General features: G+C 36.5%; 51 protein-coding genes (2 of these 51 only partly in view). 32 read left to right on the forward strand and 19 right to left on the reverse strand.

The window, feature by feature from the left end:
• The 3 genes from ACSHW7_RS10975 to ACSHW7_RS10985 all read right to left on the reverse strand — a co-directional run.
• On the reverse strand, positions 1–341 hold the 5' portion of the coding sequence (locus tag ACSHW7_RS10975) for a DUF2452 domain-containing protein (protein WP_435679392.1). It extends 94 nt beyond the left edge of the window; only the first 341 of its 435 coding nucleotides appear in the window; the start codon lies at positions 339–341; its stop codon lies beyond the left edge, outside the window.
• 71 nt (positions 342–412) lie between these two features.
• A complete protein-coding gene (locus ACSHW7_RS10980; protein ID WP_435679393.1) occupies positions 413–1,144 on the reverse strand; it encodes a hypothetical protein in 732 nt (243 codons plus the stop codon).
• Between the two features lie 35 nt (positions 1,145–1,179).
• Positions 1,180–2,274: an anhydro-N-acetylmuramic acid kinase gene (locus ACSHW7_RS10985; RefSeq protein ID WP_435679394.1), complete on the reverse strand. Its 1,095-nt coding sequence runs from the start codon at positions 2,272–2,274 to the stop codon at positions 1,180–1,182.
• Positions 2,275–2,421: 147 nt separating this feature from the next.
• Between ACSHW7_RS10985 and ACSHW7_RS10990 the strand changes: the two genes are divergently transcribed.
• The 8 genes from ACSHW7_RS10990 (at position 2,422) to ACSHW7_RS11025 (ending at position 13,604) form a co-directional block, all read left to right on the forward strand.
• Entirely contained in the window at positions 2,422–3,564 is a 1,143-nt protein-coding gene (locus ACSHW7_RS10990) for an acyl-CoA dehydrogenase (protein WP_435679526.1), read from the forward strand.
• Positions 3,565–3,856: 292 nt separating this feature from the next.
• Positions 3,857–5,074: a GAF domain-containing sensor histidine kinase gene (locus ACSHW7_RS10995; RefSeq protein WP_435679395.1), complete on the forward strand. Its 1,218-nt coding sequence runs from the start codon at positions 3,857–3,859 to the stop codon at positions 5,072–5,074.
• Positions 5,075–5,316: 242 nt separating this feature from the next.
• Positions 5,317–6,663 (forward strand): microtubule-binding protein, encoded by a 1,347-nt coding sequence (locus tag ACSHW7_RS11000; RefSeq protein ID WP_435679396.1) that lies wholly within the window; start codon positions 5,317–5,319, stop codon positions 6,661–6,663.
• A 100-nt stretch (positions 6,664–6,763) separates the two neighbouring features.
• Positions 6,764–7,816 carry a hypothetical protein gene (locus tag ACSHW7_RS11005; RefSeq protein WP_435679397.1) on the forward strand — a complete coding sequence of 351 codons (1,053 nt, stop codon included), beginning with the start codon at positions 6,764–6,766 and terminating at the stop codon, positions 7,814–7,816.
• A 145-nt stretch (positions 7,817–7,961) separates the two neighbouring features.
• Positions 7,962–9,917 carry an AAA family ATPase gene (locus tag ACSHW7_RS11010; RefSeq protein ID WP_435679398.1) on the forward strand — a complete coding sequence of 652 codons (1,956 nt, stop codon included), beginning with the start codon at positions 7,962–7,964 and terminating at the stop codon, positions 9,915–9,917.
• Between the two features lie 211 nt (positions 9,918–10,128).
• Positions 10,129–11,370 carry a DUF6638 family protein gene (locus tag ACSHW7_RS11015; protein ID WP_435679399.1) on the forward strand — a complete coding sequence of 414 codons (1,242 nt, stop codon included), beginning with the start codon at positions 10,129–10,131 and terminating at the stop codon, positions 11,368–11,370.
• 3 nt (positions 11,371–11,373) lie between these two features.
• Positions 11,374–11,898 carry a hypothetical protein gene (locus ACSHW7_RS11020; protein ID WP_435679400.1) on the forward strand — a complete coding sequence of 175 codons (525 nt, stop codon included), beginning with the start codon at positions 11,374–11,376 and terminating at the stop codon, positions 11,896–11,898.
• 20 nt (positions 11,899–11,918) lie between these two features.
• The gene (locus ACSHW7_RS11025; protein WP_435679401.1) at positions 11,919–13,604 is read left to right on the forward strand and encodes a hypothetical protein; all 1,686 of its coding nucleotides are present in this window, start codon (positions 11,919–11,921) and stop codon (positions 13,602–13,604) included.
• A 93-nt stretch (positions 13,605–13,697) separates the two neighbouring features.
• On the opposite strand, the gene ACSHW7_RS11030 is transcribed toward ACSHW7_RS11025, so the two are convergent.
• From ACSHW7_RS11030 to ACSHW7_RS11045, 4 genes are all read right to left on the reverse strand, one after another.
• Entirely contained in the window at positions 13,698–15,599 is a 1,902-nt protein-coding gene (locus ACSHW7_RS11030; RefSeq protein WP_435679402.1) for a putative porin, read from the reverse strand.
• Between the two features lie 417 nt (positions 15,600–16,016).
• Positions 16,017–16,598 carry a fasciclin domain-containing protein gene (locus ACSHW7_RS11035; protein WP_435679403.1) on the reverse strand — a complete coding sequence of 194 codons (582 nt, stop codon included), beginning with the start codon at positions 16,596–16,598 and terminating at the stop codon, positions 16,017–16,019.
• A 273-nt stretch (positions 16,599–16,871) separates the two neighbouring features.
• Positions 16,872–18,719, reverse strand: a complete 1,848-nt coding sequence (locus ACSHW7_RS11040; protein ID WP_435679404.1) for a fasciclin domain-containing protein — start codon at positions 18,717–18,719, stop codon at positions 16,872–16,874.
• 180 nt (positions 18,720–18,899) lie between these two features.
• The gene (locus ACSHW7_RS11045; protein WP_435679405.1) at positions 18,900–19,553 is read right to left on the reverse strand and encodes a hypothetical protein; all 654 of its coding nucleotides are present in this window, start codon (positions 19,551–19,553) and stop codon (positions 18,900–18,902) included.
• 90 nt (positions 19,554–19,643) lie between these two features.
• Between ACSHW7_RS11045 and ACSHW7_RS11050 the strand changes: the two genes are divergently transcribed.
• From ACSHW7_RS11050 to ACSHW7_RS11080, 7 genes are all read left to right on the forward strand, one after another.
• On the forward strand, positions 19,644–20,162 hold the full coding sequence (locus ACSHW7_RS11050) for an RNA polymerase sigma factor (protein WP_435679406.1): 519 nt from the start codon (positions 19,644–19,646) through the stop codon (positions 20,160–20,162).
• A gap of 60 nt (positions 20,163–20,222) precedes the next feature.
• Positions 20,223–21,113 (forward strand): FecR family protein, encoded by an 891-nt coding sequence (locus ACSHW7_RS11055; RefSeq protein WP_435679407.1) that lies wholly within the window; start codon positions 20,223–20,225, stop codon positions 21,111–21,113.
• Between the two features lie 6 nt (positions 21,114–21,119).
• A complete protein-coding gene (locus ACSHW7_RS11060; RefSeq protein WP_435679408.1) occupies positions 21,120–23,633 on the forward strand; it encodes a TonB-dependent receptor plug domain-containing protein in 2,514 nt (837 codons plus the stop codon).
• Positions 23,634–23,709: 76 nt separating this feature from the next.
• On the forward strand, positions 23,710–24,309 hold the full coding sequence (locus tag ACSHW7_RS11065) for a ribonuclease HII (protein ID WP_435679409.1): 600 nt from the start codon (positions 23,710–23,712) through the stop codon (positions 24,307–24,309).
• Between the two features lie 123 nt (positions 24,310–24,432).
• Complete coding sequence (locus ACSHW7_RS11070; protein WP_435679410.1) at positions 24,433–26,862, forward strand: hypothetical protein; 2,430 nt, start codon at positions 24,433–24,435, stop codon at positions 26,860–26,862.
• 119 nt (positions 26,863–26,981) lie between these two features.
• The gene (locus ACSHW7_RS11075) at positions 26,982–27,611 is read left to right on the forward strand and encodes a hypothetical protein (RefSeq protein ID WP_435679411.1); all 630 of its coding nucleotides are present in this window, start codon (positions 26,982–26,984) and stop codon (positions 27,609–27,611) included.
• Between the two features lie 292 nt (positions 27,612–27,903).
• Positions 27,904–28,509, forward strand: coding sequence for an autotransporter outer membrane beta-barrel domain-containing protein (locus ACSHW7_RS11080; protein ID WP_435679412.1), 606 nt, complete (start codon positions 27,904–27,906; stop codon positions 28,507–28,509).
• 105 nt (positions 28,510–28,614) lie between these two features.
• Here the strand turns inward: ACSHW7_RS11080 and lipB are convergent, their stop codons facing one another.
• Positions 28,615–29,313: a lipoyl(octanoyl) transferase LipB gene (lipB, locus tag ACSHW7_RS11085; RefSeq protein WP_435679413.1), complete on the reverse strand. Its 699-nt coding sequence runs from the start codon at positions 29,311–29,313 to the stop codon at positions 28,615–28,617.
• 115 nt (positions 29,314–29,428) lie between these two features.
• Positions 29,429–29,587, reverse strand: a complete 159-nt coding sequence (locus ACSHW7_RS11090) for a YqaE/Pmp3 family membrane protein (protein WP_435679414.1) — start codon at positions 29,585–29,587, stop codon at positions 29,429–29,431.
• 69 nt (positions 29,588–29,656) lie between these two features.
• Between ACSHW7_RS11090 and ACSHW7_RS11095 the strand changes: the two genes are divergently transcribed.
• The 5 genes from ACSHW7_RS11095 (at position 29,657) to ACSHW7_RS11115 (ending at position 36,064) form a co-directional block, all read left to right on the forward strand.
• Positions 29,657–30,739 carry a response regulator transcription factor gene (locus ACSHW7_RS11095; RefSeq protein WP_435679415.1) on the forward strand — a complete coding sequence of 361 codons (1,083 nt, stop codon included), beginning with the start codon at positions 29,657–29,659 and terminating at the stop codon, positions 30,737–30,739.
• Between the two features lie 180 nt (positions 30,740–30,919).
• Positions 30,920–31,285 (forward strand): DUF1573 domain-containing protein, encoded by a 366-nt coding sequence (locus ACSHW7_RS11100; RefSeq protein WP_435679527.1) that lies wholly within the window; start codon positions 30,920–30,922, stop codon positions 31,283–31,285.
• 212 nt (positions 31,286–31,497) lie between these two features.
• Positions 31,498–33,189 carry a lysine--tRNA ligase gene (gene lysS, locus ACSHW7_RS11105; protein ID WP_435679416.1) on the forward strand — a complete coding sequence of 564 codons (1,692 nt, stop codon included), beginning with the start codon at positions 31,498–31,500 and terminating at the stop codon, positions 33,187–33,189.
• Between the two features lie 63 nt (positions 33,190–33,252).
• A complete protein-coding gene (locus tag ACSHW7_RS11110; protein ID WP_435679417.1) occupies positions 33,253–34,419 on the forward strand; it encodes a hypothetical protein in 1,167 nt (388 codons plus the stop codon).
• Between the two features lie 4 nt (positions 34,420–34,423).
• Positions 34,424–36,064 (forward strand): FG-GAP-like repeat-containing protein, encoded by a 1,641-nt coding sequence (locus tag ACSHW7_RS11115; RefSeq protein WP_435679418.1) that lies wholly within the window; start codon positions 34,424–34,426, stop codon positions 36,062–36,064.
• A 9-nt stretch (positions 36,065–36,073) separates the two neighbouring features.
• Here ACSHW7_RS11115 and ACSHW7_RS11120 read toward each other — a convergent pair whose 3' ends face one another.
• Both ACSHW7_RS11120 and yiaA read right to left on the reverse strand, forming a co-directional pair.
• Entirely contained in the window at positions 36,074–36,346 is a 273-nt protein-coding gene (locus ACSHW7_RS11120; protein WP_435679419.1) for a hypothetical protein, read from the reverse strand.
• 10 nt (positions 36,347–36,356) lie between these two features.
• Positions 36,357–36,848: an inner membrane protein YiaA gene (gene yiaA, locus ACSHW7_RS11125; RefSeq protein WP_435679420.1), complete on the reverse strand. Its 492-nt coding sequence runs from the start codon at positions 36,846–36,848 to the stop codon at positions 36,357–36,359.
• A gap of 222 nt (positions 36,849–37,070) precedes the next feature.
• On the opposite strand from yiaA, the gene ACSHW7_RS11130 reads away from it, so the two are divergent.
• From ACSHW7_RS11130 to ACSHW7_RS11145, 4 genes are all read left to right on the forward strand, one after another.
• Positions 37,071–38,534, forward strand: coding sequence for a CDC27 family protein (locus ACSHW7_RS11130; protein ID WP_435679421.1), 1,464 nt, complete (start codon positions 37,071–37,073; stop codon positions 38,532–38,534).
• A gap of 140 nt (positions 38,535–38,674) precedes the next feature.
• Positions 38,675–40,159, forward strand: coding sequence for a T9SS type A sorting domain-containing protein (locus ACSHW7_RS11135; protein ID WP_435679422.1), 1,485 nt, complete (start codon positions 38,675–38,677; stop codon positions 40,157–40,159).
• 34 nt (positions 40,160–40,193) lie between these two features.
• Complete coding sequence (locus ACSHW7_RS11140) at positions 40,194–40,433, forward strand: DUF4160 domain-containing protein (protein ID WP_435679423.1); 240 nt, start codon at positions 40,194–40,196, stop codon at positions 40,431–40,433.
• A complete protein-coding gene (locus tag ACSHW7_RS11145; RefSeq protein ID WP_435679424.1) occupies positions 40,411–40,632 on the forward strand; it encodes a DUF2442 domain-containing protein in 222 nt (73 codons plus the stop codon). Before ACSHW7_RS11140 ends, ACSHW7_RS11145 begins: the two co-directional genes overlap by 23 nt.
• Positions 40,633–40,884: 252 nt before the next feature.
• Here ACSHW7_RS11145 and ACSHW7_RS11150 read toward each other — a convergent pair whose 3' ends face one another.
• Positions 40,885–42,183 (reverse strand): hypothetical protein, encoded by a 1,299-nt coding sequence (locus ACSHW7_RS11150; protein WP_435679425.1) that lies wholly within the window; start codon positions 42,181–42,183, stop codon positions 40,885–40,887.
• Positions 42,184–42,451: 268 nt separating this feature from the next.
• Between ACSHW7_RS11150 and ACSHW7_RS11155 the strand changes: the two genes are divergently transcribed.
• The gene (locus ACSHW7_RS11155) at positions 42,452–42,805 is read left to right on the forward strand and encodes a hypothetical protein (protein WP_435679426.1); all 354 of its coding nucleotides are present in this window, start codon (positions 42,452–42,454) and stop codon (positions 42,803–42,805) included.
• A gap of 51 nt (positions 42,806–42,856) precedes the next feature.
• Here the strand turns inward: ACSHW7_RS11155 and hemL are convergent, their stop codons facing one another.
• From hemL to ACSHW7_RS11170, 3 genes are read right to left on the reverse strand one after another with little or no spacing between them, the layout of a single operon-like run.
• Positions 42,857–44,143 (reverse strand): glutamate-1-semialdehyde 2,1-aminomutase, encoded by a 1,287-nt coding sequence (hemL, locus tag ACSHW7_RS11160; RefSeq protein WP_435679427.1) that lies wholly within the window; start codon positions 44,141–44,143, stop codon positions 42,857–42,859.
• A 5-nt stretch (positions 44,144–44,148) separates the two neighbouring features.
• Positions 44,149–45,012, reverse strand: coding sequence for a glucosaminidase domain-containing protein (locus ACSHW7_RS11165; RefSeq protein WP_435679428.1), 864 nt, complete (start codon positions 45,010–45,012; stop codon positions 44,149–44,151).
• Positions 45,005–45,898, reverse strand: a complete 894-nt coding sequence (locus ACSHW7_RS11170) for a 1-aminocyclopropane-1-carboxylate deaminase/D-cysteine desulfhydrase (RefSeq protein ID WP_435679429.1) — start codon at positions 45,896–45,898, stop codon at positions 45,005–45,007. The genes ACSHW7_RS11165 and ACSHW7_RS11170 overlap by 8 nt, the downstream gene beginning before the upstream one ends.
• 263 nt (positions 45,899–46,161) lie before the next feature.
• On the opposite strand from ACSHW7_RS11170, the gene ACSHW7_RS11175 reads away from it, so the two are divergent.
• From ACSHW7_RS11175 to ACSHW7_RS11190, 4 genes are read left to right on the forward strand one after another with little or no spacing between them, the layout of a single operon-like run.
• Positions 46,162–46,995: a hypothetical protein gene (locus tag ACSHW7_RS11175; RefSeq protein ID WP_435679430.1), complete on the forward strand. Its 834-nt coding sequence runs from the start codon at positions 46,162–46,164 to the stop codon at positions 46,993–46,995.
• Between the two features lie 11 nt (positions 46,996–47,006).
• Positions 47,007–47,816 carry a hypothetical protein gene (locus ACSHW7_RS11180; RefSeq protein ID WP_435679431.1) on the forward strand — a complete coding sequence of 270 codons (810 nt, stop codon included), beginning with the start codon at positions 47,007–47,009 and terminating at the stop codon, positions 47,814–47,816.
• A 20-nt stretch (positions 47,817–47,836) separates the two neighbouring features.
• On the forward strand, positions 47,837–48,667 hold the full coding sequence (locus ACSHW7_RS11185) for a hypothetical protein (RefSeq protein WP_435679432.1): 831 nt from the start codon (positions 47,837–47,839) through the stop codon (positions 48,665–48,667).
• Between the two features lie 43 nt (positions 48,668–48,710).
• Positions 48,711–51,791, forward strand: coding sequence for a choice-of-anchor B family protein (locus tag ACSHW7_RS11190; RefSeq protein ID WP_435679433.1), 3,081 nt, complete (start codon positions 48,711–48,713; stop codon positions 51,789–51,791).
• A 71-nt stretch (positions 51,792–51,862) separates the two neighbouring features.
• Here ACSHW7_RS11190 and ACSHW7_RS11195 read toward each other — a convergent pair whose 3' ends face one another.
• Positions 51,863–52,198: a hypothetical protein gene (locus ACSHW7_RS11195; protein WP_435679434.1), complete on the reverse strand. Its 336-nt coding sequence runs from the start codon at positions 52,196–52,198 to the stop codon at positions 51,863–51,865.
• A gap of 85 nt (positions 52,199–52,283) precedes the next feature.
• Here ACSHW7_RS11195 and ACSHW7_RS11200 point away from each other — a divergent pair, with 85 nt between their 5' ends.
• From ACSHW7_RS11200 to ACSHW7_RS11210, 3 genes are read left to right on the forward strand one after another with little or no spacing between them, the layout of a single operon-like run.
• Entirely contained in the window at positions 52,284–52,451 is a 168-nt protein-coding gene (locus ACSHW7_RS11200; protein WP_435679435.1) for a DUF5522 domain-containing protein, read from the forward strand.
• 28 nt (positions 52,452–52,479) lie between these two features.
• Positions 52,480–54,459 (forward strand): urocanate hydratase, encoded by a 1,980-nt coding sequence (locus tag ACSHW7_RS11205; RefSeq protein WP_435679436.1) that lies wholly within the window; start codon positions 52,480–52,482, stop codon positions 54,457–54,459.
• Between the two features lie 11 nt (positions 54,460–54,470).
• Positions 54,471–55,022 (forward strand): DUF4136 domain-containing protein, encoded by a 552-nt coding sequence (locus ACSHW7_RS11210; RefSeq protein WP_435679437.1) that lies wholly within the window; start codon positions 54,471–54,473, stop codon positions 55,020–55,022.
• 102 nt (positions 55,023–55,124) lie between these two features.
• On the opposite strand, the gene ACSHW7_RS11215 is transcribed toward ACSHW7_RS11210, so the two are convergent.
• From ACSHW7_RS11215 to ACSHW7_RS11225, 3 genes are all read right to left on the reverse strand, one after another.
• A complete protein-coding gene (locus tag ACSHW7_RS11215; RefSeq protein WP_435679438.1) occupies positions 55,125–55,772 on the reverse strand; it encodes a hypothetical protein in 648 nt (215 codons plus the stop codon).
• A gap of 200 nt (positions 55,773–55,972) precedes the next feature.
• On the reverse strand, positions 55,973–56,734 hold the full coding sequence (locus ACSHW7_RS11220) for a LytR/AlgR family response regulator transcription factor (RefSeq protein WP_435679439.1): 762 nt from the start codon (positions 56,732–56,734) through the stop codon (positions 55,973–55,975).
• Positions 56,685–57,671, reverse strand: partial view of a tetratricopeptide repeat-containing sensor histidine kinase gene (locus ACSHW7_RS11225; protein WP_435679440.1) — the 3' end only. Its footprint extends 1,002 nt past the window's final position; the window shows 987 of its 1,989 coding nt (coding positions 1,003–1,989); its start codon lies off the right edge, out of view; the stop codon is at positions 56,685–56,687. The genes ACSHW7_RS11220 and ACSHW7_RS11225 overlap by 50 nt, the downstream gene beginning before the upstream one ends.

Genomic DNA, 57,671 nt, shown 5'->3' on the forward strand with positions numbered 1-57,671 from the left:
TGAGGAGAGATGAGTGAAAGCCAAACATCACCATTTGCTTTGCGATAGAGATGGTAGATTTCGCCGAGGACTGGCTCAAAACTGAATTTTGCCGAGTATATAATATTATTATATTCAAACTGCTTCATCATCAAATCGTATTGCGCTTTTAGCTCATCAAATTGCGATTTGAATTGATGATTTACTTTATTAATATTGGTGTTTTTCCACGAGGTAATATCGTCTGGAATAATGGCTGGCGCACCTAGATTTGTGGCATACGGAGTAAGCGATGCAGCGTACTTTTGGGTCTCTTCATCAAATACTACTTGGTCTGGTTTTTTGCTCTTTTCCGAAGCCATTTTTAATTTTTGTTCAAAGATACTTTAAGAGCATTAAACATAAAAAAGTACTGGGGGATTATCTTGAAAAATTAACTGTTCACTTCCTTTTCTAGTGCGTAAATTTCAGCAAAGGTTTTAGCATGCAATCTTTTATTGGTTTTTGTCAAGTTCGCCCCTTCTTCCACCAAGCTTTCTAATAAAGTAATTGCATCTTCTTTCCGGTCATTCTCTATGAAAAAGCGAGCCAATTGTAATCGTTCCTCATAATTGGAATAACGCCTATCTACTTTTCTAAGTATTTCTTGTGCAGCATCAAACCCTTTAACCTTATATAACGAAAGACCATAGTAAAATTGAGCCGTCGATTTATCAAAATCTGGATGTGACTTAATAATCGAAGCAGTTGCAATGACATCTGCGTACTGCTCCTTTTCAAAAAAACATTTTATTAATTGTGAGTTTACATAGTAGTCACTTTTATGACTAGGGTCAGTTAGTGCGATTTGATATTTTTCAAGAGCTGTTTCAATATCATTGATTTCAAAATACGCATCCGCGACATTTACTCTATTCTGAAATGTATCAGCAAAAATCACTTTTTGTTCTAAATCCTTTACTTTCTTCGTGGGATTTACGATTGCCGTTATATCTTTTTGAACTTTTACCACATCACGCTCAGAAAACACTTGTGTTATCAAATAAACAAGAGAACCAAGACCCGGAACTAACAAAATAATAAAGTACCAATACACTTTATTTTGATGCTTGTAAACATGATACAAACAATAAATTTGAACTGCAAGAATGAGATAATACCACATGTTTCAAATTTAGATAAAATTATAGCCAGTTTGAGTTAAACACCTTTATTATAAATTAAAATATTCCCTCCAGAACAATCTGCTTTTGCACCAGTGACACTTGACAAACAATTAACTTCTCCACGCAATCGCAAAACTCCCAACAAACCAAAAATCAGCGCTTCTTTAAATTCTACTAGCTGCGAATTTGGAACAATTAATTGGATTGCTACGTAACGTTTCACTTCTTCTAATAAAAAAGTATTATACGCACCTCCCCCGGTCACTAAAACTTTTGAATTGCTTTTGAATTGCCTCGCAAGCTGAACCGCAATATGCGCAGTCATCGTAGCCAATTTGTCTTCCAAATTCATTTTTGAAGTTTCAAGAATGGGAAAAATCGTTTCTTTTACCCATTCCAAACCCAATGATTTTGGAGGCCTTTTTTCATAAAATGGCAATTGGTTCAATGTTTTTAAAATTTCGGTATCCACGGTTCCATTTCGGGCAATATTTCCTCCATCATCGTAGGGAAATCCAAGTAAATTTGCATATTCGTTCAATACAATGTTGACCGGGCAAATATCGTAAGCAATCCTTTTGCCCTTCTTTTCTAAAGAGACATTGGCAAATCCGCCGAGATTCAAACAATAGTCGTATTCACTAAAAAGCAACCTATCGCCAATGGGTACCAACGGCGCTCCCTGCCCACCTAACTGCACATCTTTCACCCTAAAATCGCAAACTACGTTTTGACCAATCAATTGTGCAATTTCTGGAAGATTGCCTATTTGCAGCGTAAAACCATTTTGAGGTTGATGGAGAATCGTATGTCCGTGGCTACAAACGGCATCAATTTTTTGGAGGTGATGTTTTGAAATAAACGTCTTTATAACTTCGGAAATATAACGGGTGTACTTTTTGTTGAGTTCAATTAACTCTGTTTCCGAAAATGAAATAGCACGCTGTAATTGTTGTTTCCAAATTTCAACATAAGGTATCGTTTCGGCTTTGCGTATTTCAAAAGACCAAATTCCAGTTTCTGAAATTGTAAATGAAATTTCGGCAAGGTCAATACCGTCAAGCGAAGTACCGCTCATAACGCCAATGACGTGATATTTTTGTTTGATTAAAATTTCCGAAGTACCCATACCCAAAGGTACACTTTACAACGACACAGATAAATAAAAACAATGCAGACCTAACGAAAAAGTTCTCCTTTTATGCAGTTTGCAATTACCTCATTTACCCGTATCTTTGCAGTCCCAAAAATTTTCAAACGAAAACGATTTAGTATTATGGATTTTACACTTTCCGAAGAGCACTTAATGATACGTGATGCTGCACGTGATTTTGCAAAGCAAGAATTATTACCAGGCGTTATTGAGCGTGATAATAAGCAAGAGTTTCCTACAGAGCAAGTGAAGAAAATGGGCGAACTTGGTTTCCTCGGGATGATGGTTGACCCTAAATACGGCGGTGGCGGAATGGACGCGTTATCGTACGCGATTGTCGTGGAAGAGTTGAGCAAAGTAGATGCCTCTGCTTCAGTAATTGTGAGCGTAAACAACTCATTGGTTTGCTACGGAATTGAAGCCTACGGAACCGAAGAACTAAAACAAAAATACCTCACAAAGCTTGCCACGGGAGAGTCCATTGGTGCTTTTTGCTTGAGCGAACCCGAAGCTGGAAGTGACGCTACATCGCAAAAAACAACTGCGATTGACATGGGCGACCACTACCTATTAAACGGTACAAAAAACTGGATTACAAATGGTGGGTCTGCAGACTTTTACCTTGTAATCGCACAAACAGATAAAGAAAAAGGACATCACGGCATCAACGCATTTATCGTAGAAAAAACGTGGGATGGCTTTGAAGTGGGACCTAAAGAAGACAAGTTGGGAATTAGAGGTAGCGATACGCACACCTTGAATTTCAACGACGTAAAAGTACCTAAGGAAAATAGAATAGGCGCAGATGGATTTGGATTTAAATTTGCGATGAAAACACTTTCGGGTGGACGAATTGGTATCGCAGCACAAGCCTTAGGGATTGCTGGTGGTGCTTACGAAATGGCGCGCGATTATTCAAAAATTAGAAAAGCTTTTGGTACCGAAATATGTAACCATCAAGCCATCGCTTTTAAATTGGCAGACATGCACCTTGAAATCGAGGCAGCACGCTACCTAGTGTATAAAAGTGCTTGGGACAAGGACAATGGTAACAACTACGACATGAGCAGCGCAATGGCAAAATTAAAAGCCAGTAAAGTTGCCATGGAAGTTACTGTGGAGGCAGTGCAAATACACGGCGGAAACGGATTTGTTAAAGAATACCACGTGGAGCGAATGATGCGTGATGCAAAAATTACACAGATTTACGAAGGAACTTCTGAAATTCAGAAAATCGTAATCTCAAGAGGATTGTTGAGAGATTAATTTTAGCCGCTTTCAATAATATATTAAATCGCTTTGATTGATTTCAAGGCGATTTTTTTGTGAGTTATTTTGTGGGTTGCCTAGCGGCGAAAATTTTAAGGGTGGGGATTTTCGGGATTTGTTTCTAAAAAATCTAAAGTATGTAAGACTCAGTAAAAATATGCAATACAGTATTTTATAGGGATTTTAATTTCAATATAGCGTACAATTTTTATTTAGTAATATTTCACCCATCCTCTTAATAAATAATATATTGTTTTAATTGGTATCTTTAGGGTTCTAATTTCCAAAAATGAATACAACATTGAGTCCATCTTTACAGAATGATATAGAGAATATTGTGCAGATTAGTGCAATACCTTCCATCTTAAATATTATTTGTCGAACAACTGGAATGCGCTTTTCCGCAGTTGCAAGAGTAACAGATGAAAAATGGATTACTTGTATTTCTCAAGACGAAATTAATTTTGGGCTCAACACAGGCGATGAGTTAGTTTTAGAAACTACAATCTGTAACGAAATAAGACAACATGCAAATCCAGTGATAATTGAAGATGTAAAAAAGAGCGATAGCTTTCTCAATCACCCTACACCAATACAATATGGATTTCAAAGTTACATCTCCTACCCTATTTATAGAAAGAATGGCGATTTTTTTGGAACACTCTGTGCAATAGATCCAGAACCTGCAAAACTTGAAAACAAAGAAGTAAGGGATTTGTTTTCGCTCTATACGCAACTTATTTCATTTCATTTGGACGCAATAGAAGAATTAGGCGAACTTTCAAAAAGTCTTCAAGAAGAAAAACACGTTGGAGAATTGCGAGAAACATTTATTGCGATATTAGGTCACGATTTAAGAAATCCCGTTGGAACCACAAGAATGTGTGCAGACATATTATTGCAAATGGAACTTCCCGAAATTGGAAGAAGACAAGCAAACACAATAAAATCTACATCGTATAGAATGCAGGGATTAATTGACAATCTACTCGATTTTGCCAAAGGACATTTGGGTGATGGAATAAGGCTGGAACTTTCTGATAATAAATTAGCACTAAAAAAATTACTGAGGCAAGTTTCAAAAGAAATAAAAACAGTGGACAAAGAACATGAAATCAATTTTAATATTGATTTAGTTGATGATTTTCAATGTGACATCAATAGGATTTGCCAGCTTTATTCAAACCTTCTAGGAAATGCAATGAAACATGGTGCACTCGACAAACCAATTACAACTCAAATTAAATCACAAGATGGTTTATTTTCAATAAAGGTTACAAATTCAGGCGATAAAATTCCAGAGGAAAGAATCCAAAATTTATTCAAGCCTTTTTTCACGACCAATGCTACCAATAATAAGTCTGGTTTAGGGCTTGGATTGTATATTTCTTCAGAAATAGCAAAGGCTCACGGAGGTAAAATTGATGTAAACTCAACCAACGAAAAAACAGTTTTTGAATTTTCAATGCCCATAAAAACAAAGAGCGATGCTGGATTCAACACATAGAACACCAATTAATTTCAACAAAAACCCAAAACACCTTCAATTAACATCACCATTTACCGAAGGAGCTTTCTTATACCGAAAAGCTGAATAAGCTACTTCGCCAAATCCCCATTGTAACAAAATGTAACCCCTCACGACAAATCAGGGAAAGCTTTTCAAATTTCGGTTTCGCACCTCAATAATTTTTACGAAATTGATACTCCAATTTTTTATTAGTTTAACCCTTAAATACAGCCATACTTATGTCCGATGATTTTGACTTATTAGAAACTGACTCTTCTTCAAAAAAACAAGAAAAAGTAGAAGTAAACTGGGGGAAAGCCGTTGACCAAATGAAGTCTAAGCTAGCCCAAGAAGATGACCCAGAAGCGCGTCAAAAAATATTAAATGCAACCCTCGATGATGTTGTGGGCATGGCAGAAAAAGACAGGTCTTCCCTACTTGATGCCATTAAAGACTTAACAGACTATCAAGATGAAGTGGGGATAATTTTTGAGAAATTCTCTACCCTAAACGCAGATGAACAAAAGGTAATCGACAACGCTCAAAATGAACTTGAAAAAGCAAAAAGAGAACTCGAAGAAGCAGAAGCCGTTACAGATAATTGGTGGAATAACCTTTGGGGACGTAAAGCCAAAATCAAAAAAAGAGAAGCGGAACTTAAATTAGCACAGGCGGAACGTGATGGCGCAGATATGAAGGCAAAAGCCATGTTCCAAGAACGTATTGAGAGTGCAGATGTGCAAACATTGTTAAACGAACTTTCTTACAAGTCGCAGGCCGCCGTTACACGTTTAAAAAATCGTGAAGTAGAGATCAAGGAAGTGGAAGAAAAGTTGCAAACAGCAATCGTTGAGGCAAGTAAAAACCACACAAAAGCCCTAGAAAAAAAGAAAGAAACAGAAGACAAACTAGAAGAGCAATACGCACTTTTAAAGCAAGCAAGACAAGCACTTGAAGAGATTGCAGACAAACAAACTGCCGCGTATTCTGAGGCTATTGGCAAAGTGACCACCATTGAGCAAAAAGTGGAGGAACTGGAAGGATTGAAAAACGCCTACACCACACTCGCCGCGAGTAAAGATAGTTTTGTCCACAAACACAACTTGACCATTAAAGTATTGACTTCGCTACGCAGCAACTTGCAAACGCATAGAGCAAAGCTGAAAAGTGACACAGATGAAAGACTCAAGTATTACGATGGATACATCGTTGCTTTAAAAGCGAGAACAGACCAAGAATTTGCTGCCATTTTAGAGCACTTAGGTGTAAAAACAGATGAGCACATTGGGCAGACATTAGCAGCAATGCACACGGCAAGTGCAAAAGCAAGACAAGATATGATGGACAATATTCCAGTTCATGAAAAGGTAATGCAAGGTGTTTATGGTAGTTATGCAGAATCATTACAGGAAATAAGACAAAAAGATGCAAAAATCCAACAAAACTTCGCAGACCGTTATGGTATTGACATGAAGGAAATCTTTGAAGAATACTACGCAACAGATGGCGACGCCCCAGCACCAACTGGCGGAGACCAAACTCCTCCCAAACCGGCTGCAGATGTTGAAGACGATTTGTTGAGTTAAAAAGTAGTTACAGGTTTCATGTTGAAAGTTATGTGTGTCTTAAAATGACTTTCAACCTGAAACTCTTAACTTTCAACTCATAACTCATAACTTCTTTACCATGTCCATTAACCAAATACAAACCCCACTTGACAGTGCCGTTCTTGAAACCAAAGAGCAGTACAAAGTCTATTATAAAATTGTGGCGCATGCGTTTGATTCACTGGTGGAGAGCTTGTCAAAAAAGCAGATTTGCAATGAAATGGAAATCCTTTTTATCTCGCAATATGCAGAGCTTCTCTCCTATTCGTTGGAAGCTTTTAGAATAAAATACCTCTTTGACGACGAGGAGAAAATGCGTATCGATTTAACCGAAAGCGGTTTCCCAAATTTTCTGGAATTTAGATATCTGTATAATGACTTGGCATTGAAACATGAGCATGTAAGCAAGTTGCCAAAGGTTGAAGATTTAAAAACTCAGTTTTTAGAAACCTTATTAAAGGACAAAGAAGAAGTCAGCGATTTCAAATTGCACCAAGCGGCTTCCATTGTGTATTATGCTTCAGTGGAGCAAAAGTATATTTTCAAGAAGTTTATTCAAGGAAAGATTACGCGCAACAAAGATGTAACGAATGGCGAATATATGGTGAGTTGGTCATTTTACGATGTAGTACACAACCGACCGTTCGTTTGCTTTATGTATTTCGATTTGTATAAAGAAACACTTGAAAGCTACACCCAGCAAATCTATGAAGTCATCGAAAGCGTCGCAGACCGAAATATGTCCCTCGATATGATGGCGTATGCCATTGACAAAAAGCTACCCAAAGTATTGCCCAAAAAACTTCGGAAAATCGACCTTGGACCTTTACACAATGTATTTGCTAAAGACGAACTCGAGATAACGCACGTAATTTTAAAAGGGATTATCAATAAAACATTGGACATTTCGGCGTATGCCATTTCCATGCGATTGGAGGAAATCAATAGTACTGATACTTTTAGTGAAGGAAGCTTTTTTAACAAACAATATTTACAGATTTGGGAGTCAAAAAAACCACAGTCGTACGTTTTTACGTCACACAGAATTTTGCAAGTACTGCACGACAACATCCCAGAATTTCTAAATTCACTAACGCAGGCACCCATTGAAATCCCTGCATTAAAATTATAAAGATGATATTCACTTCGGAAATTTCTAGGGTGAAAATAATTTAGACAAATAAACCGAAGATGTCTGGCGGGCGCTCGAAAGGACAATTGCGGTAACATTATAAAGGAAAGTAACATTTCCGAAGTAGAAAAAGCACAAAACAAACATGGAACACAACAGCACATTTCCTATAAAATTAACCGAACTCAACGCGCTACGTGATGAAGCAACTTCCTATTTAAAAGGCGTGCAATGGGAACAGGGCGGGAAAGCGCAACGACGCGACAAGGACCAAAAAGACACCTCCATCCTGCTCTATTTGTCAAAAGCAAACGGCACGGCGGGGAATGATGTAACGTCGGTATCAAAAACTATTTTGGGTTTAAAAAAGCGATTGTTGCCAGATTCGGTTGCTATTCCGTTGCGATTGAACCAATCTCTTTTTGCGTTGCAGGAAGGATTGACGATGGGCATTTGGTTAAAGGATAGTTATTATGATGCATCGGGATTGTCTGGTTTGAATGAACAAAAGTCAAACCTCGACGTTTCGCAACGAAGAGAATACGACAGTAAAATGCAAACCGCGACGGCATTTATGTTGCATGGCATTGCAACGCGAATTTTATTTGATTTGAGACCTTCGGTTTCAGATGATCTTTCTGTGATGAAAAACAAGTTTGCTGGCATTCCAGAATTGTCATTTGCGTCACCACTCAAAGGAATTTCCTGTCTGTTATTTTATTACGACAAATACCTTGCGCACCCAGATATGATTGCCAATGACGAAGATGTCATCAATTTTACTATCGTCTATTTTGAAGCAATCATTTCAGAAATACAAATGCGCATTAGCTCATTAGATTACACCGAAACCATAACAGACCGCACCTATAAATTAGAGAAAAGCGAATATGCGGTTTCGGGATGGGAAAACGCAAATGAAGGCACAGCAAAAAGTGTAGAATTCAATAAAATAGAATTTGAAGAAATCGTGGGAAACCGCGACGCAAAACACTTTGCCCGCAGATTGACAGAGCGCATGTTGAGCTACGATTTTACCGCAAAGAAAAATCCGTTTCAAGAATTGGGTGGATTTATGCCAGTTTTTATGGGCTACGGAATTCCGGGTACCGGAAAAAGTATGCTCATCGCCGCGATTGCCACCCGACTCAAAAAACATTGCGACGAATTGGAAATTCCGTTTTTATTTCATCCCATGCCAGATACGTTGATTTCAACATTTCAAGGAGGAAGTGCAGAGAAAATGGTACAGTGGATGAAACCTTTGAGCGACCCCACAAAATTGATTTTCGCTCCCATTGATGATGCCGAAAACAACTTGCAGGAAAGAACCGCGCAAGGCGTTTCGGCGGGTGTAAAGGAAGTCATTGGTGTATTTTTGAGATATACTGAAGGCGCATACGCAATTAACTACGGAAATTCCAGCATAGGGCTATTTACAAATTTGCCCGAAATGCTCGACAAAGCCGTTATCAACCGTGTGCAGGGGCGTTTCAAAATTGACGGAGCCAGAACGATTCCAGATTTTATTGACCAAGATTTTATTTGGTGGCGGAAATTTGAAAAAACAATGCCCGATTTCGTAAAGATGAAAAATCCGGAGGATTATACATTTTTATCGGCGCAGGGATTGGCTAAAAATTTAGGCGAAATCTTAAATGTAAGCGATAAACCTTCCGAAGAAAAAGTACTGGAAATCTATCAAAAAACTGAAAAATTACACGGCACAGATCAGCACTTATTTTATGCCAAATTGTATAAAAATGTGCAAGAGTCTTTTCCATTTTTCTCCTCGAGAGATATTCGAAATATTCAAAGTGCCATTTCATTGCGATTAACAGATTTTGATTTACCCGAAGAATGGTTCAACGACCCAACAAGATATTTTAAAAAGGATTATGACACTAAGTTTGGAATGCTGCAAGAATTAATGAAAGCGAATATGAAAGGTCTTAACTTTAGTGATATTAGAAGACAAGAAGTAGTGCGCTACCTCGACAACGTTGCCACGATTGCAGATACAGATTTTAAACGAAAAGTAGAACAACGTGTGCACGATATGCAAGTGCAGCTAGCAGCGAGGAAGGAGTTTGGAGATTAAGGCCTCTCCCTAACCCTCTCCGAGGGAGAGGGGAATTAAAGGCTTTCTTTTTTCAAATAGATTTTGTCACATTGAGCACAGTCGAAATGCAAACGAAGACGAATATTAAATGAAATCAAAAAATAGTGAATAACAATACAACTAGCTCCCTCTCCTGTGGAGAGGGCTGGGGAGAGGACAATAAAAATACCCGCCTTCACAGGCACTAAAGATGAAAAAATTAAAAGAAGCAGGATTATTTGGTAGTGGGTTGGTTCCCATTTCGGGGTCATTGGCACAACGCTATAATGACTGTCTTGCTATGCTCGGCGTCAAACCGACTGCGTTATCATATTTTTCGATTGACGCAATGGGTTGGAGTCCAGAAATTTCCGAAGAAAAAAACGAGAACTATTACCTCAACGTAGGCGATGCAAACCCCAATGCGATTATCATTTCGCCAGAACAAAAAGGGAAGCCCGTTTTTATGCCGTCGCATAGTTTTGACCGTGATTTAATGCACGCCATTTTTACTGCGTACAGTAAACAGATTAGAGATATTACCAAGGACAGCGCCATTTGTGTGCATCTTGACCAACATATTGACGCCTTTTATAGTCCGTTTGATTTGTTAAAATACAAGCATATTTCGGTAAGTTTTAGCTTGCTCAATGACTTGCCAAAACGTCAAAAAGAGCAAAAAGAATTGGTTAAAATATTCAACGAAGGAAACAACTTTATTGATAGAGAAATTCATCATAAATTATTGGATTCAGCCAAAAAATATGGTGATTTACGTACCCGAAAATTAAACTTTGAACCTTTATCACTTAACGTGTCTTCCTTTTACACAAGGGCTTTCGGCGGTGTTTTTATACTTCGGGATTTCATCAAGGAAATTATGATTTTTGAAGATATCGAAATGTTTAAAAAAGCCATTAAAGATACCGACCACGATGTGATGATTTTTCATCAAAGTCACGACGAACTAATGGACTTACTAAACGACCATCTCATTGCTGAAATTGATTTAAAATCTGTCGTCAACGACGAGCGTTATAACCGGATTAAAAAACAAGTATTTGCCCAAAAATTAACAAATCCCGAACACGGCATCGATGAGATTTTAGAGAACACATTTCTCTTTAAAAAATACCTCAACGAACTCGATATTGAAACACGAAAGGAAATCATGGGTGTGGAATTATATCTCGATAAACTTGCGCTGAGCAATCAAACAAAACGGGAGGATATTGTGAGTGATGCCTATTACAAAGCATTGCACAAACCCCACTCTTCCTTGGAGTTGGAGCATCAAGAATTGATCTGGAAACTCCTTTCTAAAATTTCGCCGCTGGATATTTTGCATCTGTATTGGTATGATAAAGCGCAATTTTACAAAACGTACCTAACTTGGAATGTGTCACATCAACATTGGGCGATTGAAACGATTAATAAAGCTATAAAAAACTAAATTATGACACTAGAAATCATTGTATTTGTCTTGGCCATCCTCTTTGGGATTATCATTTATTGGAGCGAATCAAAAAGCAATCGCCTGTATCGCTGGATCAACCACCTTACGCATAACGATGAGCTACAAATGAAACCTGAAAACCGCAAAGGCTTTTTCCATTTGCAACCCTTTTTGTTACGCTTAGTGTATATCACATTACTCTTTGTAATCGCTGCAGTGGTTGTAAGTTTTGCAACACCCATAAATGCTTTTTACGTGCAGTATTTTGTTTCGGCAATCGTGGGGACAATTATTGGTAGCTATATAGCTTCCATCTTTTTATTTGCTTCGGAAAGGACTAAAAAAGAAGCCTTACAGCAAGCATTTGAAAAAGGAAAAGACCGCGTGGAAGATTTTGTTGATGATATAAAAGACAACTTTGAAACCGAGAAACCAAAACCCCAACAAAAAAACGAAACCAAAACTGAAGAAGCACCAAAGAAAAGCGCAAGAGACAGATTTAAGGATAAGGGAATGATTAAGTGATTAACAATAAACAAAGTAATATGAAAACATATTGGCAAAAAGGAGGAAAACAAAAACGCATCGTGATTATCGGTGGGGTGATTTTGTTGTTGCTATTGTTCTTTCTACGAGATGATTACCAACCTGCATTATTGTTTCTTCGGAAATATATCTTCATTATTTTATTGAGTGGAGTATTCCTGTGGTTTACACTCTCAAAATTTAGAGCTGCTGTGGGCGCTGGAAAGCGCATCCTGATTTTAATAGGGATTGTTCTCTTTTTTGCTACGGGTTGGTTTTTAGGTTGGAAAACAGGATTGTATAATTACATGCAAACTTATAATGTATTCAACAACCTTGACCTTGTTGAAATTGAGGAATTACCACTCACTCGCAACGAACGCATTCAGCCATACAACAACATTGTTACCATGGCGTATGAGTCTATCGGCGAAACGCAAGAAGTTTCTCCACCACAATTGGTTCGTGTGGATAGCGTAAACCAATGGACGATGGCCGTGCAACCCGCAAAGGAATATTCATGGCAAAGAATGAGTGACAATACGGAGGAAATTTTCGCAGTAGCGAGCACATCACCATTTCCTAGATTTGCAGGAGAAAATAGGATTCCGGTAACGTTTGCCATTGGTGAATCCTTGGCATTTTCACGAAATACGTACAATGCGGTTGTGCAACGTTTCAACTTTTTTCAATTATTTACCCTAGAGCCCAGTGAGGTTTTCTATATGAAAAACGATAGCGGAAAATGGGTCCAAGTCGTGAGTTTGATTAAGTGGAAAGGTTTCTTTTTTCCTTATCCTTCCTATGGCGGCGTGATGATTATTGAGCCAGGTGAGCATAACACAAAAGATTATTTTGAACGTATTACCATCGGAAAAGGAACCTACGTTTCTCCAGAAGAGACACAACAATACCCCTTTCTCACAAGACAAAATACGCTCGCCGAAAAGGTATCTCGACTACAAGCGCAATCGTTGCAATTCCTCGGTGGGTTTACAGACCCATTACCTTGGAATATGGAAACGGCCGTGAAAATTCCAGATTTAAAAGACGACGAAAACCAGCAACCTTTTGTAACCGATTTTGATTTTACAGGAATGCCGTACGATGCTTTTAACGGATTGTATCATTGGTTTGGATTGGAGCCTATTGGCGAAGAAAGAACGAGTTTAGCGTTTAGCGTTCTAGTCCCCGCAGATGGAACCGAAAAATTATATTACTACAATCACGGTGCGAAAAAAGAAGGACTTGCTGGCGTGAGTGCGATGCCACTTAAGGTAATCGAATCGAAAAAAGAGTATGATTGGTCTGTCAATAAACCGGTAGAATTTAGACCATTCATCAAGGAAATTGCTGGTCGTAAACGTATGTTTGTCATAAGTACTGTTGCGGCAAAACGAGACGATAGTAAAAAGTTTGACGGAGCCGCAACACCAGATTTGGCATTGATAGACACGGAATACCGAGATGTAATTTGGGTAGATGCAAAACATCCTTCAACTTGGGAAGAAACCATTTTAAATCAAATGGGAGAAACCTGGCAAACCAGTGAAAATTTGAGTGATGAAGTTTTAAATTCTTCGAGAAAGGATATGGATATAAATCAAGAAATTCCTTTAATTGAAACAGATTCAGTATCTCGAAAAAAAGAAATCAATGATTCATTGCGAGCTGCTGCGCAGAGGGTTTTGGATAGTTTGAATTAAATAAACGTCATTTCCAAAGAGGTTTCGACTGCCAGCCCGAAAGAAATTTTCATTCTGGCGAGAGCTTAACCAGACATATGGTCCAATTAAAAACTACAAAAAGAAATCCCATACCAACCCAAAACGTATCACAGCATCACGATACGGATATCCGGGGGCTGAGAAGAAGTCGTTACTCTTTTTGAATAGGTGGTTGAAATTTTCCCATTTAAAGAAAATTCTTGTTTGTCTAATTTTTCCGTTGAAAAATAAATCTACGAGCGGGAAGCCTCCTATTTCTTCTCCATTCTGCACATAAAATTCTGCTAGGACAGGGTCGTAGGCGTTCATGTTGTATTTTGTAAAATACTTAAATCCTATTCCGGTTTCTAGGTATAATGCTTTTTTGAACCACTCGTCTTTGTAATATAAGGACTGACGAGTTACTATTTTTGGTACGTTGAAAACCTCAGAGCCACGCACTGCATTTTGATACATTACTGTGTTCATCAATGCAAATTGTTTCCACTCAAATTGCTTTTCTAGTTTTACTTTTAGGTAGTCCACTCTATCACCAAATTGTTGTGGCGTGGGTGTAGAATCGTTTTCCCTAATTGCAAAATAAGCGTAATCGTCAATACCCGTGTAGCTTATGGAAACATCGGCTAATTTTTTTGATTGAAGCTGAAATTTCAACTCTTGAGTTTTTACGTTATTGAATTCGGTTTTCCAGTTGTAATTGATGTAATCATTTTGATACAACAGAAAATTAAAATTAGGCGCTACGCTGTGAATACTAATAGACGCTGTAGCTTTATTGTCTTTATCAAGCGCATACCCTGCCGAACCTTCTACATAATTTCCATCAAAGTCACCGTTGATGTTTATTGCGGCTTTTCCGTTGAGCTCAAAACCACGATATTCTTTTTGGTATACAGCTCCAACTTCTACAATATTCCCTTTAATACGGTTTGGGATTAATTCATCCGCTAGCTGGATGACCGTATTGTAGCCATAGTTGTAGTCAGTATATTTAGTAAAGGCGGTAATATTTCCGAAGAGATTACTAGAGAGGTTTGCATACATACTCGCGTTAAAATCCTCTAACTTTGTTTTGGTCAACAATTCTGCATTTTCATAAGACTCGCCATACGGTGAGTATGGAGTTAACTGGCGATACTCAAAAAATTTGTCCTCATAATTAATAGCATTCCCTATTTTGAGCACATTGTAACTCGTGCTATCGCGCTGGGCGAACAACTCATATTCATGCTCAAAATAAAACCGAAGTCCCTCTAGTTTATTTTCGGCATTTTCAAAGTTGACATCGAGACGGCCACGGTCTGAAAATTCGTCATCATCTGTTCTAAAAAGTTCGAGTGAATTTGCTGTCAAACCACCATTTTCTTGATTGAGCACATCCTGAGCAGCGATGTGGGCGCGCACATTGTAGCGTTTATTTTTTGTGTGGTAATTGGTCGTAAACGTAAAATTACCCGTACTTGTCAAAATATGTTGATAATCCCCAAGCGATCGAACTCCTTTATACCCAATTGAAAAATTGAATTGCTCCGAAGTATTTACCGTAAAAAAAGCATCCAATTGTTGCCCTTGCTCGAAGGCAGTTTTAAAATATAATTCGGTCAAAGGTGTTGGTACGTTGAAGTAATTGATGTCTTCAATCTGGTAGTAATTAAAATGATGCGATTGCGCGACAAACTTAGGTTTTAAATGCTTACTGCTGAAATCTACCGCAAGCGAATTATACGTCTGCCCCACATTTGAAAACGGCAGCAATTCAAAATCATCCCTGCGTAAATAATTGAATTTATAATCCTTTTTAATACTCAGCGTCGTATCAACAAAAGTAGTATCCCGCTCATGCGAAATAATCTCATACATATCAATGGGCGGTTTCTCATCTTTAGGTTTGACTTTCATACGCTGTACATCAACCTGAGCGATGCCCAACCCCATAAAACCGAAAAGAATAAGGAAAACTAAAATATGCTTCATTGTACCTAATAACGTATATCGCAAAGGTATATTTTTTTTATTTCTGAAATGTGCTTTAGATTTGATTGAGCGTTTTTAAAATTCCTTTAATAAAAAAAACGCATCAACCTAGATTGACGCGCATTAGCTATGAGAACTATAACCTCACATTATAAACCTCTCTTTTTCGTAGCAATTATATATACGCAGGTTTTTAAGCTTTGGTTTTTAATTGGAGCCAAAGCAATTCTAAAAAAAAGCGCATCAACCTTAGATTGATGCGCTTTTGGCTTGAGAACAAATAACCTCACATTATAGACCTCTTTATATATACCTTATGTACGAAGATTTTTACATTTCGGTTTTTTATTTGTTAAAAAAAAATAAAAAAGCCCGCTGATTCTAGAATCAGCGGGCTTTGAATAACTATCAATTTATTTATTCGCTTGCAGGTAAAACAACCGTATCAACAACGTGTATAACACCATTTGATTGGTTAACATTAGGTATTGTAACCATTGAAGAATTTCCATTCTCATCCATAATTACAACATTCTTACCTTTCAACATTGCTTTTAAAGTTCCACCGCTAACAGTTTCAAAAGTTGCCGTTCCGTTTCCAGCTTTTATCGCTTTAATAATATCAGCTGCCTTGTAGTCTCCAGCCAATACGTGATATGTTAAAATCCCTTGTAACATTTCTTTGTTTTCTGGCATTAGTACTGTCTCAACAGTTCCTTCTGGCAATTTATCAAAAGCTGCGTTTGTAGGAGCAAATACTGTAAAAGGTCCATCGCTTTGAAGCGTTTCAACTAATCCAGCAGCTTTTACAGCGGCAACTAACGTAGTATGGTCTTTTGAGTTTACTGCATTTTCAACAATATTTTTACTAGGATACATTGCTGCTCCACCTACCATTACTGTTTTTTCTTTCATCATTTTGTCTTGTGCAAATGATGCGCTTCCCACTAACAATGTAAATGATAAAGCAATTACTGATAACATGTTTGATCTTTTCATAATTTTAAATTTTAATGATTTTTATTTAATTCTAAGTTAAAGGTTTGTTTTGCTAAATTAACGAGAGAATCTAAGTCTTGGTTTTTATTATAGATTGTTTTAGTACAATTTTGGCAGTCTTTTAACTTCTTTAAGATGATTGGCTAAAACTTTTCTAATAAAAAATTACATCTTAAACACCTCTATTTTAGTATTTTATACTTAAAAAAGAAAAGGCTGTTATCCACTTAAGTAAACAGCCTTTTCAGCATACATTAAATGTTGGCTATCAAATTAATTAGGCAACAATACCTTGTTGATAGCATGAACAACACCATTTGCGGCTTGGACATTAGTTACTATAATTTGGCTTACACGACCATTTTGGTCTGTAACAGTAGCATTAGTCGCATCAATTATGACATCATCGCCAAGTGTCATCACGGGACCATCCACTAAATCCTCAGCCCGCACATTTGCACCTGCAATTACATGCGTATTTAAAGCCGCTGTTAATACTGGTCCTGGAATATCGTCAAGTCCCATTAAACCTAATTCGACTAATAAATCTTCAAAAGCTTCGTTAGTAGGGGCAAGTACAGTAAAAGGTGCTGGAGATGTTCCATTCCCAGTACTCAAAGTTGTCACATAGTCTGGTTGATCAGCTCTGGTCAACGCAGCAACCAAAGAACTAAATCCTGCATCTGCGGTTGCAAAAGTTACTACTGTAGGTAATGCTATTACAGCGTTCACAACATGCACTACTCCGTTTGCAGCCAAAACATCTGGAGTTACAACGTCTGAAACTCCGTTTAAAGTTACCCCACTATCGGTATTAACATAAAGACTTAGTGCAGCATCTGCCTCTCCGTTAAAAGTGGCTAATGTGTTTGTATACGAAGTAGAGAAAGAGGATGATAAATTTGTTCCTGTTAGAACGTGATTCAATAATGTTTGAGTCAATAAATCAACGGGTACATCATTAATCGAAGCAAGTCCGGCTGAAGTTAAAAACGCCTCAAAGGATTCGTTCGTTGGCGCAAAAACTGTAAGCTCAGTCGTTCTATCGTCTACTGCACTGTCAAGACCTGTAATCTCTAATGCCTCAAATAATATGGAAAGGTCCGGTGTGATCATTGCAAGACCTTTAATGGTTGGGTCTACAACATCAATTGCAGCTTGAGGTAATAAAACTCTGTCCAGTGCATGCACCACACCATTTCCAGTTTGTACGTCTGGAACAATAATGTTTGTTGCCATACCGGATGCGTCAATAATCTGAGGTCCGTTAGTTAAATCAATAGTGATATCTTCTCCTTGAAAGGTAGTCGCGGTTTGACCATCTGTTAAATCTCCAGATTGTACATTTACACCTGCAAGTACGTGATAATTTAAAATAGTTTGTAAAAGTGGTTGAGGAACATCATTCAATCCACTCAAACCTAATCCCGATAACAATCCTGCAAACGCATCATTTGTAGGAGCAAAAACCGTGAAAGGTGATGATGTGGTTCCTGATAATAATGCAACATAATCTGTTGAACCATCTGTGGCTGCAACAAGAGCATCCACCAATGTTGAAAATGCTGGATTTGCAGTTGCTTGAGTTACAATGGTTGGAATCCCAATGACTGTATCTACTGCATGAATTACTCCATTACTTACTCCTACATCTGCCGTTGTAACTGAAGAAACACCATTAATCCGCACTCCTGAAGTCAAATCTAAGTATAAACTAAGATTACGTTCAGTAGTTCCAAATGTTGCTAAAGAATTAATATAACCTGTGGTCAAAGATGAAGATTCATTTTTTCCAGAGACAACATGATTAAGTAAAATATTTCTCAACGCAGGTATTGGAACATCATCCAAACTCGCAAAACCATTTTCGGTTAAAAAAGCTGCAAATGCATCATTATCTGGAGCAAATACTGTAAAGTCATCTGTACCATCTAGTGTGGTAGTAAGTCCAGCAACTTCTAGTGCTGCTGCTAAAGAAGAATATTCGGCATTTGTGGCTACAAAGTCTGATATTGTAGTAGTGGCGTCTCCCGGAGGTGTTACACCATCATCGTCATCTCCACAGGAAACCATCCCTAGAGTAATTATGAATAAAAACGTAAATTTTAAAAGATTTTTCATAGTTGTATTGTTTTAGTTAATATTGATTAATTCACTACGAAAACAACCGCATTCTAAAATGTACTACCACTAAATCCTATTTTAGCATTTTTTTAACGTTCGCTATTTTTAAAGAAATGGGTAAAACAAGAAAAGCATTTGCCTTGGCAAATGCTTTTCTTGTTTCAATCTATAAAAATTTTAATCACATAAAATGGACAGAGCGCCCACCTGTACTTTAAATTGGTCATTACTCTCTATGCGTCGGAGAACACCTGTATCATCAACAATATCAATAGGATATCTAATACTGGCTAATGTTTGAGAGGTAAAAGCTGCAATTGATTGGAATGTTTTTTTATCGTGATCAAATATGACGGTTTCAAAATCACTCGTTTCTGCATTAAATACCCCAACCGAAATTGGATATAAAATATCGACACATCGTATACTTTCATTATATAAACTACCCATCAAACAACGATCTATGATTTGATTAAAATCCGTTTCCGAAGAAATTATCATTTGTTCGTATGTAGCAAATGTTATAGCCACAGGATAGCTTAAGGTAACTTCATCGGTTGGAGTTATTGCACGCAAATCTTCAACACCGTTTATCTGGTGGTTGTCACCATTTAAAAATATTGCATAGGGAAAATCAATACTGAAACAAGGTGATCTGTCTATAATATCGTCAAAAGTTCCATCATGTGCGGCGATATTACTAATGTAGTTTTTCAACTCAACATCTTGAACAAAAGATGTCTCGGTTTCTCCTTCGAGAATGACAAGTTCTTCCTTTTTACAAGAAATTAGCGAAATAATAGTGAGCAATATTACTAAAGGTCTGTACATAGTTATTAGTGTATTTCAAATATAAAACAACTGTGGCGCAAAATATCCTACCGTATCCTTATTTTTACAGAAACTGATTTTATTTTTACTATGCCAAAGCAATTACATGATGATGTTTGTAATGAGCGTGTTTATTCAAAACTGCACGCCACACTCTCAAAAGATCTTCATGACTTTGTTTATTATAAATATGGCGCCAATTTTAATCCCAAGGACAAAGTACAGGAGGCTTTTATAAAATTGTGGGAGCACTGTAAAAAAGTAACCCCTGATAAAGCAAGAGGATTTCTTTTTACTTTGGTCAATAATATGTCTTTGAATGATGCAAAACATAAAAAAATTGTTTTAAAATTTCAGCAAACAAAACCGAGAAGCTACACAAACGAAAACCCACAATTTATTCTCGAAGAGCAGCAATATTTAAAAAAATTTGAAGATGCCCTCGCAAAGTTACCAGAGGGTCAACGAATCGCTTTTATGCTCAATCGAGCCGAAGGAAAAAAACATCAAGAAATTGCAGATATGCTAAATCTCTCTAAAAAGGCTGTTGAAAAACGGATTTACACAGCTATCAAGAGCTTAAAACAAGATATTGAAGGCATTAAGTAAAATAATGACAAAATAAAGTAGGACTTTGAATAAGTGAGTTGTTCTATTATTGAAATTACTATGAAAGAGGAAGAAAAATTAAAAGATTGGCTATCAGATAGCCTTTCAGAAAAGGAACTTAAAGCGTTTGAAAAATCAAGCGCTTTTGGTGCTTTTTATAAAATTTCTGAAGTTGCTAAACAGTATAAAGCTCCCGAGTACGATGTTGAAAATGGCCTTACTGATATTTTGAATAACAGAATTTCTGCAAAAGCTAAATTTCCGCTATACCCGGTACTTCGTAATATTGCCGCAATACTCATTCTTGGAGTGGGATTATTTTTCTTGTTCAAAAACAACACAAAAGACATTGCTGTAAAAACCGAAAACACCCAAAAACAAGTTACATTGCCAGACACGTCTAGCGTAATTATTAATGCAAATTCAACTTTGAGTTATGATGAAGCGTCTTGGAAAAAAAGCAGAAACGTTCATCTTGATGGCGAAGCTTTTTTTAAGGTAGCCAAAGGAAAGAATTTTCATGTTACTACAGATCAAGGGACTGTCACGGTTTTAGGCACAGAGTTTACAGTGCAAGACGATAAAGATAGCTTTGAGGTTATGTGTTATGAAGGCTCAGTTCAGGTTTCTATGAACGATAAAACGTATGTTTTGTTAGGTGGAAATGGAATTAAATTGACAAATAATATTATTGAAAAAACAACCACCTTGAATATGGCTCCCGCTTGGATCAAAACAACATCTGTATTTAAAAGCGAACGTTTAGCAACTGTAATTTCTCAACTAGAAACCACGTTTAACATCACGGTAAACACTACAAATGTTGATACGAGTGAATTGTACACAGGTAGTTTTACACACCAAAACCTTGCTGAAGCTTTAAAAAGTATCACGATTCCGCTTGGCCTTACTTATGAAATTGATGAAACTACAGTAACCTTAAAAAAATAAATGTGCGTGGGTTCGTCAAAAACCATATTCTCATTATTACTTTTCCTTTTTATTGCTTATAATTCCTTTGCCCAAAGGACGAATAACCGCATTCAACTCACAACAGTTTTTGAAACTATTGAAAGCCAGTTTGATGTTATTTTTTCTTACAAAGACACTCGTGTTCAAAACAGTACTCTCATTTTCAACAAGGAAAACACGCTAGAGGGAGCCCTTTTACAACTCACTAAAAAAACTCTTTTTACGTATCAAAAAGTAGGGAATAATTCAATAGCCGTTTCTATCTCCCCTAATTTAATCACCACCTGCGGAAATGTGACCATGGGAACCTCACTATCTCCATTATCCAATAGTAAAGTTGTTACTCCTTATGAAGAAATCACTTGCTCTGCCGAAGGTTTTTTCACTGTCCAAGTAAAAACGAGCAATGATAAAATTAAGATAACTCAAGCCGGATTTCAAGATGCACAATATCTCGCATCACAGCTCATTAAAAAACCCTGTTTAACGATTCCGTTACAATTAGAAATCGTAGAACTCAACCCTATTACACTCACCAACTATTTAGCTAAAGGTATTTTTAAAGAACCCGATGGGGCCGTTACGGTGCGCTATCAAGATTTTGAAACGCTACCCGGCCTCATTGAGACTGATGTACTGCAAACAATCAAAGCCTTACCGGGTGTACAAAGTGTAAACGAAAGTGTAAGCGATATAAACATAAGAGGCGGAACAAACGACCAAAACTTATTCCTTTGGGATGGTATTAAAATGTATCAAAGCGGACATTTTTTTGGACTTATTTCAGCATTCAACCCGCAGTTGACAAAAGAGGTTACAGTTATAAAAAATGGTTCTAGCGCAGCCTTTGGCGATGGTGTTTCGGGAATTATAAACATGCTTGGCAATAATGAACTTTCAGACAGTTTAAAGATAAGCGCAGCACTCAACCTTATTAGCGCAGACGCCTATATTGATGCTCCGATTTCAGAAAAACTAACCGTCCAAATTTCGGGTAGAAAATCAATCAACACTATTATTGAGACACCCACATACAATGCCTATTTTGACAAAGCATTTCAGAATACAGAGTTGACTACCGCCAATGAAGTTACCTCAGCAGATGACACAGACTTCTCTTTTTTTGATACCAATCTAAGAGTACTATATCAAGCTAGTGACAACGATTTTTTTAGATTCAATTTTTTGATCTTCGGAAATGATTTGCAATTTAAAGAAACCGCAACCATTGAAGGACTAACACTATCCCGGCAAAGTAACCTCAACCAAAACAATTTATCGGGTGGTATCTATTATAACCGAACGTGGTCTTCTCGCTTAGATACAGAAGTCCAACTCTATGGTACGTCATACGAATTGACCGCGACCAACTTTGACATTCTAAATGATCAACGTTTAATCCAAGAAAACAGCATAGGAGAAAGTGGTATTAAAGCCAATTTAAACTATTCCTTTACCAATACTTTTAATGGGATTTTTGGATTTCAGTTTAATGAAACAGGTATTACTAATTTTGAAGATATCAACTTTCCTTTCTTTCAAAGAACCGATACACAAGTATTACAAACAAACAGTATTTTTACCGAATTTGCATATCAACCAACCTCAGGCAATACATCTGTTCGCTTGGGCGGAAGATTGAACCACATAAGTAAATTTGATAAAATTCTTTTTGAACCTCGCTTAACGCTCTATCAGTCCTTTCTAAAATATTTTTCTTTTGAATTGTTGGGGGAGATAAAACATCAAACCACTTCTCAAATTATTGATTTTCAAAATGACTTTTTAGGTGTAGAGAATAGAAGATGGATATTATCAAAACCCAATGAGATTCCTATTATTAATGGCCATCAAATTTCAGCAGGATTTACATATAAAAGAAAAGGATGGCTCATTAATCTTGAAGGATACCTTAAACATGTTACTGGAATTACCACACAGAGCCAAGGGTTTCAAAATCAATTTAAAGATATCAAAACACACGGTAATTATACGGTACGCGGTCTTGAGCTGCTTCTCAATAAAAGATTTAAAAAAACAAATACATGGTTAAGTTATGCCTATGCGAAGAATACATACGACTTTGATACGCTTGAACCTCAGGTTTTTCATAACAATCTGGATATAAGACATACACTTACATACGGAATAAATTATAGTTTGGAGCGATTCAAATTTTCTGGAGGGTTCAACTGGCACAGCGGCAAACCCACTACCTTCGCCCAACCTAATAATGAGGTTACTAATGGCGAAATAAATTTCCAATCACCCAATAGCAATACCATTTCAGATTATTATCGACTAGATGTTTCCACCATGTATTATTTTAAACTTGGAAATAAAGTAAATGGAATTGCCGGTATCTCCATTTGGAATCTATTAAACAATGACAACATCACCAATCATTTTTATGGTTTCAACGAAAATAATTCATTGGAAGAAATCAGTGAAAAAGCATTAAAATTTACACCCAATGCTTCATTGAGATTTATTTTTTGACATACCGAAAAAAACCTCATACTTCTTTTTTAGGGAAATTCTCAATTGTTAGTACCTTGTACACTCAATAAAACAAATGCTCAAACTCAAAATACATCAACATCTTATAGAATGTGGTACAGACGAAGCCGGGCGCGGTTGCCTTTCGGGCCCCGTTACCGCGGCGGCTGTAATTCTCCCGGATGACTTTACCCATCCCTTTTTGACGGACAGCAAACAATTGAGCGAAAAGAAACGATTGCTCTTAAGAACCATCATTGAAAAAGAAGCTATCGCTTTCGGCGTTGCTCACGTTATGATGGAGGAAATTGACCAAATCAACATCCTCAATGCTTCTATTTTGGGGATGCACCGCAGTATTGACCAACTTAAACCAAAGCCACAATTTATTGCCATTGATGGAAACCGATTTAAACCATACAAAAAAACACCCTATGAGTGTGTTATAAAAGGGGATGGCAAATATTTACACATAGCGGCAGCATCTATTCTTGCAAAAACCTATCGGGATGAATATATGGCACGATTGCACGAAGAATTTCCCGCTTATGATTGGTTAAAAAATAAAGGCTACCCAACAGCTGCACATCGCGATGCCATTAGAAAATACGGTCCTACAAAGTACCACAGGCGAAGTTTCAGGTTGCTGCCGGAGCAATATACTTTTGATTTTTAAAATTTCAATAATAAAATTTAACTGAAATCCCCTCTGATCAATCATTAATAAATTGTTGAAAACCCGTAAATAAACTGTGTTAAAATTTATTTATGAGCCAAAATAGCTTTGTACTTTTATCGTATGAAAATAGGGGTTTATATTTTTGCCATTACATTTGCTTTGAGCGCAGTTTTAGGATGTGAAGGTACATCTAATGATAGTAGCGAATTGTATGAATATCTTCCTGAGGGAACTACACTTGTTTATAAAATTTCTCAAGAAGATGCTACTAAACTAGCATTAAAAACGCTATTCAGTGAATTTGAAAACAACAGACTTCTTTCAAATACTGAAAATTCTAAATTTAATGCTGCGTTTATTTCAAGCCCAATTATTGAGCAAATAGGCGAGACCAACGAAAGTATTTTGGCATTTTCCAATAATGAAAGTGAAACACCAAACGCTATATTCATCACGAAACAGCCGAGAACACAGATAATCCTTGATAGCATAAAAGACAAAAAAGTTGAAACACTTCGCTTTGATGATAACGAAGTTACTAAGTTAACCGTGAGCGGAAAGGAAACTTTTTACACAGCTATTGACAGCACAATGATTGTAAGTACTTCATTAAATTCAATTAAAAATAGTATCTCAAAAAAAGTTTTTAAGGACAGTACATTTCAAAAATTGATAGCGATACCCTCAAAAAAAGTTGTGACAGTTCTTAAAAAGAATAATAAAAAGAACGCATGGACTTCGCTGCATATTTCGCAGGATGAAACGTCCATTCAAGCCTCAGGAGTTTTGATTGAACGAGACTCAATCAAGCCGTTGCTTTCGCATTTTAAAAATCAGGTGCCACAAGAGTTAACGCTTACTTCCATCATTCCCAACGACACCAAAAGCGTTACCATTTTTACGTACAGTGATGCCGAATTATTATTAGATAATCTTCGGAAATTCAACAAAGATTCCACAAAAGTAGCTTCAGGTATTGCTGAGTTGTTTAACGAAATTGGTCATATAAACTGGCAAGGAAATTCATTTGTGTTTGCAAAAAGCATTGATGCTCAAATAGCACTCGAAAATCTACAACCACAAATTTCGGAAGTGAAGGAATTCAGGAATACTACCATTTACAACTTCAATTCTCCTTCATTCTTTAAAACTAAATTTAATCCCATTGTCAAGTTTGAGAATGTCGATTTTATGTTTGAAGTTAATGGTTATTTTATTTTTTGTCCTTCGGAAATTTCCGCAGAAAACATGAGTACCGCTATAATGAGCGACGCCGTTTTATCAAAGTCGGCTACATTTAAGGATATTGCTTCAAACCTTACGCGCAGTATTTCGTATTGCGAAATTGCGACCGATGAAGATGTTGCGAAGATGACAAATGGTTTACTTGGCAATAGTGGGGAAGAAACAGATTTCAAAAAAGTAAACGGTTATGACTTGGCAATTGAGCAATACACATTTGAAAACAATTTTGCGCACGTAAATTTTGTGACCGATGAAACCAGTAACGACGCGAGCAGCATCGTTGGTGTTTCTGTTCCCAATTCTTTTAAAATTTCCGAAGCGATTCTAGGAAATCCTATTTACTTTGAAGTGCGTGGAAATCGCAAAAAGAATATTGCTTTTCAAGACATAAAAAACACATTGCGCGGATATTCTATTACTGGAGAAGTGTCATGGTCCAAGAAACTTGACAATCCCATTTTAGGCGACATTCAAGAAGTTGACGTAAACCGAAATGGGAAAAAACAACTTGCATTTGTAACAAAGAACAAAATGTATGTTGTGGATGAAAACGGAAAAGATGTAGCGCCATTTCCCATTTCGTATAAAGACCAAATAACACAACCTTTGGCCGTTTTTGATTATGATAATAGCCGCAAATATAGATTTATCATCATTCAAGACAACGAAGTGATTATGCTGGATGGAGACGGAAAATCTGTGAAGGGATTTACCTTTAAAAAAGCGAAATCAGAGATTATCGCTACACCACAACACATACGTTTGGGCAACAAAGATTACTTGTTGTTTCAAGAAAAAAGTGGCAAAATCAACATCTTAAGTCGAACGGGAAAAGAAAGAATCAAGATTTCGGAAACCTTTAAACTCAATGGAAGACCCATTCAAAAAGATGGTGATCAATTTGTTTTAATCACTGCTGACAACGAAGAGAAAATAATATCGCAAAGTGGAAAAGTGACTACAAAAAAACCCAACGTTGAAACTGATTATTCTTATAAAATTGATGCAAGAATGAAAGTTTCATTAAATGATAATCTACTAAGAATGAATGGGAAATTGGTTGAGCTTCCTTTTGGTATTTACACGAAACCAAATCTTTTCTACTTCAATAAAACGGGATATGTTACCGTTACCGAAACTCAAGAAAACAAAGTATATCTTTACACTTCAAACGGAACACTTGTAAACGGATTTCCCGTGTATGGAACTTCATCTGCAACACTTACCGATGTTTCAAAGTCAAAGTCGCTGCAATTGCTGGTAAAAGGTGATGAAAAGGAATTGTTGTCTTACACAATCAATTAATAGGTTTTAGTCTAAGTTATTTTTAGCGTAATTATAAACTTAAGTATTTGGTTTACTAAGTATTGCGTATATTTAATTGCTAATAGCAGTTTATATCTCAAAACCTAAAACGTAACACAATGAAAACATATCTTTTAATTCTTTCACTGGTTTTTTTAATTTCTTGTAATGATTCTCAAAAAAACAAAACAGAAGTAGAGACAGCAGAAACTCAAAATAGCACTGTAAAAAAACAAGAAAACTCAAATGGAATGCTTGCCCAAAATGGTGATTACAGTTCCTTATTTAAGAGGGAAGCTAACGATTGTAGCTTTCTTTCAACACAAGTAATTGCAGATGCACTAAAGATGGATGCGAGAATGATAAATAAAGGAATCAACGATTGTACCTTTAATCTAGTGGAAGCAAATGGTAATAAAACACGCTTTTATTTTAGAGTACAACCGTGGGAAAATAAATTAATAGTAAGAGAAATAAAATCGGCAAAAGAGAACGCTGAAAAGTTTGGGAAAGACTCCAAATTAAGTCAATATAAAATAAGCGAAACTGGTGACACTTATCTCTCGATGCATCAAAATAGAATGATTAGAGTAATGAATGAAACCGCAGATGGAATTATCGTTATTTCGTATTTTGATGAAACCCAAAATGATGGAACAGATATGGAAGGCAAAAATCAACGCAAAGAAATTGCCAGGGAACGAGCCTACGACATTGCCAACTTTTTATTGAAAAGCCACCAAAATTAAGCCAACTAAAAAACCCCATTTATTGTACTCTAAATGGGATTTTTATGATATTTAATTTCAACTTCCAAAAAAAGGCAGCAAATTTTTCAAAGTCTAAATTTATTTAAATTATAGTGGTTAGAATTACAACATAATATTGATATATCAAATAAATCAAAAATTATTAAATTTATTTTAATCAAACACGCTTCAAAAAATTGAATTTCTCTAGAAATGAGTTAAAAAACATTTAAGGATTCTTCAATATTTTCTTTTATAATAGTTTTGCGTCTTCATTATAAAAACTATAATTATGAAAAAAATAGCAATTGTTATATTCACAGTATTTTCAGTTATTAACATGATTAGTCAAGAAAATATTACTCAAATTGAGAAAGGTAGTATATTCTTAAATGGTACAGTAGGTTTCAATTCAATCCGTACTAGTACAGAACAAAATGAGATAGGAAACGTGAAAATGGGGCAAGATTTAAATATTAATTTAAATCCAAAAATAGGTTATTTTGTTGCGAACAAATTTGTTGTAGGATTACAACTAAATATAGATTCGAATAAGTTTGAACGTTTCCAGTCAGGTGGAGCAAGTGAAACATCTAAGTTCACTACTCTTAATGTTGGTCCATTTTTAAGATACTACATATTTGACGGACTCTTTGGTGAGGGAAGTGTTGGTTTTGGGAGCTATAAAAATAAATTTGAAGATGACAGAGAGTTTAAATCAAACTTATTTCAATATAACCTTGGAATTGGTTATGCTATCTTTATTGGCAAAAGTCTATCTGTAGAGCCATTACTTCGTTATCAAAGGGCAATTTCAAAACCAGATTCAGCACCAGATGGCTTTAAAAATATAGCTAGCAGTTTACAATTCGCAATAAGTCTAAGTGCCTATCTATAATCAGATATCGTTTTAGTAATTAAGAAACCGCCAGTGTAAACAACACCCTTAACAAAATGGGATTAAATTTAGTTGTTAAAAAAGGAATCTAAAAATGCGGTTTTTTTATTTACTTTCAGCTTCAAAGAGCGTTAGAAAATGTTTTAAGAGTTTCTCTTTTACTTCTGCCATGTTTATTTCGGCTTTGCCTAATTCAACGTTGAGTGAAGTGACTGCTTTTCCTTTTATTCCACAGGGAATCATATTGTCAAAGTAGCCCAAATCTGAGTTTACATTTAATGCAAAACCGTGCATGGTGACCCAACGACTCGCTCGAACTCCCATCGCACAAATTTTACGCGCAAAGGGTGTTCCCACATCTAGCCAAACTCCCGTTTCACCTTTGGACCTTTCGGCTTTTACGCCGTATTCTGCCAGCGTGAGGATGACCATTTCTTCTAGCAAACGCAGGTATTTATGGATGTCTGTAAAAAAATTCTCAAGGTCGATAATGGGGTAGCCCACAATTTGGCCAGGGCCATGATAAGTTATGTCTCCGCCTCTATTTATTTTATAATAGGTTGCTCCTATTTCGGTGAGTTTGGTTTCAGAAATTAAAAGGTTTTCAATGTCTCCGCTTTTTCCCAATGTATAGACATGCGGATGTTCAACGAATAAAAAGTGATTGGGCGTTTCCAGGCTAGATTCTTCTCTGCGATTCTTGATTTTAAGGTCAATAATCTCTTTAAAAAGTTCCTCTTGATACTCCCAAGTTTCCTTATAATCTTTAAGTCCTAAATCTTGTATTTCAAGTTTTCTATTCAAATTATTTGCTTTTTACTCCTCAAGTTCAACTTTAATTTTTTTGCTTTTAGGCTTTCCCAATCGAATTAGCAATTTTAAAACAGGAAGCTAAAGAAAAGGCCCGCTCATCACAACGCTATCTTTCTGGATTATTGATAATAATTAGTGCCGCGATCACGCCTGGAATCCAACCCAAACAAGTCAAAATCAAAACAATCACAACAGACCCACAGCCCTTGTCAATAACAGCCAGCGGTGGGAATAAGATGGACAACAATACTCGCCAAATACTCATAGATTACAAAATTACGGATTAATTAATAACATAGGTCGGGCGAATGCCGTTTTGTTACACGGTTAGAAAATGTATCTTAGTGTTTTTATTTCTGAAATGTCACAACCACAAAAAATAGCTTTTCTCATTGTCATTTTGTGCTCTCTGAATATATCGGCGCAGTATCATTTCAGCGGAAAAGTAACCAAAGAGTACCAAGATGGAAACATCTATCTTTCGCTCGTAGAAGATTACCGAAAAATAAGCGGTGTCCATCCAGAGCAAATCTTAAATAAAACGAAAGCAGATTCCACCGGAATTTTCACTTTTCAAGGCGACAACCTCAACACCGAAAATAGAATCTATCGAATCCATATTGACAACTGCACCGAAGAAGAACAACAAACATTGCATTTTACTGGACATTGTCTCAATAGTAAAGAAATTGTATTTGTAGCAAATAATACAACCAAACTTGAGTTGCCTTTTGGTTTTGAAAACGAAATGTTTTGCAAGGTGGTTTCTCCCAATGAAAAAGCAAATACCTTTCTCAAAATAGATTCAATAAAGAATGACATGCGCTTTGCTTTTGGCACCTATCGCAGCGAAGCCAATAGGAAAGTAAATTCAAAAAAATGGTTCAATAGTTTACAATCATTTGGCGAGCAACTCAACGAACCACTTGCCGAATTGTACAGCTATACATTTTTGAGTGACCGCACCAGCGACCTCCATTCTTATTATGTAGAAGATTTAAAATCCAGCAATTATTACGAAAATTTATTAAACAGACTAGAAACAACGTACCCCAATTCCAGCTACACAAAACAATACAGAGCAGAACTAGCAGCAGATAAAATGCTCATTTCGCCCAATGAGAACAAAAGGTTGCCTTGGTGGGTGTATTTGGTTTCGGGGGTTGCGCTTATTTCTATCCTCGGAAATGTATATTTTTCAAAACAATTAAAACAATCGCGGCACATTTCAGAAAAAAAACAACCGCTTTCCTCTCAAGAACAAAAAGTATTGGACTTAATTCTTCAAGACAAATCGAATAAAGAGATTGCCAACGAACTTTTTGTGAGTGTGAGTACGGTAAAAAGCCACATTAATAATTTGTATAAAAAGCTAGATGTAAAAAACAGAAATGCTGTTAAGTCCTTATATCAGTAATATCTCATAAATTTCCACCGGGGTCTAGTCCGCTTTTCAAACCAATATTTTCACGTTTCCAATTTCATTTTTAAGATGTTTGACCTGTATTAATCACAAAACATTTTAAGTATGAAAACTACAGTAATCACATTTAAAAAAGGAGCAATATTTTGCTTTCTATTGGTAGCGACCGCACAAATGAGCGTTGCGCAAATGGCTTTTGAAAACGCAATAACACCTGTTGCTATTATTGATTTTGAAGTCCAAATTGTGGACTACGGAACTATTGACCAGAACAGCAATGGCGAGCGCGACATCAATTTTAAAAACACGGGAGATGCGCCACTAATTATCTCAAACGTGAAATCGAGTTGCGGTTGCACCGTCCCTAGCTACGAGAAAAAACCCATTGCACCGGGCGCTTCGGGAAAAATTACCGTGAAGTATGACACCAATAGAGTGGGCGCTTTCAACAAAACGATTACCGTAACTTCAAACGCCACGGAAGCAACCAAATTGCTAAAAATAAAAGGAACAGTGATTGCCACAAAGGAATCCAAATAAGTTGTTTCTCTTCGGAAATGAAGTATACCGAACACTTTCTTTTTTGATTTTAAATTGAAGTGAAAATAAAACTCCAACTTCATTTTGAGGTTGCATTAAAAATTGAGACTTCAACCAAATTAACATCGACGGGGAATCTTAAGAGAAATTTCAGAAGAAAATTGAAGCGTAAAATAAGCAAATAGGCTAATTTTGCGCTTTAAATTTTTCACATGCAATTATCTGAATTAGAAATCATTCGTAGAGAGAAACTCTCACAACTTAGAAGCCTAGGTATCAACCCGTATCCTGCCGATTTATTTCCGGTAAGCCACACGAGCAAACAGATTAAACAGGATTTTGAGGAAGGTAAAAAGGTAATAATTGCAGGAAGATTGATGTCCCGCCGCATTCAAGGAAAAGCATCTTTTGCTGAATTGCAAGACAGCGAAGGCCGGATTCAAGTATATTTTAATCGTGACGAAATTTGTCCGGGCGAAGACAAAACACACTACAACGAAGTGTATAAAAAATTACTGGATATTGGTGATTTCATTGGTATCGAGGGCGAACTTTTCAACACGCAAGTGGGAGAGAAAACTGTGATGGTCAAAAGTTTTAAATTACTTTCAAAAGCACTAAAACCGTTACCACAACCCCGCGTAGATGCTGAAGGAAAAGTACATGACGCATTTACAGACCCTGAACAAAGATACCGCCAGCGGTATGCAGATTTGGTCGTAAACCCACACGTAAAAGAGGTGTTTATCAAACGAACAAAACTCTTCAATGCCATGCGCACATTTTTCAATGAACGCGAGTATTTTGAGGTGGAAACGCCAATTCTACAACCCATTGCCGGAGGTGCTGCGGCGCGTCCTTTTATGACGCATCACAATTCGTTGGACATCCCGTTGTATATGCGTATTGCGAATGAGTTGTATTTAAAAAGATTGATTGTCGGTGGTTTTGATGGCGTTTATGAGTTTTCTAAAAACTTTAGAAACGAAGGGATGGACCGCACACATAACCCGGAGTTTACAGCGATGGAAATCTATGTGTCTTACAAGGATTACAACTGGATGATGGATTTCTGCGAGCAGTTGTTAGAGTTCTGTGCCATGCAAGTAAATGGAACGACGAAGACTACGTTTGGCGAGCATGAAATTGACTTTAAAGCACCGTACGCCAGATTTACCATGGCAGAAAGCATAAAACATTTTACAGGATTTGATATTACAGGTAAGACTGAAGATGAAATTAGACAAGCTTGTAAAGACCTCAAAATTCCTGTAGATAAAACCATGGGGAAAGGGAAATTGATTGATGAAATTTTTGGAGAAAAATGTGAAGGAAATTATATACAACCCACATTTATTACTGACTATCCAAAGGAGATGAGCCCTTTGTGCAAAGAGCACCGCGACAATCCAGAATTGACAGAACGTTTTGAATTAATGGTCTGCGGAAAAGAGATAGCGAACGCCTACAGTGAATTAAATGACCCTATTGACCAACGCGAACGTTTTGAAGCACAACTGAAACTTGCCGACCGTGGTGACGATGAAGCAACAGCATTTATAGATTACGACTTTTTACGTGCCTTGGAATATGGAATGCCACCAACGAGTGGAATGGGAATTGGGATGGACCGTTTAATCATGTATTTAACGAACAATCCTTCCATTCAAGAAGTTTTATTTTTCCCTCAAATGAGACCAGAGAAAAAAGCGGTTGCGATGAGCGAGGATGAAAAAGCGGTACTAGCAATTTTAAAGTCTAATGAAAAAATGACCCTCGACGCGTTGAAAACCGAAAGTGGTTTGAGCAACAAAAAATGGGACAAAACCATCAAAGGGTTAACAAAGCACGGTGTAGCGAAAGTGGAGAAAACAGATGATGGGCTGTTTGTGGAAGTTGTTTAAAACTATTTAATTACATTCTATTTAAAAGACTCGTATAAACGAGTCTTTTTTTATTTTTATTAAATGGCAAAAATCACATATTTCTTAGGTGCGGGAGCAAGTTATCAGTCATGTCCAATTCTTGAAAAACAGGCAGAGGCTATGATATATGTCGCCGAAACGGATTTGTATGGTATAAATTCTCCTATAAGAAAAATTTGGAAATATGAGAATCTATCAGAATTACAGATAAATTCAACAAAACATGAACAAATTCTGTGGTGCTTAAAATATTTTGGACTTAAAGCAATAAAATTTGGCACAATCGATACATACGCAAAAAAACTTAACCTTCAAGGAAATGAGGAGGAATTAAATTTGTTAAAGCTATCTGTTTCTGTATTTTTTGATTTGTGGGAAAATTTTTATGAAAAGAGATATTTAAAGTTTAATTTAAAAAATACAATTGACAGAACTAATGAGATTTTAACTGAAAAAAAATATCAGGCTATCGACCCAAGATATATTTCTCTCTTTTCTATTTTTTTAATCAGAGGTAAAGATGGTATTATAAAATTTAATAAATCTGTAAATTTTATCACGTGGAATTATGATTTGCAATTAGAAGAAACTTTTAAATTATTCACAGAAGATACTCAATGCAAACGCTTAGCAGAGGTAAATAATTATTTTCCTTTTTCTAAAAGTAACAGCCAAAATATTAATAATCAAGTTTGCCACCTTAATGGACATCGAGGTTATTATGACTACGAGGGAATACAAATAGGGAAAACATTAACAAATGGTCATTTAGAAACCCTACAAGCTAACTCCTACGAAAGTTATTGGCAATTACACGCAAGTTCGCCCAACGAGTTAAAAGAAAGCAAGACTGACTACAATAGATTTATAAACTATGCTTGGGAACACAAAACTGATTCAAGTTTTTTTAATAATATAAAAAAGATTTTATCAAAAACTGAAATATTAGTTATAATTGGTTACTCCTTTCCTCTATTCAACAGAGAAATAGATGAGAATTTATTAAAAAGCTTAAATTATCTAAAGGTTAAAGAAATTGTTTACCAAGACCCAAATGCGAACCTAGAAATTCTTCAGGCCGTTTTATCAGAAAATATACTTAGATATGTTGGCCATGAAAATAATATTAAAATAAAAAAAGAAATAGCACAATTTTACATCCCTAACAACTTCAATAGAGAATTTACCGAGAAAGAAATATATGTTTGAAAATATGAAAAATCTAATCTTAATTATAACAATTCTTTGCCTAGCAATAACTGTAAAAGCACAAGATGTAACGTTCACGCAAGAGATGACCGGTCCCGGAAGTCTTATTTTTGGAATTACAGATTTGAATGGCGACTATCTAGACGATGTGGTTGTTTTTAAAGAGGGTGCCTTGACTATCCACCAACAGAATGCAACTACGGGAATGCTTGATATATTTACGATTCCCACAACCGCAACACATCTTCCAGATTGGTCAGTAACTATTGCAGACATTGACAACAATGGAATCAACGACATCATGTACGGCGATGAAACTGGCGTGAGTTTTTTAACGGCCAATGAAGATGGTACAGCATTCACTGAAACCGATACCAGCACCACCGAAATATTTTGTCAACGCGGTAACTTCATCGACATCAACAATGACGGAAATATTGATGCATTTATGTGCAACGACGAAGAGCCCAACAACTACTTTATCAATGACGGAACGGGTAATTTTTTACCCGATAATCAAGGCGGCATAGGCGATACACCCGGTGGTGGAAATTACGGTTCTATCTGGTTTGATTTTGATGGCGACAAGGATATGGATGTTTATATTTCAAAATGTATTGCGGGAGGTGGAACAGGCCCAACAGACCCTCGTCGCGTGGACCAACTGCACCGTAATAATGGTGACGGAACATTCACAGATGTTGCTCCAGCTGCTGGTGTGGATTTAGGGGTTCAATCTTGGTCAACGGCAACGGGAGATTTTGACAATGATGGCGATATGGATTTAGTAGTTGCGGATCAGCACAATAATGAAATAGGCACCAAATTGATGGTCAATAATGGTGACGGAACATTTACAGACATGACCATGGGCTCTGGTTTTGAAGGTCAAGACCAAAGCGTGACAATCGTTGCTTTCGATTTTAACAACGACGGTTTTCAAGATATTTATGCAGAGTTTGGGAACGGGATTTTCTTGAACAACGGCGATTTAACCTTCACTCAAAATACGACCGATATTACAGGGAGAGGTGCCGTGGGAGACATGAATAATGATGGTTTTCTGGATATCAAACTAAGCGTAAACACTACGCTTCTTGTAAACGAAGGAAATTCAAACAATCACCTAACCCTCAATTTAAAAGGCATTGAGAGCAACGCTAATGGAATTGGCGCAATTGTAACGATTACGGGAGATTTCGGGACGCAAGTGCGTCATGTGCAAAGTGGCATTGGCTTTTTACAAGCGCATACATTAAACCCACATTTTGGACTTGGTGCTGCGACAGAAGTAGCTTCAGTATTGGTGGAATGGCCTTCGGGAATTGTTGATTTAATTGAAAATGTTCCAGCAAACGAACCGTTATTTATTGAAGAAGGAAGCAATCCTATTTTAGGAATTTCAGAAATTTCAGCAAACAAAAAAATTACGTTGTTTCCCATTCCAGCAACAACGACTTTGAGTATCAATACTTCGGAAATTTTAAAACCCCAAGCTCACATTACCTCATTATTAGGAGTATCAACAAAAGCTAAAATCCAAAACAATACTGTCGATATTCAATCGCTCGCAAGCGGAACCTACTTCTTGATTTTTGAAACCGAAAACGGGCGGCGATTTAGCGAGAAGTTTATTAAAAAATAAAAACGACCTTTAAAAAAAGACCGTTCCTATCATCAAAATAAACCTCAAGATTTCACCCTTGAGGTTTTCTTTTGTATGCTTTTGATGAATCCATAAATAGAAGCTCCAAAAAGCAAAAGGGTTATTAATACTGGGAATTTCAGAAACCAAATCAATTCTAAAATCGACATTGACCCTCCGCCCCAACCTACCGCAAATAAAACAATGAAGCCCAGATAACACGTAAGCCAAAGGCTCCCAACAAATAGCAATAACAAAACTATTGCTGCCAATAAATGCCATATTCTATAATTCATTTTGCTACATTTTCATCCAAAAACTTAACATCCCTCGTGTTCTTTTGCACGGCGACTGCTGCAAAAAGCGCTAGCGTAAAGGACATCCCGTAAAATCCTTTTTCACTGAGTTCGATGTCCGCGTTCCACAAACCAATGACCAATAATACGATAGAGGCGATGGTGGTAAACCAACTTATGCCGTAATACATATCGGTCACCTGGATGCCCTCCACTCTATCCCGCACACTTTTTTGCACGGAAACAACCGAAAACAATCCAAACAATAAAATAGTAAAATAGTAGCCCTTTTCATTGAGCTCCATTCCCACATTCCACAGTCCGATACAATAGGAAACCATCCCTATCAATAACGCCGTCCACGACGCACCAATAAATGCTGGGCTGGGCTTGCAATTAAATGCTTCCACTTTTTTACTCTTTTTAGTTACTTCCTCCTCAAATGTGGGAGCGTTCACTGGTTTCTTTTCATTAAATACATGTTCCATAATTTTTGATTTTGATGATTTATGAAACAAAGATGCGATGGTTTGGTGGCTTCGGAAATGTTACTTTTCATTAAAACTTACGATTTGAATTTGAAATACTGTCCAGTTGAGCGCAGTCGAAACCTTTATGAAATAAACATTTTACTTAATAATTTATATATTTTAAGTTGAAATAGTTTTAGACAAAATGAAATCAATACATTTATAAAAACTTACGATTAAATGAAAGCTTTACAAAGTATTATCAACACACTTTCTACTGAAGAGCAGCATGTTTTCATCCAAAACCTCGAGCAAAAAAACCGAAGAGGAGACACAAAAAATGTCGCACTATTCAAATTAATAGCGAGCAGAAAGACAGAAAACATCGTCAAAAAATTATATGGGAAAGATGCAAAAAACGCCTATCACGCATTGTGCAAAAGATTGCAGGATAGCCTTATTGACTTTATCGCGCTTAAAAGTTTTGCCGGAGAAACGAGTGAAGAAATGGAAATACTCAAATTGCTCCTTTCCAGCCGAATCTTCTTTGAACACAAACATTACAAACTAGGTTTTAAAACACTCGCCAAAGCCGAAAAAATCGCATTACAATTAGATGTATATTCTATTCTTACTGAAATATATCACACTAAAATACAGTACGCGCATTTGAATGCATCCATCAGTTTAAGCGAGATTATTGGTGCGGCGAATAACAATTTGGCATTGTTCACCCGCGAGCAACAACTCAATATGGCGTATGCACATATCAAGGAAGCCTTGAAAGCAAAAGAATCAAAACCAATTCAAGATGTCATCACTGAAGCTTTTGGAACTTTTGAAATTGAACTCGACAACAAACTCACGTACAAATCGCTATTCCAATTAATGAATATTACAGCGACAGCGGCTCGCTTGCAAAGTAATTATTATGACAGTGCTCCGTTTTTATTTAGGTTGTACGAGATGGTTTCGGAAAAAGAAGAGCTTGCCAATAAGCACTTATTTTATCATATTGAAATACTCAATGTAATGGCGACAGTAAGTTTCAGAAATAAGGATTTTAAAACTTCAAGTAAATTCCTGGAAATTATGGAAGCCCAAATGGAAAAGGAACACCGTAAATATTACGGCAGATTTCAAGAAAAACTGCTATTGAATAAAGCGCTTTGTTTCAATTATACCAATCAACCCAACAAAGCAATTGAACTTTTGCAACAGTATAATGCAAACTCATTGGATATTGATTTAACGTTGGCGGTTTGCTATTTTCAGCAGGAAAAATATGAAGATTGTTACGCCGTTTTAAAGCAAATGCACCATAGCGATTTGTGGTACGAAAAGAAAAACGGCTGGATCTGGGTAATTAAAAAATCGATTATTGAAATTTTGGTGTTGATAGAATTGGATAAACTGGACGTTGTGGTTTCAAGGATTAGTAGTTTTAACAATCGGTTTTCAAAACGGTTGAAAGCTTCGGGAGAATTTCGGGTGTTGAATTTTATAAAACTCGTTTCAAAATATTATGAAGCACCGCAAGAAATCAATTCGTTAAAATTTCAGCAGTTGGTAGAAACCTCTTTTGAGTGGATTGGCACAGAAAAAGAGGACGTGTTTGTAATGAGTTTTTACGCGTGGTTAAAAGCAAAAATGGAGAGAACGGGATTGTATGAGACAACGTTGACTTTAGTGCGAAAAAATTGAGAGTACAAATAAAAGAATTGAAATAAATAGAAAATAAGGGTAGGAGTTTTTCAACCTATCCTGTTTAATATACGATACGCTGAGAGCCAATTAACTACCTTAAGAATCTTCTGCTTATATTTGAAAAAAATCTTTGTCTTATGAAAAAATTACTACTCATTTTACTTACCTTATTTTCAACATCTTTTGGGATTTCTCAGATTTGTGTGGATGTTAATTTAGATAATGAATATTTTGGTTGTAATGGCGATACTATATTATTGGATGCTACATGCAGCGAGCCTGACACAACGTATCAATGGTTTCTTAATGGTACAATATTACCCTCTGAAACTAATTCTACGTTAGATGTAGCTACAGGAGGTGTCTATAAAGTTGAAATTATGAGAGGGGTGGATTTCTTTGAAGACCAAACCGATATTATATTCTACGACCAACCTGTTGCATTTAACCCGGAACCCCTCATTTATTGCGATCCAGATAATAATGGCTTTGGCGTATTTAATCTTGAAGACGCTTCACAACAAGCTATTGGAGGAAACCCCATGGGCTTTTTTACTGTATCGTATCATGAAGTTTTGAGCGAAGCCGAAAACAACGTAAACCAACTCGCAAGCCCTTATGAAAATATAGTTCCGTTTTCACAAATAGTTTTTATACGTGTGGATACGGGAATTACAGGTTGTTTCGATATTAGTGAATTAGAGTTGATTGTTATAGTAAATCAACAGGCTAACGACCCTAATGATTTATTTATGATTGACGAAGATATGGATGGGACAGAAATATTTGACCTAACAGTTGTAGAGCCAGAAATTTTAAATAGTCTACCTTCAGTAGATTTTGGTATTGACTTTTTTGAGACACAAGCAGATGCACAATCAAACATGAATCCCATATCTAACCCCACTCAGTATTCAAATACGACCAATCCCCAAACGATATATGTTTCGGTTAGAAATATTGACACGGGATGTTTCTCTGTATTAGACTTTGAATTGATTCTCACAGATGGATTAGACCTCGACGGCGATGGAGTCCCCAACGAAGACGAAGACCTCAACAACAACGGCAATCTAGAAGATGACGACACAGATGGTGACGGCATCCCTAATTATCTAGATAGCGATGATGATGACGATAATGTAGAAACCATTGACGAAATCCAAGGAATAGGTGCAGGTCTTGGACCACAAATATTTATTGACACAGATGGCGACATGATTGAAAATTATCTTGACGACGACGATGACGGTGATGGCGTTTTGACAAAAGATGAAGACTACAACGGCAACGGCGACCCCATTGATGATGATACAAACAGCAACGACATTCCAGATTTCTTAGATGACGATGTGGCACTAGGAGTTGTTTCACAGGATTTGGTAGGATTGGCAATTTTTCCAAATCCCGCAAAAGACCTTTTAAATATATCGATGCCTAATTTAGAAAGCAACGCGACAATCACCATCTATTCCATACAAGGAAAGCAACTTTTTTCTGAAATTTTAAACACCCGAGCAACTGCAAAAAATATAGATGTTGCCAGCCTTCAAAGTGGTGTTTATTTTATCAAGATTGAAACTCAAAATGGAAGTTTGACTAAGAAGTTTGTGAAGCAATAGCATTCAATTTTAAGTTTTTGTATTTTTACTTGATATGCCAACGATATTTATATTTTTTGGATTGAGGTTTTTCTTCTATTCAAACGAACACGAACCAAAACATATTCACGTTAGAAATGGGGATGGCGAAGCAAAATTTCAAATAGAAAATGAAATTCTTTTAATTAAAAATTTCGGTTTAAAACCAAAAGATTTAAAACTGGCAGAAGCAATTATTTATGAAAATCAAGAACTCTTAATCTTACGATGGGATGAATACTTTAAAACAAAATAAAATACCGAAAATAACTTTTAGTAATAACTCAATGCATATTTTTATGCCGGACGGGAGAAATACCATAGTAGAGCTTGCTAATTTTGAAAGATTGAAAAATGCGTCCTTACCTCAACTAGAGAATTTTGTTTTATCTCCTTTTGGCATTCATTGGGAACAATTAAATGAAGATTTAAGTTTTGAAGGTTTCTTCAAATAATATAGATAGAGATTACACAGAACAAAAAAGCCGCTTTTAAGCGGCTTCTTTTTTAACACCGCTTACTGTTCCTACTTTTTGGCATAAGTGGGCCATCATCTTGACGGCAGTAAGCGGTGTTTTAAATCCAGATGTATCAACTGAAAAAACAACACATGAATGTTAATTTTACTAAGGTATTATAGAATGTAGTCACTTTAAAATTAAGCCTGTCTACATTTATAAATAGCGATTGATTTTTACAAAAGACGCCTATTCTTCGCCCATGTTGCTCAAATATTCAATATCGTTATCAATAGTTAATAACAGTAAGCTTGTAGCGGTGCAAAACACTGGGCTCGTAATGCAGTGATGCCCATTCCAGCTACCATCTTGATTTTGGATTTTTAATATTCGGCCGCTCATGTCGTTGTACCATTTAGTCCAATCGCTGTCCTGATTTACGGCAAGCGATTCGCCTGTTTGTAAAAAACTCAAGAATTCTTCTCCCCCATTGTTTCCATAGCCATTGAGTACTTCTTCACTTTGTGCACTTCTTTTTGCAGATTGGTATACATTGTAAGACGCAGTGTATTCAGCGGCTTCGGCTTCAGTATATCCTGCTTTTCTAAGGTTTGCTGCGTTGACAACAACTTCGTCAAGAGTGCCATTTTTATTTGCTTCTTTGATGGCATTTTCGGCTTTACGGGCATCTTTTGCCGTGGCGCGCACGCTTCCGCTAACTGAATATAGCATAACACCGGCACCGTCTGAGGTATTAATATTTCCGCTTTTATCATCATAATTAGATTTTTGATACGCGCGAGACTTTTCTAAAACATCTTCATTCACGGCCGCGCCAACAGATTGAGCAGCTTCGAGCGCACTATTGGCGAGTCCGCTTTGCAGCACACCAGCCCAACCTGCTCCTTTTTGTTTCCCTTGGTCATCTGTACTTCTCTGGATTTTATCAATGCAAATATCCAACGCCCTCGAAACTTTATTTGCGTCCACTCCTTTTAGTTCTCTTCCCAATAAGTTTGAAAAAAACTGGGCTGTCATCACTACATCTATGTTCTCTCCAAGTTTGCGTTGTATCTGGGTATTCCTCGCTTGCGTGATATACACATTGTTCTTATTTCTATCCACCTCGTTCAGTAAATAATCAATAGCACCTTTTAATTGATTTTTATACTGTCCCTTTTTTAGGGTAGTTCCGCTTCTTAAAAAAGCAGTGGCAACCATTGCAGTTGTTGCGGGATCACCTTGCACGGCATGAGGATCCATAATATTCTGTGCACTATGCGACCCTGCGCCATAACCTCCATTTTCTAATTGTGCTTGTGACAACCAAGCGAGTCCGTCGCGGATGGCGAGCCTTAGATTTTCATCATTTTTATACAATGAAAAATCTTTAGAGGACTCCTCACCCATAACGGTCATAAATACACAGCCGGCTTCTGGCTCGAGTACTCTTTTTGTTTCTGCAAATTGTTTTGTGGGTTCGATGACTTTCCAGGCAGCGAAGACCAAGATAATGAGCATTGCGGATAATAAAATTTTTGTTTTCATTTTAAACTGTTTTTAGATTTATGATGAAATTAGCAATCAACACAGCATCTAAAAACAACCATCTAGTAAACGTGATGTTACAGTGAGTTAAATAGCAGTATCACCTAGTAACCGAAATGTGAAACCTTCAATCATATTGTCTTGAAAGTAACTTTGCCTTTAATTAATTAACATCCAAAATTATGAGTGTTTATTATTTATGGCTCAATTATTGGTTTATTATATCCAAATTATTTACATTAGTAACCTTATTAATAAAAAACCGATAATGAAAAATTTATTTAAAGTAATAGCTGTAGCTGCCCTATTTATTTTTGGAGCACAAAACGTACAAGCACAATCTCTGTCTACCTCTCAAGACCAACGTCCTGAAGAAGTTGCAAAAATGAAAACTTCAAACCTGAACGATGCATTAACCTTAACTGGAGAACAACAACGTTACATTTTTAGAGCACTTACGGCAAACGAAGTGAACATGAGAAAAAATGTTACTGGAAAAGACATGAACAACGCTGAAGTAAAGTCTAAAAAAATAGAATTAGACGAACAACTTGACGGCGCAATGAAGAAAACATTGACTGCAGATCAATATGCTAAATATAAAGCAATGCAAAAGCAATAATTAGTATTTGTTACTAATTCAAAAGTCCCACCAATGGTGGGACTTTTTTATTTATAATGCTTTCGCTGTATTGTCAATGGCTTCAATAGTTTTGTCCAAATCTTCATACGATAGTGCATCGCACAAAAACCAAGTTTCAAAGGCACTTGGGGCAATGTAGATTCCTTTATCCAATAGGCCATGGAAAAACTTTTTGAAAATTTCATTATTAGCGTTCGCAGCAGTTTTAAAATTGGTCACGGGTGTTTCAGAAAAATGTACCGAAATCATGGATTGCTCTCTATTGATTGTATGAGCAATTGAATGCCTATTTAAAACTTCTGTCATTCCTTTGTGGAGGTATTCAGTTTTCTTTTCTAAAGATGTAAAAATCTCAGGTTTCTCATTTAGTTCTTTCAGCATTGCATGGCCCGCAGCCATTGCTAATGGATTTCCGCTTAAAGTTCCTGCTTGATATACAGGTCCCACGGGTGCTAAATGATTCATAATTTCTTCACGAGCAGCAAATGCGCCAACGGGCAAGCCTCCGCCTATTACTTTTCCGAAGGTAACAATATCGGCTTTTACATTTTTAAGTTGTTGCACCCCCCCTTTTGTCAATCTGAAACCCGTCATTACCTCATCAAAAACAAGTAATATTTCATTGTCATCACAAAGCGTTCTTAACCCTTCGAGAAAGCCTTTTGCCGGTGGAATACAGCCCATATTTCCCGCTACGGGTTCGAGAATAATGCAGGCAATTTGATTTGGGTTTTCACTGATAATTTCAGCAACATTTGAAAGATTGTTATATTCAGCAAGCAGGGTATCTTTGGCGGTTCCTTTTGTAACGCCGGGACTGTTGGGACTTCCAAAGGTCACTGCGCCACTTCCTGCTTGGATTAAAAAGGAATCACTATGCCCATGATAGCATCCAGCAAATTTTATTATTTTGTCTTTCCCCGTGTAACCTCTCGCCAAACGGACGGTACTCATACACGCTTCTGTACCACTATTTACAAATCTTATTTGGTCAATATTAGGTACCATAGAAATGGTGAGTTCTGCGATTTCGGTTTCGATTTCAGTAGGCATTCCAAAGGATGTTCCCAGTTTGGCCTTTTCAATTACTGCATTGACAACGGGGTCAAAAGCATGACCCAAAATCATTGGCCCCCACGAATTTATATAATCAATCAATGTATTTCCATCCTCATCATATAGATAGGCTCCCTTTGCTTTTTTAACAAAAATGGGGTCGCCACCCACTGCGTTAAATGCCCTAACAGGACTATTTACACCACCAGGTATTACTTTTTTAGCCGCAGCAAATAAGGCGCTGCTTCTTTGATATATCATTTTTATTAATTTTTTACTGCGTGTAGATATAATTTTTGACCAATTGACAATGTGTTATCTTCCAAACCATTGTATTCTTTTAAAGAATTAACCGAAACATTAAATTTTCTTGAAATACTATATAATGTATCTCCCTTTTTTACAATGTAGGTACTAATTTTAGAATCGTCAACTTGCGTTATTTTAGCCGAACTTCCTATGGTCTGATTATCATATTTTTGTAAATCGTAACGTTCTATAATACCTATAAGTTTATTGGGGTATTTAGGGTCGGTCGCGTATCCTGCTTTTTTAAGTCCGTATGCCCAACCTTTATAATCCTCTTTATTGAGCTTAAATAAATCTTGATACCTACTTCTTCCTGTTAAAAATAAAGAGTGATCACGGTAGGAATATTTTGGGTCTATGTATTTTCTAAAACATTCTTGACTTCTATCATCGTCATGGTACACACGCTCGCCTTCCCAACCCGAATGGCATTTAATCCCAAAATGATTATTAGCTCTATTACTCAATTCACCTCTGCCTGCGCCACTTTCAAGAATACCTTGGGCTAATGTGATACTCGCTGGAATACCGTATTGCAACATTTCTTCTTGAGCAATTTGTCTAAATTCGGCAATATAATTTGTCACGGTTTCTTCATAAGACGAAGTTGTTTTTGGCTTTGTAATAACTTTTGGTTCTGGAGTTACCTCAGGCGAGGACTCAGTAATTACTGGACGTTCCTCTTTGGACGGAGCGATGACAACTCTTTCAGTTCTAGGTTTTTTACTTCTTGAAACTGTTTTCTTCTTTGCTTTGCAACTAGCAAATAATAAAAGCACAATGATTACTAAAGTAGGTAGACGGAGCGAAATTTTAAACATGTATTATAGGAAGATTTTTTTTCTTTAATTTTTTATTCATACCAGCAATACCTTGAAGCCCTCCGGTATGAACGGCTAAAATACTGCTATTTTTTCTGAAATATCCATTTTTCAACAAATCGAAAATACCATAAAACATTTTTCCGGTATAAACTGGATCTAATGGAATATTGTGGTCATTTTTGAAATCATTAATAAAACGAACTAATTGCGAATCTATTTTAGCATACCCTCCAAAACAGAAGTCATCCAATAAAGTTACGTTTTTATTTGAGGAGTATTTCGATATTATTTCTTTCTGAAATGTGCCTTTCAAAGCCGAAAAACCCAAGACTTGTTGATGAGCTGCTGCCGAAGCTACGATTCCCGCAATAGTACCTCCAGTTCCCACCGAAACACAGATATAATCGTAGCTCAAATCTTGAGGCGTTAAAATTTCGGCGCAGCCCTGAATCGCTAAATCGTTTGTACCTCCCTCAGGAATGCTATAAAAATCTCCAAATTTTTGAGTCAATTTGTTTTTGAATTCGGGCGTCTCTTTGTTTTTATATTCCTCTCTTGAAACAAAATGTAGTTGCATTCCTTGCAGTTTTGCAAAAGCCAATGTGGGATTGCTCTCAACTTTAGATTCCAACTCTTCCCCACGAATGACACCTATGGTATTAAAGGAATGAATATTTCCAGCAGCGGCCACTGCAGCAATGTGATTTGAAAATGCGCCACCAAAAGTGAGTAAGGTTTTACAATGATGTTCTTTTGCGTTTTTCAGAATATATTTCAGTTTTCTGAATTTATTTCCAGAAATGAATGGATGAATCAAATCTTCTCGTTTGATATCAAGTTTCTGAAATTTTGTGAATGAAGAAATATCTACAATCTCGTTCATGCCGATTCTCAATATTTAAAGGAGAAGATTAAGTGACAAAAATACGTTAAAAATAAAGGTCAAGTCCTATCTAACAAAAGAGGAAAATAATTTTCAAAATCATCCAACAAACACTTAAAGGGTGGTTTTCAGCACTTAAGAGATAGAATGAATGTTAAAATTATATGCATTTCATCGAAAATAAATGTATCTCATCGTTAATAATTAATAATAATTATAGTTTAGCAGTCCCAAAACCAGAATGCTCTACTTATTATTTTATTATGAAACAAATTTATGCCCCCCTAAAATTGTGTCTCTTTCTAGCCTTGTTCATTACTTTTTTTAGTTATTCTCAAGTTGGAATTAATACAACGGCTCCAGAGGGAATTCTAGACATCAATAGTAGCGTTTATGGCGTTGTTTTGCCGCGAATTGCGCTTACCGCATCAAATGTTCAAGCACCAGTGCAAAATCCACAAGGAGGAAATCTAGCTGTGGGCACTGTTGTTTTCAATACAGCAACTACAAATAATGGAACTAATGACGTTGTACCTGGACTATACGTTTGGGATGGAACCCGATGGTTCAATAAGTTTACCAAGAAACAAGCAGAGTTCTATACACAATCTGGATATTATTTACCGAGCTCTAACGATGGATTTGTATCGATTCCAGGATTGGGCAATAATAATTTTGTTGCAGAATACACTGGCACCTATAAAATTGAATTAAGTGTCAACTACGGGTCTGGTAATTTAGAAAATATTGACGGTAACAATAACACAACAGATGTAGCAATTCAAAAAGGAGATTTTAGATTCATATTTGATGGTGATACCGAAATAATTACAACAAAAGCCACCTCTGTAAATGGTGCAAGCAATGGTGGAGTTTCTAACTACTATCTTATATGGGAGCAATATTCTTATGTAATTTATAGAAATTGCGTCAAAGGACAGACATATAATTTTAGCTTGGCTTTTGACCAACATCCATCAAATGATTTTGTAAATAATGGAAATTATAATTCAGGTCTTGGTCTCTACGGCCAAGGAACAGGTTATATAGGATTTGATATTCCTTGCTCTGTCGAAATAACTTATATATCAGAATAAACCCCGCCATTATGAATTCAAAACTATCACTATCAATCTTATTATTATGTTTATTCACACTTACTTTAATACAAGCGCAAGTAGGTATTGGAACAACAACTCCGGAAGGAATTCTTGACATAAAGAGCAGTATCTATGGTGTTGTATATCCTAGCGCTGCTTTACAGGCTACCAATCTTCAAGCACCAGTAGTAAATCCGTTGGCAGGTAATCTTGCCGTAGGAACAACAATTTTTAATACAGCCACTACAAACAATGGTTCTAACGATGTAAAACCAGGTATTTATTCTTGGAATGGTATACAATGGATAAATCATTTTGACAAAAAAGAAACTACCCTGTTTAAACAAACAACCGAATTGAGAACATCAAGCAATGTAGGTTTTCAGGGAGTTCCTGGCTTAGACAATGTAGCATCAAATACATTTACACCTAAATTTTCCGGTATATATAAAATAGAACTCAGAGGATATTATGGTGGTGGACAAGTTGTAACAGATCGAGGTATTCATACCGTTACTGCAAAGGGTATTTATAGACTAGCTTTCAATGGAACGAACTATGACATACAAACGAAATCCTATTCCACGTATCATCCAAATGCTGATCACTCGACTCAAATGGAAGACAATTGGGTAGAAACGGTGCTAATTAAATATGTATCCTTGATTGCTGGCACATCGTATTCTTTTGACCTATCGTTTGATCAAACTTCAACCCAGAGCACTAGAGGTTTCCGTTCTAGTGGCAATCTATTTTCTGGACGAGGCCATCTAGGTTCTGAAATTAAGTGTAGTGTTGAATTCACCTACTTAAACTAAATAATTTTTAAACAATTGATATGAAATATTCTAATAACCATATATTCATTATAATCTTCTTTGCATTTGTTTTGCTCATATCAAACACCCTATTTTCTCAAGTAGGTATTGGTACGATTGCGCCGCAAGGAATGCTAGACGTTAGCAATAGTAATTTAACAGGTATTGTATTCCCGAAAGCGATTTTAACTTCTACCATAGATGAATTACCTGTTTTAAACCCTCAAGGGGGGGCACTAGCTGCTGGAACTGCTGTGTTCAACACTAATATTACGACTACTGGGACAAATGATGTGAACGAAGGTATATATGTATGGAATGGTACAAAATGGGCGCCACAATTTCTTTTAGAAGACGCGAAGACTTTTGAACAAACAACACTGCCTATGCGTGTTGTACAAAGTGATGGTTTTGTAGATGTCCCTGGACTGGGAGCAGGTTCTTCATTTACCCCTAAGTTTAGTGGTATATATCGCTTGAAGGCAGTTTTCAATTTTGGTGCAGGCGAAATATTATTACCAACGACAGGTGATGACATGCGCATGGCCACTGAAGAAGGATATTTTAGATTTATATTCAATGGTGTACATCATGATATTTATACGCATGCATACTCCTTGTACAATAGTCAACTGGAAACGGCAAATCGCTATACCGAACAATATAGACATGATTCATCGCTTATATTGTATCAAGATTTGCAAGCTGGTGTAACTTATGACTTTCGTTTAATGGTTGATGTTCAGGTAGCAAATAATTTTATTGACAATGGCAACTCAGGAACAGGTCGTGCTTATGTAGGTATTGAAATACCATGCTCTATTGAATTCACTTTTCAGAAAGAAAACTAAACTTATAAATTAAAATTTTTAATTACCCCGCAAATATTAACTCGTGAAAAAATTATTATTTTACGTACTGCTCGCAACCACATCCTCTGCGTTTGCCCAATCACAACTCACACTACAAAAACACTTTTCTGTAACGTCTATGGGCGCAATTGAAGCTCAGGATTCTTGGGGTTGGACTGATACCGATGGGGATGGAGATGAATATGCAATTGTTGGTCTTGACAATGGTACTGCATTTGTAAGAATTAATAATGGAACTAATGCAGAATATTTAGGAAGAATGCCTTCTTTTACCGGTTCTGGTTACTGGAGAGATGTTAAAATTTATAATAACCATGCATATATTGTAAGTGATGGCAATGGCTCACATGGAATTCAAATTTTTGATCTCACACGCCTAAGAAATGTAACTGGAGCAAGTCCACAAAATTTCAATAAAAATGGTGATGGTCATTATGGAGGAATTACAAACTGTCATAATATAATAATAAATGAAGATACTGGATTTCTATATATCTTAGGTGCAAATGTAAATGGTGGAGCGCCTAGAATTTTAAGTTTAGCAAATCCTAAAGTCCCAACCTTAGTAGCAAATATGAATAGTGGTTATTCATACTGCCATGATGCTCAAGTAGTTTTGTATGATGGCCCAGACCCAAACTACCAAGGAAGAGAAATCATGATAGGTAGTTTTAGTGGAGACAATAATGTGAAAATCCTTGACGTAACAAACAAATCAAATATTACTCAAATTTCTTCAATAAATTACTCAAATAGGCACTATACCCATCAAGGATGGTTTACAGAGGACAAACGCTTTTTTCTTGTAGGAGACGAAATTGATGAAGAAATGATTGGTGGAAATACAAGAACATTTGTATTTGATTTGAGTGACCTTCAAAACCCTTTGTTACACTACACCTATTTTGGTACGACTACCGCTACTGATCATAATGGGTATGTGAGGGGAAATAGATTTTACCTTGCTAACTATAAAGCGGGTGCACGTGTCATAAAATTAGATGGACTTTATGAAAACCCTCCAAGTATGACAGAAGTTAACTTCTATGACACAATGAGCGGAGCTAACTCAGCAGGCACCGAAGGTGTTTGGAATGTTTATCCTTATCTAGATAGTGGTAATTTAATTGTTACAGGTTTTGGAAGACTTAGCAGCAATACCGATGGCGGTTTTTTTATTGTTAAAGACCCTAATTATGATAATGAATCACCCATAGCAATTGCACAAGATTTAATGGTAACATTAGCGAATGCTGGTACAGTTACAATAAATGCAATTGATATTGATAATAACTCAACAGACAACAAAGGTATTACCTCATACAAAATCAATGGTCAAGACTCAATTACTTTTAGTTGTGATGATGTAGGAACACCACAGGTCGTTACATTGACAGTAAAAGATGATTATGGATTTACAGATACAGCAACTGCAACAATAAATGTAGAACCAAATGAAACAATGTGGCTTGGTAGTTTATGGGATGATGGAAACCCAGGACCTGGTTCTTATGCAAGAATTGCGGAAGATTATAATACTAGCATTGATAATAATATAGATGCTTGTACTTGTAGCGTTAACATTGGAAAAACTCTTGATGTTGCGGCTGAAGGATATATCAATATTCAAAAAGATATTACAGTTAATGGAATTTTAAATGTTGCGCACACAGCAAATGTAGTTCAAAAAGATAGCGATGCAGTGGTAATCAAAGGAGCTAATGGCACAATTGATGTTGCACTAACTACTCCTGCTTTAAATGCTCGTGATTTTTTATTGCTAGGGAGCCCTATGGTCGCCAATAGCGATGCCGTTTTTAACAATCCATATCAATTACTCAAACACACTACAGAAAATTTTAGTCCATTTCCAGGAATTGTAGGGGTTAACTTTTTAAACGATAATACTAATGGATTTGATTGGTCAAATCATACAGGTAATTTAAACCCAGGAGAAGGATATTATTTAAGACCCTCATTAACAAACGATGGAACCTATAATTATAATTTTGAAGAAGGAACTCTAAATAGTGGAGATATAACTTATATGGCATTTTTTGGAGATGACAAAGAAGATAGCCCAAATATTCTAGCAAATCCATACGCATCAGCAATCGATGCTTCTGCTTTTATAGATGCTAATGATGGAATTATTAGTGAAGTTTACTTTTGGGAGCATAACATTACGCCCAATAATGGTGTGCCGGGCCCATTAAATGAAAACTTTAGCATGGAAGACATATCAACTTTTAATGGACTTATGGGAATTCAAGCAGCAAGTGGTGGAACCGTTCCCAATGGAGTAATTTCTACCGGACAGGGTTTTGGTATTAAGGCAAATGCAGGGGGACCAGTAACTTTTACAAATGCAATGCGATTGACATCTGGAAATACAACCCTCAGAAATCAAGAAAATAGAGATTTAATTTGGCTTACTGTAACAGAAAACCTCTACGATTTAGGTTCTACGGCAGGTCTTGGTTTTATCGAAAGTGCTTCAGAACAAATGGATATAGGTTATGACACACAAAGATTGGGAACGGTAATGTCGCTATACTCACACTTACAGGATGGAACAGAGCAACTAAGCATCCAAGGTCTTGGAACTTTTAATCGAGAAATGAGCATTCCTTTTGGATTCTCAACACTCATTGAACAAACCGAAAACCTTCTCTATAAAATCTCAATCTCAAATTTACAGGGGGATAATCTAGAAGGTGTTACCGTTTTATTGACCGATAATGAACTTGGTATCACTACAAACCTTTCAATTACCGCTTATTCATTCCTTGCTGGGGCAGGAACTCACAACAATAGATTTACAGTACACTTTGAGAATGGAACATTTGGAGTTACAGATGCAGATATTAATAACATAAAAGTTTTTCCAAATCCTACTACTGGAATTGTTACAATACTTTCTCCAGATACAAATATCAATAATATTGAAATTTATGACCTTAGAGGAAGAAGAATTGTTGATGTGCTTATGGTATCAGACAACGAATATAGATTAGATCTTGCTAAACTGGAAACCTCAATCTATTACGCAACGATTAAAACAGAAAGCGGAACAGTCACAAAAAAGATTATCAAAAATTAACTAATTCATAAAACCAAAAAAAGGCGTTGCATTATGTAACGCCTTTTTTTTATGCCGAAATTTTAATCAAATCATCCCTTTTTAATAAAATGAACAAAGGCCCAAAATTGCCTTCGTTTTATATATTTAAAATTATTTTGAAACTTGTAGGCTTCCCTTTCAAAACTGATATTTCTGTAGGCAGTATGTCTATTTTTGTATTGAAACCATCGAATTAAAAATTCAATCACGTACCAAAGATAAAAAGGTAAAACGAGCATTTCGATTTGTTGCCGTAAATGGATTTTTTCATGATTCAGCATGACCGCATCTTCTTTCATTTCACGTTTCCGTAGCACAACAAAAGGCCACAATGTAATCCCGTTGAACCCTCTTCTTATTAAAAAACGTGAGACAAGTATAATCATGGTTACATTTCGGCTTTGCCTAAATATACATATTTTGACCTAGCAATGATTTATTTCTAATCTTGGATTTACGTATTTTTACGGTATGCTATTTCCAAAGAAAAACATTCCAATCGAAGAGGGCGATTTTTACCTCACTCCAGAGGGATACAAATGTTTTACGGAGCAATACCACTTAAAAAGAGGCTATTGTTGCGAGAGCGGTTGTCGCCATTGCCCCTACGGATTTAATAAAAAGAAAAGTAAGCAGTAATTTTAATCTCACTTCTACATTTTATACTATGAATTTTAAAGCAGAAATTTTACAAGGAATCCCATCCACACTTCCACCAGTGAAGGAATATGATGTAACTGTAAATCACGCTCCCAAACGTAAAAAAATTCTTTCTTCGGAAGAGGAATTATTAGCCCTTCGTAATGCGCTGAGATATTTTGAACCAAAACACCACGCCACCCTCCTACCCGAATTTAAAAACGAACTGGAAAAATACGGAAGGATTTATATGTATAGATTCCGTCCAGACTATAAAATTTACGCTAGACCTATTGATGAGTATCCTGGTGAGTGTGCGCAGGCTAAAGCAATTATGTTGATGATTCAAAACAACTTGGACCATGCTGTGGCACAACATCCGCATGAGTTGATAACGTATGGTGGAAATGGAGCTGTCTTTTCAAATTGGGCGCAGTATAGACTTGTAATGCAATATCTGGCTCAGATGACAAACGAGCAAACGCTGGTGGTGTATTCTGGGCATCCGCTGGGTTTATTCCCATCGCATAAAAACGCACCGCGCGTAGTTGTGACAAACGGAATGATGATACCAAACTATTCGCAACCCGACGATTGGGAAAAATTCAACGCGCTTGGTGTCACACAATATGGCCAAATGACTGCCGGTAGTTATATGTATATTGGACCTCAAGGTATTGTGCACGGTACGACGATAACGGTTTTAAATGGTTTCAGAAAAATTAAAAAATCACCCAAAGGAGGTTTGTTTGTGACCTCGGGATTGGGAGGAATGAGTGGCGCTCAACCCAAAGCCGGAAATATTGCTGGCTGTGTTACTGTGTGCGGTGAAGTGAACAAAAAAGCAACCGAAACGAGACACTCACAAGGTTGGGTGGACGAGGTAATCAGTGATGTAAACGAACTTGGCAAACGTGTTCAAAAAGCACTGGACGCCAAGGAAACAGTTTCAATTGCTTATGACGGGAATATCGTTGAGGTTTGGGAGCATTTTGACAAAGAAAACATCCATATTGACTTAGGTAGTGACCAAACGTCGTTACACAATCCTTGGGCAGGTGGTTATTATCCGGTGGGGATGAGCTACGATGATGCCAATGAAATGATGGCAAATAATCCCAAAAAGTTTAAAGAAAAAGTACAAGAAAGTTTACGACGACATACAAACGCCATTAACAAACACACCGCAAAAGGCACCTACTTTTTTGACTACGGAAATGCGTTTTTACTGGAAGCTTCGAGAGCTGATGCAGCAATTATGGCTGATAATAATATAGATTTTAAATATCCTTCGTACGTGCAGGACATCATGGGACCTATGTGTTTTGATTACGGTTTTGGTCCATTTCGCTGGGTATGCGCCACGGGAAAACCAGAAGATCTAGCGAAAACGGATGCTATTGCGTGCGAAGTTTTAGAAGAAATGATAAAAGTTTCGCCTCCAGAAATCCAACAGCAAATGCTGGATAATATTCAATGGATCAAAGGAGCACAAGAAAACAAATTGGTTGTAGGATCGCAAGCTAGAATTTTATATGCAGATGCCGAAGGTAGAATGAAAATTGCGAGTGCTTTTAACAAGCATATTTCCGAAGGAAAAATTGGCACTGTAATTTTAGGTCGTGACCATCACGATGTTTCGGGGACAGATTCTCCTTATCGTGAAACTTCAAATATTTATGACGGCTCACGGTTTACGGCAGATATGGCGATACATAATGTAATAGGTGATAGCTTTAGAGGTGCCACTTGGGTGAGCATACATAATGGTGGTGGCGTAGGCTGGGGCGAGGTGATAAATGGTGGGTTCGGTATGGTTCTTGATGGTACTAAGGATGCACAACGACGTCTAGAAAGCATGTTGTTCTGGGATGTTAATAACGGAATCGCAAGACGCAGTTGGGCACGAAATGAAGAAGCCGTATTTGCGATTAAAAGAGAAATGGAACGGACTCCAAATCTAAAAGTAACGCTTCCCAATTTTGTGGATGATTCATTATTCAGTTAAAAAAAATTATTATGAAAGCAATTAAATTATTACCCGTAGTACTGCTTCTGGTCTTTGCGTCGTGCTCTTCTGTAAGAGTAGTGACAGATTATGACAAGAATGCAAATTTCAGCAATTATAATTCCTTCGCATTTTATAAACCAGGAATCGATAAGGCAGAAATAAGTGACCTTGACAAAAAGAGAATTTTGAGAGCCATTGAAAATCAAATGGTAGCAAAAGGAAAGATGAAATCAAATAGTCCAGATTTGCTCGTGAGCATTTTTACAAAAGAAAATGAGCGTGTGGACGTGTACAATAATAACTTTGGCTGGGGCTATGGCGCTTGGGGCTGGGGTGCTGGTTATGGCTGGGGTGGCAACTGGGGCAATACAGTTTCTCGTTCTACGGAAGGAACGCTCTACATTGATTTTATCGATGCCAAAACAAATGAATTGGTTTGGCAAGGAATAGGACGTTCTGGTCTGTACAGAGGAAGTGATATTGAAAAGAAAGAAGAAAAAATCAATTTGATAGTTTCTGAAATTTTAATGGAATATCCACCCAATCAGATGTCAAATTAATTTACAAAAAACCTCGCCTATCGAGGTTTTTTTGTTTCAGAATATTTCTAACTATTTAGTTAACTAACAAATCTTCACTGGTTGAAATTTCAGCCTAAAAAATCAAGCAGCTTTAATGGCTAGGTTTAAAATAAGACGTTGATGTTCTCTGCACCAACTGCTGAGCTGAATCCAATCTTTAAACTTTAATATTTTACAAATCTCTTTCACTTTTACTTCTAATTGCTCTTTGTTAACCCCTATCTTTTTGGTTACCGGTTTTAATTCTCCATAGAGACCTAATAGGGTTAATAGTTCTAGATAATTGGGATTTAAGTTTATTAATTGTTCTTTGTGAGCATCTTTTCTTGGCAGTGTATCAAAAGCCTGCTTGCTTCTTTTGCCTTCAATAAAATCCTTAATCATTTGTCCCGAAATTGAAACAGATGGGGAGAATATAAGATTACTTTCAATACCGAGCGATTCAGCTAGTAAATAATCATCCAAAGTAGCGTTGTAATAAAAAACACAAAATTTTGTATTGATGCCTTTTTTTCTTGTGGCATCAATTATATCAAAGGCTAGCATTGAGCTCAATGAATAATCAAGAATCGCAAACTCTGGTTTTTCCCGAACTATTGCCCTAAGAGCGGTTTTTCCTTGTTTCGTAGGATTTATAAACTCTACCGGAGTATCCTTAAAATACTTTACTATCGTATTTGAAAATTCAGTATCACTTTGCGCTATTACAATTTTAACAGGGGCTTTCATAACATCTTAGTTTATGTTGTAGATTGAAATAAAACTAGATGTAACCTAAATAAACAGCAGATTACAAACGCTAAAAATCATTTCTTACAAACAACAATACTAAGGTCTTAGTTTAAAGACAAATAGAGAAAAATATGTGACGAATGGCAATATTTTTGTTAAATACTGATTTTTAAAGTATAAAAATCAATGCTTCGGTTTTATTGATTTTTTAAAATCTCAAGCAAATCCTTTTTATAAGTTTTTGACACCGGAATTTTTACCTCGCCAATAAGTATCGCATTTGAAGAAACCATGGTTACTTGGTTTAAGTTAACTGCAAACCTGCGGTGGACTTGCAGGAAAAGCTCTTTTGGTAATTCGTTTAAAAACTCAGTTAGCTTTTCTCTTATAATATGTTTTTTATTAGGCATTTTAATTTCGAGATAATTACCATCGCTCTTGACAAAATGTATTTGAGAGGTATCAATTTTTATGAAATCGGAACCTTCTTTTATAACTACCGTAGGATTTGTAGCATTTGCTTTAAGGGCTCTATTCTGTTCCACATTTTTAAATCCTCTAGAAGCAATATCTAGCAGAGTAATTAGAGTTGGAGTATTATATGGTTTCATTAAATAGCCATTGGGCTCTACCTCTTGCAAATGGCTAAGCGTTTTTTCATCTCCAAAAGCAGTCAAAAAAATGATAGGCATATTTTTATGCGCTCTAATCATTTTAGCCAGCCAAATTCCATCTTTTTCACCAACGAGGTTAATATCAAGTAATGCAATGTCAACATCTAAATCTTTTATTTCTAGCCATGCCTTGTCACCACTAGCACTGCTGCCTGCAATTTCAAAACCATTTTCTTCTAACGTATCTATAAGAGCTGCTCGAGAAATGGCCATATCTTCAACGACGTACACTCTTTTATTCATTGCTGTAATCATCCTTAAAATGTATTGTGACTCGTACTCCATTTTTACCATCAACCGTAATGGTACCGTCCATTTCTTCAGTAAGCATATATAGTAACCTAAACCCTAATGTTTTCTTCAAATTCTTTTCATAGTCATTGGGCAAACCCTTTCCGTTATCTGTAAATTCAAAAACATAGGGCGATGATTTCTCTAATTGCCAGAGAGATACTGTTACCAATCCGTCTTTGCCGTCAAATGCATGTTTGTTGGTATTGATTAAAAGTTCGCTCAAAACCAAGCCCAACGGAATTGCTTTGTTGATGGATAATTCGGTTTCGTTATTAACATCAACTTTTGCTGAAATGCTACTATAATTAAAACTATACAGTAATTGATTGGTTAACTTTTTTAAATATCCACACATGGGCACCATAGATTGATCTTCCTGTTGGTAGAGCATTTCATGAACTAAAGCCATACTATCAATATGCCTTTGTGAATCTTCGAGCGCTTTGCTCATTGTTTCACTTGTAGCCTTTTTAGACTGTAATTGCAATAACCCCGTAATTACTTGCAAATTATTCTTTACCCTGTGGTGAACTTCTTTCAGTAAAATTTCTTTCTCCCTAACCGAAGCTTCCAAAATAATTTTTTGACCTTTTATAACTTTATTTGACTTTCTAGACTTAAAGTATAAAAAAACAATAATTGAAAACAAGACCAATGTGGCAAACAAAGCTATTTTTTGTAATGTATTTATCTTTTCATTTATAAGTACTTCCTGTTGATATTTTGAAATTTCATCCTCTTTTGCCTCAACATCAAATTTAGTGAGCGCCAATAAATTTTGTCTTTTTAGTCTCTGTACTTGGACTGAATCTTTTATGCTCTTAGAACGCTCAAAAGCTAAGTTTGCCAAATTTAAACTATTCTCCAAAAGAAATAATTTTCCTTGTAATGTATAAATATCAACTATTTGATCAACGTCGTCATAATC

The organism is Patiriisocius sp. (assembly GCF_051252435.1).
Lineage (GTDB): Bacteria > Bacteroidota > Bacteroidia > Flavobacteriales > Flavobacteriaceae > Patiriisocius.

Excerpts from the sequence above, each read along its gene's own strand:
- ACSHW7_RS10980 (WP_435679393.1), bottom strand. The coding sequence starts at position 1,144 with ATGTGGTATTATCTCATTCTTGCAGTTCAAATTTATTGTTTGTATCAT.
- ACSHW7_RS10985 (WP_435679394.1), bottom strand. The coding sequence starts at position 2,274 with ATGGGTACTTCGGAAATTTTAATCAAACAAAAATATCACGTCATTGGC.
- ACSHW7_RS10990 (WP_435679526.1), top strand. The coding sequence starts at position 2,422 with ATGGATTTTACACTTTCCGAAGAGCACTTAATGATACGTGATGCTGCA.
- ACSHW7_RS10995 (WP_435679395.1), top strand. The coding sequence starts at position 3,857 with ATGAATACAACATTGAGTCCATCTTTACAGAATGATATAGAGAATATT.
- ACSHW7_RS11000 (WP_435679396.1), top strand. The coding sequence starts at position 5,317 with ATGTCCGATGATTTTGACTTATTAGAAACTGACTCTTCTTCAAAAAAA.
- ACSHW7_RS11005 (WP_435679397.1), top strand. The coding sequence starts at position 6,764 with ATGTCCATTAACCAAATACAAACCCCACTTGACAGTGCCGTTCTTGAA.
- ACSHW7_RS11010 (WP_435679398.1), top strand. The coding sequence starts at position 7,962 with ATGGAACACAACAGCACATTTCCTATAAAATTAACCGAACTCAACGCG.
- ACSHW7_RS11015 (WP_435679399.1), top strand. The coding sequence starts at position 10,129 with ATGAAAAAATTAAAAGAAGCAGGATTATTTGGTAGTGGGTTGGTTCCC.
- ACSHW7_RS11020 (WP_435679400.1), top strand. The coding sequence starts at position 11,374 with ATGACACTAGAAATCATTGTATTTGTCTTGGCCATCCTCTTTGGGATT.
- ACSHW7_RS11025 (WP_435679401.1), top strand. The coding sequence starts at position 11,919 with ATGAAAACATATTGGCAAAAAGGAGGAAAACAAAAACGCATCGTGATT.
- ACSHW7_RS11030 (WP_435679402.1), bottom strand. The coding sequence starts at position 15,599 with ATGAAGCATATTTTAGTTTTCCTTATTCTTTTCGGTTTTATGGGGTTG.
- ACSHW7_RS11035 (WP_435679403.1), bottom strand. The coding sequence starts at position 16,598 with ATGAAAAGATCAAACATGTTATCAGTAATTGCTTTATCATTTACATTG.
- ACSHW7_RS11040 (WP_435679404.1), bottom strand. The coding sequence starts at position 18,719 with ATGAAAAATCTTTTAAAATTTACGTTTTTATTCATAATTACTCTAGGG.
- ACSHW7_RS11045 (WP_435679405.1), bottom strand. The coding sequence starts at position 19,553 with ATGTACAGACCTTTAGTAATATTGCTCACTATTATTTCGCTAATTTCT.
- ACSHW7_RS11050 (WP_435679406.1), top strand. The coding sequence starts at position 19,644 with ATGCCAAAGCAATTACATGATGATGTTTGTAATGAGCGTGTTTATTCA.
- ACSHW7_RS11055 (WP_435679407.1), top strand. The coding sequence starts at position 20,223 with ATGAAAGAGGAAGAAAAATTAAAAGATTGGCTATCAGATAGCCTTTCA.
- ACSHW7_RS11065 (WP_435679409.1), top strand. The coding sequence starts at position 23,710 with ATGCTCAAACTCAAAATACATCAACATCTTATAGAATGTGGTACAGAC.
- ACSHW7_RS11070 (WP_435679410.1), top strand. The coding sequence starts at position 24,433 with ATGAAAATAGGGGTTTATATTTTTGCCATTACATTTGCTTTGAGCGCA.
- ACSHW7_RS11075 (WP_435679411.1), top strand. The coding sequence starts at position 26,982 with ATGAAAACATATCTTTTAATTCTTTCACTGGTTTTTTTAATTTCTTGT.
- ACSHW7_RS11080 (WP_435679412.1), top strand. The coding sequence starts at position 27,904 with ATGAAAAAAATAGCAATTGTTATATTCACAGTATTTTCAGTTATTAAC.
- ACSHW7_RS11090 (WP_435679414.1), bottom strand. The coding sequence starts at position 29,587 with ATGAGTATTTGGCGAGTATTGTTGTCCATCTTATTCCCACCGCTGGCT.
- ACSHW7_RS11095 (WP_435679415.1), top strand. The coding sequence starts at position 29,657 with ATGTATCTTAGTGTTTTTATTTCTGAAATGTCACAACCACAAAAAATA.
- ACSHW7_RS11100 (WP_435679527.1), top strand. The coding sequence starts at position 30,920 with ATGAGCGTTGCGCAAATGGCTTTTGAAAACGCAATAACACCTGTTGCT.
- lysS (WP_435679416.1), top strand. The coding sequence starts at position 31,498 with ATGCAATTATCTGAATTAGAAATCATTCGTAGAGAGAAACTCTCACAA.
- ACSHW7_RS11110 (WP_435679417.1), top strand. The coding sequence starts at position 33,253 with ATGGCAAAAATCACATATTTCTTAGGTGCGGGAGCAAGTTATCAGTCA.
- ACSHW7_RS11115 (WP_435679418.1), top strand. The coding sequence starts at position 34,424 with ATGAAAAATCTAATCTTAATTATAACAATTCTTTGCCTAGCAATAACT.
- ACSHW7_RS11120 (WP_435679419.1), bottom strand. The coding sequence starts at position 36,346 with ATGGCATTTATTGGCAGCAATAGTTTTGTTATTGCTATTTGTTGGGAG.
- yiaA (WP_435679420.1), bottom strand. The coding sequence starts at position 36,848 with ATGGAACATGTATTTAATGAAAAGAAACCAGTGAACGCTCCCACATTT.
- ACSHW7_RS11130 (WP_435679421.1), top strand. The coding sequence starts at position 37,071 with ATGAAAGCTTTACAAAGTATTATCAACACACTTTCTACTGAAGAGCAG.
- ACSHW7_RS11135 (WP_435679422.1), top strand. The coding sequence starts at position 38,675 with ATGAAAAAATTACTACTCATTTTACTTACCTTATTTTCAACATCTTTT.
- ACSHW7_RS11140 (WP_435679423.1), top strand. The coding sequence starts at position 40,194 with ATGCCAACGATATTTATATTTTTTGGATTGAGGTTTTTCTTCTATTCA.
- ACSHW7_RS11145 (WP_435679424.1), top strand. The coding sequence starts at position 40,411 with ATGAATACTTTAAAACAAAATAAAATACCGAAAATAACTTTTAGTAAT.
- ACSHW7_RS11150 (WP_435679425.1), bottom strand. The coding sequence starts at position 42,183 with ATGAAAACAAAAATTTTATTATCCGCAATGCTCATTATCTTGGTCTTC.
- ACSHW7_RS11155 (WP_435679426.1), top strand. The coding sequence starts at position 42,452 with ATGAAAAATTTATTTAAAGTAATAGCTGTAGCTGCCCTATTTATTTTT.
- hemL (WP_435679427.1), bottom strand. The coding sequence starts at position 44,143 with ATGATATATCAAAGAAGCAGCGCCTTATTTGCTGCGGCTAAAAAAGTA.
- ACSHW7_RS11165 (WP_435679428.1), bottom strand. The coding sequence starts at position 45,012 with ATGTTTAAAATTTCGCTCCGTCTACCTACTTTAGTAATCATTGTGCTT.
- ACSHW7_RS11170 (WP_435679429.1), bottom strand. The coding sequence starts at position 45,898 with ATGAACGAGATTGTAGATATTTCTTCATTCACAAAATTTCAGAAACTT.
- ACSHW7_RS11175 (WP_435679430.1), top strand. The coding sequence starts at position 46,162 with ATGAAACAAATTTATGCCCCCCTAAAATTGTGTCTCTTTCTAGCCTTG.
- ACSHW7_RS11180 (WP_435679431.1), top strand. The coding sequence starts at position 47,007 with ATGAATTCAAAACTATCACTATCAATCTTATTATTATGTTTATTCACA.
- ACSHW7_RS11185 (WP_435679432.1), top strand. The coding sequence starts at position 47,837 with ATGAAATATTCTAATAACCATATATTCATTATAATCTTCTTTGCATTT.
- ACSHW7_RS11195 (WP_435679434.1), bottom strand. The coding sequence starts at position 52,198 with ATGATTATACTTGTCTCACGTTTTTTAATAAGAAGAGGGTTCAACGGG.
- ACSHW7_RS11200 (WP_435679435.1), top strand. The coding sequence starts at position 52,284 with ATGCTATTTCCAAAGAAAAACATTCCAATCGAAGAGGGCGATTTTTAC.
- ACSHW7_RS11205 (WP_435679436.1), top strand. The coding sequence starts at position 52,480 with ATGAATTTTAAAGCAGAAATTTTACAAGGAATCCCATCCACACTTCCA.
- ACSHW7_RS11210 (WP_435679437.1), top strand. The coding sequence starts at position 54,471 with ATGAAAGCAATTAAATTATTACCCGTAGTACTGCTTCTGGTCTTTGCG.
- ACSHW7_RS11215 (WP_435679438.1), bottom strand. The coding sequence starts at position 55,772 with ATGAAAGCCCCTGTTAAAATTGTAATAGCGCAAAGTGATACTGAATTT.
- ACSHW7_RS11220 (WP_435679439.1), bottom strand. The coding sequence starts at position 56,734 with ATGGAGTACGAGTCACAATACATTTTAAGGATGATTACAGCAATGAAT.